Origin of the sequence: Dinoroseobacter sp. S375 (assembly GCF_049800775.1) — a bacterium.
Classification (GTDB): domain Bacteria; phylum Pseudomonadota; class Alphaproteobacteria; order Rhodobacterales; family Rhodobacteraceae; genus Dinoroseobacter.
Genome location: NZ_JBNAFR010000011.1, coordinates 56,573 through 114,243, shown reverse-complemented (window position 1 = coordinate 114,243; position 57,671 = coordinate 56,573). Strand labels below are relative to the sequence as shown.

Here is a 57,671-nt window from a genome sequence, read left to right as displayed (position 1 = left end):
TCTCGGACCCGCCAGAGCTTTGAGCCTGGGCGAGGAATTCTTCGAAGGAGGCGGCGGGTTGCTGCATATGTGGATATCAGCGCAGCGGGCGCGAGATTGGAAGGCGAATTGCGCCCATGTGACAATGCTACGCCTTCGTGCCTCAACGGCTTTTTCGAGGGTTTGGGAGGCGAAAAGTCGTTTAAACATTCTTGATGTGTTCCGGTGTTTTTGGGGCAAGGTCTAAACACTTTAATGAGCGTTTTCTGAAACTTACCCAGTCTTGCAAATCCGTGTACAGGAGTTCGATTCTCCTACTCGCCTCCAACAAAATCAAGCACTTAGCGTTAGCCACAAAGTCTTAGACACTTCTTAGCCACAGAAAAATCCTGCAAAATCGCAGATTGGCGGGGTTGCGCTTCCCTATTGGAATTCCTACCTTTTTTGTAACGCGGCTGTGATGAGCGGTCGCTCCGACTCAAGTCGCGCTCGCCAGCGGCAACAAGACTTGATTGCAAAACAGAGAACAGCTGGTGGTGGCTTACCGTGCGCCATGCGGCTTCTATAAGAGTACGCGCACACGAGCAGAAAAGGAGGCAGGCATATGCGTGCATCTTTGATACTCGAAGCCAGCAGGTCGGATGGTACGAAGTACCGGATGGAACTTTCCCTGGGGATTTTCCTCGTGGGCTGGCTTCTAAAGTACTTCGGACTTTAAGTCTGCAGGGAGGCCGTCCTTCGGGACGGTCTCTTTCGTTTTACGGTCTTACATGACGATGCTTCCAGCCGTGGCAACGTTAAGGCACATCGGAGTATCAATCTCTACCTTCCGATGACCGCGCATGAGTGGTTCTGGCACTCCGTCGTTTTCTGCGCCTTAAACGTAGATTGCCTGCTTTGGATGACGGTAGGTTTGTAGCGGCTTCGCGTCGTCTGTTTGTTCGATGAATACGAGTTCAGCATCGCGAGGCGCGTGAGAAACAAAATCATCCCAATCTTTAAACTCAAACAACGGGATGTTCCGCCAAGTCTTTGTCGTATCGGTTCGCTGACGTTTGTAGCGAGCACCAATTGTAAAAATGTAATCTGCACCGGAATTCATCGCTGAACGCCAAAGAGTACCGACATTGCCGGTCTCCTTTGTTTCGTAAATTCCGATACCAAAATATCCTTTCTTCATGCTTATACTTTTAAGCAAACCAAAACCCTGACCGCTTTGCGAGTAGTCAGGGTTTCAGTCGCAAAGCTATTAACATACAAAGTGTATCATAGGCAGGACATTTGTCGAACAAACGGCTGTGGATTAGCCACATCCTAGACTCAAAAAGTGAGTGTCTCGGATGGCCTATTTTCCTGTATAATTTCCGTCGCTTAGATTCTGATGTCCACGGAATTTTTATCCGTGTACGCTTGCAAGACATTAAATTTCCACAAGACGCTTATTCTTGCAAATCCGTGTACACCGGTTCGATTCCGGTACTCGCCTCCACTGCACTCAACGACATTCTGTTTTGTCCAAGCTCAAGCGACCGCATCGGTTGTTGGGTTGAGGCGGTACAGCAGCGGACTGCGCGCGCTTTCTTAATCCGATTTAGTCCGACTTACTTCTGAGCCAGGTCAACACGGTATCGATGGCCGGGTTTGGCCCGGATCTGCGCTGGGTCAGGAGGTAGAAGTCATGGCCTTCCACGGGCGGGAGGGGGCCAAGCTCTGCCAGTTTGCCCGCCGCGATGTCCCGACTTGCGAGGAAGCGGTTGACCAGCGCGACGCCCTGCCCCGAGATCGCGGCGTCTACGGCCAGGGCGGTCTGGCTCAGGCGCAGCTTTCTTGTACTGAGATCCTCGACGTCGAGCGCGCCGAGGATGCGGGGCCAGAGGTCATGGGTATCGTGGATCTTCGGCAGGCGCGCCAGCTGGTCGGCCAGTGCCAGACCTTTCACCTGACCCAGGAGGGACGGCGCAACAACCGCGATCACATCTTGCCTGAACAGACGGCTTGCCTCCAGGGCGGCTCCGAACGGCGGCGCGCCCTGGCGGATCGCAAGGTCGATACCATCGCTGTGAAAGCTGGACAGCTTCTCGGTCGCGAGAATGCGCAGATCAATCTCGGGATGTCGCTCGGCAAATTCCGGCAGGTTGGGGATCAGCCATTTTGAGGCAAAGGTCGGGGTCACGCTGATCAGCACTTTGCCGGGCTCGGGCTTGATCTGGTCGGTCGCTTCGCGCAACTCCTGAAAGGCGCTCGAGACCCGGCTGTGATAACTGCGCCCGACCGATGTCAGCGCCAACCCCTTGGGCAGCCGATCAAACAGCATCAGTCCCAGATAGGCCTCCAGTTGCCGGACATGTTGCGCCACCGCGCCCTGGGTCACGCCAAGCTCATCCGCCGCCGCGCGAAAACTCAGACGGCGCCCGGAGACTTCGAAGGCACGGAGCCCATTCAGGGGAGGTAGATCAGCCATATCTCAATAGTATTTCTACTGCCATGAAACATCAATTCTCAATCGAACCTCCTATGATGCGCAATTATATCTACCCTCAACAGTGATGGAGGCATCAATGACAGTAGAAAAAGTGGCACTCGTAACGGCAGGCGGCAGTGGCATGGGTGCCGACGCGGCCCGGCGGCTCGCTGCGGATGGGTTCAAGCTCGGAATCCTGTCCTCATCCGGCAAGGGCGAGGCATCGGGGACAGAGCTCGGCGGGTTCGGCGTGACCGGCTCAAACCTCGACCCCGAGGCCCTCGCGGCGCTTGTCGCGGGCGCACAAGCACGCTGGGGCCGGGTCGATGTACTGGTCAACTCGGCCGGGCATGGCCCCAAGGGCCCGGTGCTCGAGATCGGTGACGACGACTGGCATCAGGGCATGGAGGTCTACCTGATGAACGTGATCCGCCCCACCCGGCTGGTCACACCGCTGATGCAGGCCCAGGGGGGCGGCGCGATCATCAACATCTCGACCTTCGCGGCCTTTGAACCCGACCCGCTCTTTCCGACCTCCGGAGTGTTCCGCGCCGGGCTGGCGGCATTCACCAAGCTCTATTCCGACAAGTACGCGGCCGACAACATCCGGATGAACAATGTCCTGCCGGGCTTCATCGACAGCCTGCCCGAGACCGAGGACCGCAAGGCGCGCATCCCTCTGGGGCGCTATGGGCGCGTCGATGAGGTGTCGTCGCTGATCGCCTATCTCGCCTCGGCCGAGGGCGGATACATGACAGGCCAGAACCTGCGCATGGACTGAGGGCTGACCAATGCTGTCTGACGCCCTGCCCCGCCCGCTCTCGCGGGAGCGGATCATCTTTGCGGTCAAATGGGCCGCGTCCCTTGTCCAGATCCTCGGCTACACGGCCACGGGGTTCGGCTGGACACCGTTGAACCTCTACCTGTTTCTGGTCGGGGTCCTGGGCTGGTTCGCGGTGGGCGCCCTCTGGAATGACAAGGCGTTGATGCTGGTCCATCTCGTGGCCCTGGGCGCCATGATCGCGGGCATGGTCAGCGGCTAGCGCCTGCCTCTGCGCTGTCCTCTTCCGGGCGCTCCCATGGGGGGGCGCTCGGCCAGATGCTCATGAAAGGAGACCCGCACCCCCGGATCCCCATCCAGGCAGTGCGCATTGATCGGAAAGGTCTCGTCCGGCGAGAGCGGCTCGCCCAGCGACGTTCCGCAGCACCGGCAGAACGAGCGATGATACGTATAGGGCGCGCGCGCTTCGCCGCGCCCGCGTCGGATCACGCGCAAGAGCCCCCCTGACCTTTCGTTGCTGTGCATCAGTCCTTCCCCGCGCTGATTTCGGGTAGAAACAGCACGTCAGAGAGGACTGCAGACCGCAACGCCAATCGAGCCGGGGCGCGCGCGCTTCAGGCCAGAGGCTCAGGCACCCCGGACAACAGGCGTTGCAGCAGACCTGCAAACCGGTCGAGCTCCGCCGGGCTCCACCGGTCCTGGAACAGGTAGCCCGCCCGCTTGGCAAAGGTCGTCTGCGCCTCGGCCAGCCGCGCTTGGCCGGTCTCGGTCAGCACGACAAAGACCAGCCTTGCGTCACGCTCATCCGCGTCGCGCCCGAGCAGCCCGATCTTTTCCAGCGGCGCAACCATGCGGGTGATGGTCGAGGCACTCACATGCATGCGCTTGGCAAGCTCCACCCGGGGCAACCGATGTCGGGCGGCCCGCTCCAGATGCAGCAGCATGAAGAATTCATTTACGGATAAGCCATGCGCGGCGGAGAACTCTCCGGCGAGCCCGGCCCGCACCGCGTCTGCCGCTTGCAGCAGGCGCAGGGCGTTGATGGTTGGGATCTCAGTCATGGGCTGCCATCTATTGCGATTCGCTTGCATATGCAAGCTTCTTGCAATCTATACGCAACCAGAATGGTGACTTATTCCGCGGTTTGCATCCCAAGCCGCCGCAGCACCCGACGCTCGACCAGCACCACCGCCTGATAGAGCAGGACCGAGACCAGCACCGAAACACAGGCCACGGTCCAGATCATGCCGAAATCGAGCTGCCCCCGCGATTGGTTGAGCAGATTGCCGAGCCCCCGCCCCGTGGCGAGCCATTCGGCGATCATCACCCCCAGCAAGGCGCGCGGCACGGTCAGCCGCGTCGCGGCAAAGAGATAGGGCAAGGCCGCCGGGATCGTGACCATGCGCAGTTCCTGCCAGACCGAGGCGCCATAGGCGCGCGGCACATCCCGGGCCGATTGCGGCACCAATGCCAGACCCTGGGCCAGGGTCACGAACGCCGGAAAGAAGGTCACCGAGATCGTCACCCACAGGGTCAGGCTCGTCCCCCGCCCGAAGATCAGTACCAAAAGCGGGGTGAGCGCCACCAGCGGCATGGATTGCGACACCAGCGCCACGGGCATGAAGGCCCGGATCGCATTGGGAAAGAGGCGGCCGCAAATGGCCAGCAGAAAGGCAAACCCGATCCCCGCTGCCATCCCGACAAAGGTGATGGGCAGCGTTTCGGCCAATGCGGCGCGCAGCTTGGCCTGCGCGACCGGGGCCTTCTCGGCCAGAAACAGATACTCGACCACCCCCAGCGGGGTTTTCGAGATCATCGCGGGCACCCCGCTCAGCAGAATGAACGCCCACCACAAGAGCAGCGGCATCGCGATCATCCCGCACAGCATCAGCGCCCTGTGCAGCCCGGCGCGCGGCGGGCTGGCCAGATCCGGCGTGGCCGCATTCAGCGTCACCGCTTGGGTCGCGCCCAGCAGCCGCCCGGCGATCAGCCCGAAGACCAGATACCCCAGCCCCGCAATCGCCGTTGCCACCAACCCAATCCCCCAGAGCCGATCCGGCTCGCCCCGTCCGAGCGAGCCCAGCAAGTAGGTCCCCAGCCCCCAGCGTCCACCGCCGCCGAACTCCGCGAGGATCGCGCCGAGCACCGCGTTGGGCGCGGCGATCTGGAACCCGGTCAGGATCGTCGGCAGCGCCCCGCGCAGCTGCACCAAACGCAGCACGGCCCATTTGCCGCCGCCATAGGCGCGCACCACGTCACTGGCCCGGCTGTCCGATTGGGTCAGGCCGATCACCGTAGCGGTCATGGTGACGAAATAAACCGAGAGTGCCGCAAGCACGACCCGCGGTGCCATCCCGGACAGGGTCAGGACAAGGATCGGCGCAATCGCGATCGGCGGCAGGGCGAAGAGCGCGATGTTCACCCCGCGAAACAGCCGCAGCAATGTCGGCGACAGGGTAAAGGCGATTCCCGCCAGCAGGGCCACCCCATTGCCGATCAGGAAACCGAGCGTCGAGGCCCACAGGGTTGCGCCCACATGCCGGGGGTAATCGGCCCGGTCCTCCCACAGCCGGATGAGGATCTCGGTGATCCCGGGCAAGGCCCCACCCGCCACCAGATCGAGCCGCCCGACAACCTCCCAGAGCAGGAGGAGCAGCGCGACATTGCGCAGGCCCGCGTGGCGGCCACCCGCCCCCTCAGCCATGGAGCACCGCAGCCACCCGGTCCGTCAGCGCGTGAAAGGCCGGGTCCGAAAAGAGGTCCGGGTGGCGCGGGCGCGCGAAGGGCACGTCGATGATATCGGCGATCCGGCCCGGGCCAGCATGCATCACGACAATTCGGTCGGCGAGAAACACCGCCTCATCAATGCCATGGGTCACGAGCAAGGCGGTGGCGCCGGTCTCTTGCCAGACCCGTTGCAGCTCTACGTTCATCTGGCGGCGCAGGATCTGGTCGAGCGCGCCAAAGGGCTCGTCCATGAAAAGCACGCGCGGTTCAGTGACCAGCGCCCGGGCAATCGCCACCCGCTGACGCATACCGCCCGAGAGCTCACCGGGCAGGGAATTCTCGTAGCCGCTGAGCCCCACCAGATCGATCATCGCCTGCACCTGCGCGGCATGGGCCTTGCGGCTGAGGCCGATCACCTCCAGCGGCATCTCGACATTCCGGCGCACCGACCGCCACGGCAGCAGGGCCGCGTCCTGGAACGCGACCCCGGTCTTGCCCGCCCTCGCCGCCTCCAGCGGCGTGTCGCCATGGATCCGGATCTCGCCCGTATCGGGCGTCTCGAGCCCCAGCGCGACGCGCAGCGCCGTGGATTTTCCGCAGCCAGAGGGCCCGATCAGCGCGGTGAAGGACCCGGCCGGACAGTTCAGCGTCACATCCCTGAGCGCCTGCACCGTCTTGCCGCGCCCCTCGAAGGTCTTGCTGACCCCGCTGAGAGAGATCCCGGCCGGGGCCGTCATCAGATCTCGTCGAGCAGCGTGGTGTCGAACATCTCGCGCGTGCCTTCGATCCCGACCTCGCGCAGGGCCTTGAGGTTGGCCTCGATCCCCTCTTCGGTCATGGCGAAGATGCCGTCGGGATGCTCCATCAGTGGCTTCTGCGCCTCGTTGAAGAACTCTTCATTGGCGATGGTGCGACCCGTTCCGGCGAAATGCGTATCCGCCCATTTCGCGGGCCAAAGCGTTGTATCCACGTTGTTTTCCACCCAACCCTTCCGGCTCGCCCGAAGCCAGGCGACCAGCTCATCGCGCTTGTCGGCAAGGGTCTGCTCGGTCACCACGACGGTGTCGTTATAGATGGTATAGCCGAAATCATAGAGCAGGAAGGACGCCGCCTCGCCGCCCAGCTGCGCAATCGTGTAGGGCACGTTGGTGGTGAAATCGAGGCTCGCATCGATCTCCTTCTGGATCAGCGGCGTCGGGTCATAGGCATAGGGCACGATGTTCACATCCGCCGGATCGATCCCGTTGATCTTGAGCATCGCCTCCACCGAGATCACGTTGACCGGCGGCACGGCGAGGGTCTTGCCCACCAGATCCGCAGGCGAGGTGATGCCGCTTTCGACCAGTGAGACGATCCCGATCGGGTTCTTCTGATACTGCGCGCCGATGATCTTGAATGGCGCGCCCTGCTCGGCAATGGCCTTGATCGTCGTGTCCGGCGTGGTCAGCGCGAGATCCGCGCGCCCGGCGATGATGGTACTCTCGGGGATGACATCGGGCCCGCCGGAGAGATAGGTCAGATCCAGCCCCTCCTCCTTGTAGTACCCCTGATCCATGGCGAGGAAATAGCCGGCAAACTCGGCGTCATTGATCCAGGCCGCCTGCATCGTGAAGGGCGTGGCTGCGGAGGCTCGTAGCGGGACCGAGGACGCGGCAGCGGCGGCAGCGGCACTGCCCATGAAATGGCGACGGGACAGACGAAGGGTCATGAATTCTCTCCTTGTTGGGCAGGTTCAGGCGAGGCCCTGAATGCGTTGAAGCTCTTGCAGCGGCGGGGTCTCGGCCAGTTGCTTGGGCTCAAGCAGGGGCCATTTGACCCCCGAGGGCCGCTTGGCGCGCCGCTCGACCGTGAACAGGGTCGAGGGGGTGGCGATCTGATCCACGAGGATATCGGTTTCCGAGGGCTGCAATTCCTCGTCCACCAGTTGCACGTCATGGACCACAGCGATCACCGGCGTGGTTTCATCCACGAGGCCGAGATCGGTGAACATCCCCCATTCCAGATCGAAAAACCCGTGCCCCTTGCCGAACCGCACCCCGTTTTTCGACACGGCCGAGGCGCCCGTCACCATCAGATCGAACCGCCCGCGCCGGGCGATCCCCTCAAGGCTGATCGGTTCGCCGAAATGTTCCATCCCGTCGAGCCAGGAGGCATAGAGCGCGGCCCCTTCGGGGATCTTTGCCGGGTCGATGAACAGAAAACCGCGATAGATGCCATAGGTCGACATCACGAAGGGTTTGCCATCTTCGATCATCCGGCGGCGCAGATCCGCAAGGCAGTTGTCGGGCGTGATGAAGGCAAAGCTTGAGGCGTCATAGGCGGCCTGCGAGACCACCCGATCCGTGGCCAGGTCCGAACCCTCGAAATCGGGAATGACCTCGGCAAAGTTCATGTGAAACCGCGTGTCCGGTCGGGCCACATCCTGCAGCTTGGTCCAGATCCGCTCCCGCACCACCTTTGAACTCGACATTGCGATTCCCCGTCAGTTTCACTGTTTCACATTACTGAAACATCCGTTTCAAAGGTCAAGTTGAATTTTGGATCGGCACGCGATAGGGGTGGAAAATGGCTTCGAGATTGATCCTTCGCATTCAGGAAAAGCAGGCCCGGTTGACGGGCAGCGAGAAGAAGATTGCCGAAGTTCTGGTGAACAATCAGGGCCTTATCGAAACGCACACCGCGACGGAGCTGGCCAAGCTGGCCGGGGTCTCCAAGGCGACGACTGCCCGTTTTTTCCGCAGTCTGGGATATGTGGATTTCGAAGAGGTCCGCCTGCAGGCCCGGGAAGAGCGGGACCGCACCCAGCCTTACACCCAGAAACCCGCCGCCACCGCGCCCGTCATTCTGGGCCGGTCCATGGGCGATCATCTGGAACTGGAGCTGCGCAACCTGACCCGCACCTTCGAAGAGCTGCGCTCGGACAAGCTGCCCGAGATCGCCGATATCCTCTCTTCGGCGCCGCGGGTCTGGTTCATCGGGTTCGGGGCCGATGACGGGGCGGCGCGCATAGGCAAGACCCTCTTCTCGCGACTGCGCCACAACGTGCATTACCTCGACGGCGCGGCGCAGGATTGGGCGAGCCAGCTGGCGATGATGGGTCCCCGCGACGCGCTTGTCCTCGTCACACTGGAGGATCGGCCCAAGCTGCTCCGCTCGTTGCTGACCTATGCGCGGACCTCGCGGTTGCGGATCATCACCATCACCGATCACCTGTTTCAGGCCCAGGCCGAGCGGTTCTCCGAGACCGTGCTGCCCTGCCATGTGGCCAGCTACGGGATGCTGACCACCCATGCGACGGTGGTGTCGATGCTCCGTCTGCTGGCGATTGCCTATGCGGGCAAGAACCAGGATGCCGTCAAGCAGCGCGCCGAAACACTGGAGGCGATCACCGAAGAGCTGGACCTGTTCGAGTAGCCTGCCACGCCCGGGACCGCGCGTCTCTGAACGCCGGTCCCGCAAGGGCGTTTGCACGTCGCCAGCGCCGCCGTCGGAGCGAGGTCACACTGCCTGTGCCAGACCGCCGCCCGGCGCATTCGCCCTTCTCCCCCTGTGTGCAAACGCATGTCACCCCGGGGCTATACGACCAAGGCCCCTCGGCGCAGAGTGGGGCATCTGACATCGAGAAAGCGCCCACGCCATGGACCCTGCCCTGTCACACGCCGCCCTTGTGGCAATGATCGACGCATCGCACGACGGGATCGCCCTCTTCGACAGGGATCACCGCCTGATCTGCAGCAACGCGGCGTTTCAGGCGCGGGTCCCGTGCCCGGACCCCGGTCAACCCTTCGACCAGATCGGCGCTGGGATCGAGGATACAGGCCTGCGCGATGGGCTGACGCAGCTGCAGACTGCCTTTGCCGCAGGGGGGCACGCTCCGGTCCCACAGCAGGTGACCTATGCGGGTACGGGCGCCCTGTCCCTGACATTGCAGCCACTCGATGACCTGGGCTTCCTTCTGCGCATCGCGGACACTGAGCATGCGCCGACGGCCTCGGATGACGCGCAAGACTTTGCGCCCCAACTCGGTGCCCTGATCGACGCCGCGCCCATCAATCTGGTGATTTATGACCTCGGGCGCGAACGCTTCGTCTATTGGACCCGGGCATGGGCGGATCTCTACGGTGCGCCGCAGGACATTCAGCAGATCTGGGTCGACCCAACGGACCGGGACGCCTATGTCAGCGAGTTGCGTGAAAACCGGCGGCTGGACAATTTCGAGGCTCGGTTGCGCGGGCGTGCGGGGCGGATCTTTGCCGGGAGGGTCTCGGCGCGGCTGGTGGCCCATCGCGGTACGATCCTGAGCCTGGCCGCGACCACTGACATGACCGAGCACCACGAAGAGGGCGAGAGATTGGCAAAGGCGCTAGGGCCGTTGAGCGACCCGCTGTCCGAGATCACGGCGCAGCTGCTTTTGCTGGAAAAGGACATCACGCATCCCGGCGCCAGGGGCCGAACCGACGAGATGCGCAGCCTGATCGACCGCTGCGCGGAGATCGTCACGCGGTCGTGCGCATGACCCCGCAGAACCGATCATAGGCCGCAAGTCCCCGAAGCCCCGCGCGGGGGCGGCAACACTTCTCGCCTGGGCCAGCCGCCGCCGTCAGGGATGGACGGACGCAGTCGGGCCCCGCTCCATCGGCCGAACCCGCGCGCACACGACTAGTCGCGCCGCGCCAGCAGGCTCCCCTGATCGCCTGCGGCCACAAACCCGCCGCCGGGTGCCGTGCTGACGGCACGCAGGCCAAGCGGCGTGCCCGACGCCTCGGGCGCCCAGCGCTGGCCATCATGGCGATAGACGGTTCCGGCTGCGCCCACAGCCACGACCTGATCCGCATCCCCGGTCACCGCCAGAAGATCGGCGCGCGCCCGTGCCGGGGTGATTGTCCAGCGCTGGCCATCGAAGTGACCGATCGTGCCCGACAGGCCGACAACGAAAATGTCGTCCAGCCCACGCCCCCAGACGTCGAAGAGAAAGTACTCCGTGCCCGCGTTGAACGCGTCCCAGCGCGTCCCGTTCCAGCGCTGCACGAGACCAAAATCCCCGACCGCCAGCAGATGCCGGTCATCGGGCCCCCAGAGCCCGTAAAGCGCGCTCTTGGTGCCGCTTGCCATGCGGACCCAGTCCGGGGCATCCGGGGTTTTCTGGAGCACGAGCCCCTCATCCCCGGCGGCGATCAGCGTGGCTCCATCAGACCAGAGCGACAGGATCGTCACGTCCATATGCAGGTCGAACGCCTTGTGCCAGCGCGCGCCGTCAAAGGCGTGGATCTCGCCCATCTGACCGGCGGCCAGCAGCGTGCCATCGGGCGCGCGGTTGAGCGCATGGATGCCCAGATTGCCGACGGGGGGCAAAGCCGCCCACTGCCCGCGATCCTGGATCAGAACGGTGCCCTCCTCGCCGCAGGCGTAGATCGCACCGCCGTCCCGGTCATGCCAAAGTCCCCAGAGCTGTCGATCCGTGCCGCTCTCCGCCGCCTCCCAGCGCGGGGTCTCGGCCTCGGCGGCGAGATAGGGGGTGAAATGCTCCAGCGCGCCAGCCTCCCCGGCCAGCACGGTGCCGAAATCACCCATGGCGAGGGCCTCGCCCGAAGGCAGCGTGACGATCCCCAGGATGTCATGGGCAATGCCGCTATCGACCCGGGTGATGCGCCCGTCGCGGATCACATGGATCTGCCCGGCATCGCCCACGGCGACGACACCGCGATTGCAGGCCGCAAGCGCCCGGAAGCGGGAGAACGCCGCCCCCTCGAAAAGCTTGGTCACCCCGTCCGCCGTCCACAGGGCCAGATCCCCGCGGAACCCGCCCGCATCGACGAAATACCGCCCGCCCGCCAACAGGACCGAACCATCAGGCAGGGTCAGCGCCGCGGTGAAGTTCGAATGCAGCGCACAGGGTTGCACCGCCCAGCCCGCATCCGCATCGCGGATCAGGACCGTGCCATCGCCGCCCGCCGCGAGCAGGCGACCATCTGGCAGCGCCGTGATCGCGCGCAGATGGGCGCGGGTGCCCGAGACCTCGGGCTGCCATGTGGCTCCGTCATAATGCAGGATCGTGCCCCGATCCCCCACGGCCCAGGCGCGGCCATCCTCGCCACCCGTGATCGCAAAGAGCGGTGTGTTGGCCGGGCTGCTGGCGTATTTGCCCGCGCCATCCACCTCGCAGCCCTGCATATGCCGCCAGTCCTGCCCATCATGGTGGAGGATCTGCCCCATCCAGCCCACCGCCCAGAGATCATCGCGCGACCGGCCCCAAAGCGCGTGGATCGGCACCGGCGCAGGGGCCGCCTGCCGGGTCCAATCCGCGCCGTCATAGTGAAAGATGACCCCGTCATCGCCCACCACGAAGACGCCGGCCTCATCGGCCCAGCCGTCCCAGAACACATCGCCCGATCCGGCCGCGAGGCTGGTGACCATATGCCAGCCCGTGGCGGTTTTCTCGGATGCGCGGAACGCGCCGCGAAAAAGCGCGCGGCGTCCGGGATCCTCCATCGCGCCATCCATCATGGCCGGGACCCCTCGTCGCTGGCCGCGCGGAGCCGTCCGGCCTCCTGCCCCAGCAAGGCGGCGATCTCATCGCCGAGCTCTGCGCCATCGGGCAGCTCCGCAAGGGCCGCGTTCAGATCGCGATCCGACAGGTTGTCCTGGAACACATCGCCCAGGGTTGCCGCCACTGCCTTGGAAAACTCTACGCGCCCAAGGGCCGCCACCGCCGCGATCAGCGGCGCGAAGGCCGTCGCCGCGACGCTTTCGGGATGAGCGCAGACCACCGGCGCGCCGGTATCCGAGCCCATGGCGATCTCGGGTGCAAGCGGCACCGCCGCGACGCGCTCGATCTCGAGCGCAGCCAGCGCCGCGTCGAGCCCGGCCTCGGGGAACAGATGAAACTCCTCGCTGCAATGGGGGCAGACCACGCCCGCCATGTTCTCGACCGCGCCGATCACCGGCAGGCCCCTTTCCTTGCAGAACCGTCCGGCCTTGAGGCTGTCCATCTGCGCCACCGCCTGCGGGGTGGAAACCAGAACCCCCGAGACATTCGACCCTTCCAGCATATCGCAGAGCGTGATCAGCTCGTTGCCCGTGCCGGGCGGCATGTCCACGATCAGATAGTCGAGGGAGCCCCAGTCGAAGCTGCCGATCAGGTGGTGGATGAAGTCATGCTTGTAGGCATCGCGCCAGACGATCGGGGTGGTGTCGTCCTCAAGCATGAAGGCCAGGGAGCCGACCTTCACGGAATGCGCGATGCCATCCGTTTGAAACCCGTGGGTTTTCAGACCGTTATAAGTGGTGCGGGTCTTGGCCCCGGCAAAGCCGAAGAACCGGCTCTGATTGGGGCCATGGATATCCGCATCGGCCACACCGACCCGGAACCCGTCCTGCGCGAGCCCGGCGGCAAGGTTGGCCGAGACCGTGCTCTTGCCAACGCCGCCCTTGTTGGCGAGCACCACGATGATCTGGGCGATCTCCTGCAGCCGCGCCTCGATCAGGCGGGCATTGTGATGCGGCTTGTCCAGCGCGCAGGTGTCTTCCTGCGGGCAGAACTGGCAGGCATGGCCGAGGGTGCAATCGAGCTTGGCGAGCTTTTCTCCGAGGTCCATGTCTCAGCTCTCCTCCAGGCTTACGAGGATCCAGCCATCCGAGACGCTTTTCAGCCCGTCGCGCTGACCGTCCGAGCCCTGCCAGATGGCAAAGGCCATGGGCACCTCGCCGCGCCGGAACGAGACCTCATAGTCCCCCGTGGTCGGGATGGGACGCGACATCACCACGGACCACTCATTGGCCGCCGGGCTGCCCTTGTCGACGAACTCGGCCGCGCCGCTCACGGGCTGGTTGTCGAGCATGGTCGTGCTGCCGGGTCCACCGGCAGCGAGGTTCTGCACCTCGCCCCGATCCGAGCGCCAGTACCAGATGTTCACCGGTGCATCGGGCCCGTCCCCCATCAGGTACGAGGTGGCATCGTCGCCCAGCGAAAACTGCACCGCCGCCGCATCCCGGAACCGGTTGGAACTGGTCATCAGATCGGGCTGCGCATCGCGCCAGCGCATCCGCACATAGAACCGCTCGGAGGTGCGGGCCATGGTCAGATACACATCCTGCCCCTCGTCATCATAGTCGATCCGCAGATCCACGGACTCGTGCACCGACGGCGCCGGGGCCACATGGACGCGGTACTCGGGCAGACGCTCCCAGATGATATCATTGGGGTCGTTAACCCGGCGCAGATAGATGCCATCGGGGATCCTCGAAGCAGCGACCGTATCCCCGGCCTCAAGCAGTTTGACATTCGCCTCGATGATCGAGCTGCCCTCGGCGAAGACCGGCGCGGCAAGGGCCAGAAGGGCGGTGGCGGCGAGGGTTTGGGACAGATGTCTCATCATGTCGATCTCCTTATCCCCAGAGGTTCTGTGTGGCGGGCGCGGCCTGCGCGGCCGCGGCGAGCGCGGGTTTCGGCGCGTCCGGGTCCCGGAACGGGCCGACCCGGGCTTCGAGCTCGGCAATCTGGCTTTCGGCCCAGACCGCCATGTCCTGCACCAGCTGCATCACGGTCGGATCGAGATCCGCGACCGGATCGCGCCGCAGGAGCCCGGCAATCGCCGCGAGGGAGGGTTGCAGGTAGCGGCACAGGAAGTCCCGCTGCGCCCGGCGGGTCGGGTCCGGGTCACGCCCTTGGGTCAGGGCCCGCGCCTCGAGATAGCAGAGCACGGCCATGAACTCGGTCATGCTGGCCAGATGGTCCGGCTCGTCCTGCCGCCCCTCATCCGCCGTCGCGGCGCGCAGGCCAAAATGCTTGTAGAAACTGGTGAGGTTCAGCATGAAGACCGGCCGGGTCAGCCCGGCGAGGATCGCGTCGTGATCCCCGGCGAGCAGGGGCGCGACCGGCTTGCCCTTGCGCCCATGGAGGAAGGCGGTGATGAACCCGGCCTCGTAGGCGGCGAAATCCCCGCAAGGTGCAACCTGCGGCCAGCCGCGCCCGGTGACCTGCCTCCAGGCGGTCTCAAAGGCCGCGTGGAAATCTCCCGAGGCGATGGCCGCGTGAAACTCCGGCGCGGGATGGGACAGGGTCAACGCCGTGAGCCGCCAAAGCGTCTCTTTCGCGGCGGCGCGCGCGGGCGCATTGCCCATGGGCGGGCGGTCGGGGGCTTGCATGGACATCCCCCTCAGCTCAGCTTGAACATATCGGCATGGCGGTAGCCGATCAGCGTGTCCATAAGCGCGCTCTCGCCGCCCTCCTGCTTCTTGCGCCGCTCGGCGCTCAGGGTCTCGAGCGCGGCCCGCACCCCGTCGCCAAACAGGCTCTCGAGATAGTCGATCGGCACCCGTGCCTCGTCGGTGGCACCGCCATTGTCGTCGATCTTGGGCGGCGACATGGGCGGGACGTAGAAGACGTTCGGCTTCGTGCCCATCTCGGGATAAAGCGGCAGGGCCACCTTGTATTTCTCGACCAGTTGGTGGATCGGACCGGCCTCGTCATCGCGGTAGCCGATCCAGCGGATCCGCCCGACACATTGCTTGGCACAGGCCGTGGGCAGCCCCTTCTCGATCCGGGGATAGCAGAAGATGCATTTCTCGGATTTCGAGATCTCCTCGTTGAAATAGACCTTCTTGTAGGGACAGGCGCTGACGCAGTAGCGGTAGCCGCGGCAGCGCTCCTGATCGATCAGGACGATGCCGTCCTCCTGCCGCTTGTAGATCGCATTGCGCGAACAGGCCGCGAGACAGGCCGGGTTCTCGCAATGGTTACACAGGCGCGGCAGGTAGAAGTAATAGGAGTTCGGATACTCTCCCTCGCCCTCATCCTCGTCCCAATTGGCGCCCCAGGTCGGTTTCACATTCGGGCGCAGCCACGGGTCGGTGCCCGTCATCAACGCCTCTTCGTAGTTATACTCCCAAGGCACCCCGTAATCCTCGGGCGCGGGCTCCTGCCCCATGCGCAGGGCGCCATCCTCGTCGAACCCGCCGCCCATATCGGCGTAGTTCTTGGGATAGCCCGTGCCGGGCATGGTTTCGACATTGTTCCAGTACATGTATTCCCGCCCGTTGCGGTTGGTCCACTGGAGCTTGCAGGCGGATGTGCAGGTGTGGCACCCGATGCATTTGTTCAGGTCCAGACCCATGCTGAGCTGACGTTTCACGGCCATGTCTTAATCCTCCCTCACGGCGCGGCTTACGCCGGCTCCACGTCGACGCTGCTCTCATGCGCCAGCTGGTTTGCGTTCCACTTGAAGAGCTTGAAGCCCAGATGCCCCCAGCCCCCCGCCAACTCGAGCGGCTGGATCAGGGTGGCCATGGTGTTGTTCATGGGCTTCATCTGCTCGTATTGGTGCGGCTCCCAGCCATGCTCCATCATGATCGAGCCCTCGGGCATGGACGGATAGAACTTGGCCTGGGCAAAGAACTCGCCAGCACTGTTGAAGATCCGCACCCGGGAGCCGTCGGTGATGCCCTTCTGGGCGGCGAGGATCGGGCTGATATAGATGTTCGGCTCGCCGCGCTGGAGCCGCAGCATGAACTTGTTGGACCGCCAGTTCGAATGGATCCCCCAGCGGGTATGGGGCGAGTAGAAGGACAGCGGATAGTTCGAAGCCGCGCTTCCCGCATGGTGCCGGGCCGTGGGCACGACCGCGCCCATCCGCTCAAAGGTCGGGTGGTCGCAATAGAAGGTCACGCGCCCGGTCAGGGTCTCGTAGGGTTTCTTGTCCCGGGTCTGGGCGACGAAGGGGTTGTAGGGCTCGTCCGGCGGAATAGGCTGGTTGTTGCCCCCTTCGGCATTCATCACGATGAAGCCTTTCTCGGCGGCCTCCTCCAGGGTCACGTCGCCCATCTCGGGGCTGTTCTCCACCAGCCAGTTGGTGGCGTCGTAATCGGTCATGATCGCGCCGTTCATGGTGAAGTCATCGAAAATCGTGTGCAGATCCCGGCTGACATCGCCGTCCTGATAGCCGCTGACCCCGCGCGCGAGGGCGCGTTCCTGGATCTTCTGGGTCAGCAGAACCATGATATCCCAATCGGGCTTGGCCTCACCTATTGGATCAACCGGGCGTGAAAACACGTTGATAAACCTGTGAAAACCGACAGAACGCAGATCCCAGGCCTCGTAGTGGCTGGCGGCGGGCAGCAGGTAGTCGGCCCATTGGGCGGTGCTGTCCATGCGGACATTGATATCGACGAAAAGCTCCTCGACCTCCTCGAGGATCCGCTCGCGGTAGCGGTCGGCGAACTTGTTGCGGCGGAACTTGTTGTCGGCGATCGAGATCAGCCCCTTCATGTCGCCGTGATAGGGCATCCAGCCTTCGCCGATGCTCTCGTTGATCATCTCCTCCATCTCGTCGACATTGAACCCAACCCGCTCCTTGAGCTTGTCGGCGTCGAAATATTCGCGGGCATGCTCGATCATGTGACCGCGCTGGAACTCGCCCAGACCGCCGGGCTCGAGCCGCGGAAACTTCTCGAAGCCAAACAGAGCGAGTTGCAGCCAGGGGATGTGCTTCCAGTCGATCCAGGAGGTATCCAACCCCCCGGTCTTGCCGCCATGCCCAGTCAGCGCCAGCATCAGCGACTGCGCCCAGCCGGTATAGATCCCGTTGGAATAGCGGCCCACATTGAAGCCCAGCATCAGGATCGCCTTCCTAGCCTCGGCAAAGCGCTTGGCCTCGTCGCGCACGGTCTGCGCGGCAATGCCTGTCTCCTCGGCGGTGGCCTCGGGGGCGTATTTCGCGGCCTCTTGCTTGACCTTCTCGAAGACCGTGGTGACCTCGATCCCCTCGACGGTGAAGGTCCCCTCCAGCGCCGGATCGATCCCGTCCAGCACCAGCGTCTTTTCCTCGGAGCCCATGGAGCCCTTGAGCATGACCGGGCCGCCCGAGATCGTGTCCCAGTGATAGAAGTTCTGGTCCGAACCGCCATCGACCAGATCCGCCTCGCGCAGCATCTTGCCCGTGTCAAGCCGCACCAGCACCGGCAGGTCGGTCTGCTCTTTCATGAAGTCCGGCTTGTAGAGCTTGTCCTCGATGATCACGTGCACAAAGGACATGGCCAGATGCGGGTCGGCCCCCTGCTTGATCGGCATCCACAGATCCGCATGGATCGAGGATGGGTTGTAGTCCGGCGCGACCGAGACGACGCGGGCGCCGTTATACTTGGCCTCCCACAGGTAATGGGCATCCGGGATCCGGGTCGCGTTCGGATTGAAGAGCGACATCATGATGTAGTCGGCGTCGAACCACGCGTCCGAGGTGAAGCTTTCCAGCGGGTTGCCATAGGCCAGATGGGCGCCGGTGTTCAGATCGCCGACATCCGTGAAAATGTCGAGCTGCACCCCACCCACCAGCGAGGCAAAGCGATAGGGCGCCGCGAAGCGGACCATGGACAGGTTGCCGGACCCGGTATGGGTCATCATCTTGCCGGGCCCGTGCTTTTCGAAGATGTCGATGATCTTGTCGGCGATCTCCTCGGTGATCTCGTCCCACTCCATGCGCTGCCACTTGCCCTCGCCACGCGCACCGACACGCTTGAGCGGATAGCGCAGCCGGTCGCCCTCATACATGGCCGCCGAGTGGATCGAGCCCTTCTGGCACCCGCGCGGATTGGCGTCCGGCACGTTGGGATTGATCTGGGGATACTTGGCGAGCTGCTCTTCACGCAGGACGATCCCGTCCTTCACATAGACGTCAAAGGCGCAGTTCCCGACGCAATTGATGCAGTGGGCCGCCTTGCCGATCTTGTCCCAGGTGAACTCGCGCCGATAGAGATCTTCCCAGTCGCGATAGGGGTACTCCTCGCTCAGCGTGTCCTCGATGGGCTCGAGCCGGTTGAGTGACCAGGCCTTGTCCGCGGCCAGCACCCCGGCCCCGACCAGCGTTGAATTCTTCAGGAAATCCCGACGCTTCATGCGCAGCATTTTGTCCCTCCCGTCTGTCGCCGCCCTGACCGGAGCAGTGTCCGAGTGGGCTGATTTTCGTTGCAATCACGATAGCGAGGGAGGTCCGCTCAAAGGCTGCGAAGTTGTGAACAGATGTAAACGAGTTGTAAACAACCGCGCTGACGGGTTCCGTCAGAGCCCGTTTGCTGGTGTAGTGCAGGGTGCGCATGGCATGGGAGGACGGCCCCGCGGGGCCGCTATGCAGATGAACCCGAAGGATCTAGCCACCGGACCGGCAGCAACAGATCACGCAGACAGCATGGCGGCTGTGGTGCGCTTTCTCGAAAGCCGTCTCGAAACGCTGGTCGATCAATCCATCGAGATTGCCAAGCTGAACGGCTATGCGCCCTTCACGACCACGATCCGCGCGGCCTGGGTCGAAGCGATCCTCAGCGTCACCGAAAGCCTCGGCACCTACCTCAAGGCGCGCCCCGATGCGGTGCCCGGGCCCCAGGCGACGCTCGATTATCGCACCGATCCGCGCTTTGCGCGGATGCGTCGGATCGCAAGGCGGCACCGCTCGCTGGGGATCACGATGCCCATGTATGTCGGGCTCTTCAAACATTTCCGCAATCTCTACATCCGCGAGCTGAACGGCATGCCCGAGGGGGTGCCTGACGGGTTGACCGACCGGGTGGGGGATTTCTTTGACGAGACCGAGCTGAGCATCTCGGCCGATTGGCACAACTCCGATGACAATGTCCGCCTGCGCGAGCTGCAGGAGCGCGCCCGGGCAATCACCCTCGACAAGGACCGGTACTTCGCCATCTTCGAGAGCCTGCGCACGCCGGCCTTCCTGCTGGACAAGTCCTATAACCTGCTGAACGCCAACGAGGCCGCCGCCGAGACCTTTCTCGGCGAGATGAAGGCGGGCGAGATCATCTATCTGCGCCTGATGCGCCAGCGAAAGAACTCGCTGCAGGAGGTGATCGACCAAGCCATCGAGGCGATGACCGAGACCGACCGCGCGGTCTGGCTGAACACCCTTGGCGGCGCGCGCTGCTTCGATGTGCGTATGCGCGGGCTGCATGACGCGGTGGACAACACGTCGATCGGCCATGTGATGCTGCTCAGCGATGTGACCGAGCACCGCCGCGCCGCCGAGCGGGCCGAGCAATCCGAGCGCGGGATGTCGCGGTTTCTGGCCACCATGAGCCACGAGATCCGCACGCCGCTCCATTCCGTGCTGGGGGCGACCGAGCTTCTGCGCACGGCGGATACGGCAACGGCGCAGAGCTATCTCGACCTGATCGAGACCGCCGGACAAACGCTGCTGCAGACATTGAGCAATGTGCTCGACTATTCGAAACTGGCCAATGACCCGCCCGAGCCGCGGGTGACGACGCTCGATCTGGCGCAGGTGCTCACCACCTATGAGCGGATCGCGACGGTCGGTCAGGGGCGCGAGACCGCCAATCTGAGCCTCGAGATCGCGGGCGACCTGCCCCGCTGGGTGCGGATCGACTGGGCCATGGTGCAGCAGGTGCTGAGCAACCTCATCTCTAACGCGATCCGGGTCGATGACGGGCGCGGGGTGGTCGTGTCGATCCAGCGCTGCAGCAGCGAGGCCCCGGCCCTGCGCTTCGAGGTGCGCGACCACGGGCCCGGGCTGCCGCTGGCCGATGCCGAGGCGCTGTTCAAGCCCTGGGAGAAAACCAATGCCCGCGAAACCGGCAGCGGCGGCGCGGGGCTCGGTCTCGCAATCGCCCATCACCTGGTGGAGGCCATGCGCGGGCGCATCGGCTACCGCAACGGGGCCGAGGGCGCGGTGATCTGGTTCGAAATCCCGTTTGATCCCGGTCAGGCACCGGCCAGCACCCCGACCGCGCCCCCGGACGAACCCGGGCCGCAGAGCCCGCGCCATCAACGCTGCCTGCTGGTCGATGACGACCCGATCGGCAGCACTGTCACCGCAAAGCAGCTTGAGCGGCTGGGCTTTGCCGTCACCAGCGCAGGTTCTCTGGCCGAGGCCGATGCCGCCTGTGCGCGGGGCGGGTTCGATGTCTTTGTCGTGGATTACACCCTGCCTGATGGGGATGGGCCCAGCCTCGTGCGGCGCTTGCGCGCGCAAGGGCCCGAGGGGCCGCGCTTTGTGGCGCTGACGGCGAATGTCGAAGCGCTGGAGCGCGGTGCGGGGCTGCGCCATCTCTTCGACGAGATCCTCGCCAAACCCGTGGATCAGGCCGCCCTGGCCAATGCCCTCAAACGCCCGCCACCGCCGGTCACATCGCCCGCCGCCGCCGCGGCGCGGGCCAGCCTTCAGGGCCTGTCGGCCGAGACGGTGGCGGCCATGCTCGCGGCCTTCGAAGATGCGTGGACAGAGTTCCGCATCCGGCTGCGCGAGGCCCGCTCCGGCGGGGCGCCCCCGGATCTGGGCCTGCAGGCCCACCGGCTTGCCGGGAGCACGGCGATACTGGGGCTGAGCGACCTCGAGGCGCCCCTGCGCGCCTTGGACCAGCGCTGGTCCGAGCGGGCCAGCCCCGAGGATCTGGGCCCAATGCTCACCACGCTGGACCGGGATCTGACCCAGGTCCCGTCCTGGAATGCCCTGCTTGCCCTGACGGAGGCCCCATGAACGGCAGCGCAGGCCTTGTCCGCCCCGCGCTCAAGGGTCCGGCCCGGCTGGGCGCGGTCCTCTGCGTCGATGATGACCCGGTGGTGCAGCTCATGTTGGGGGATATCGTCCGGACGGCCGGTGGCAGCTATATGGCCGCGACCTCTGCGCGCGAGGCGGAGGCAAAGCTCGCCGAGACAGCTTTCGATCTGATCCTGCTCGACCGGAAACTGCCCGATAGCGACGGGCTGCTGCTGCTGCAGACGATCAAGCAGGCGGGCGATTGCCCCGTGATCGTGCTCAGCGCCATGGACGAAACCCGCGACAAGATCCTCGGATTGGGGCTCGGCGCGGCGGAATACGTCACCAAGCCGTTCAATCCGGCCGAGCTGTCGGGCCGGGTCCGGGCCGTTCTGCTCGCGCGGGACAAGGCCCGCACCCGGGCCGATAGCGCACCGATCACCTGCGGGGCGCTGGAGTTTCACCCCGAGACCCGTGCCCTGCGGATCGGCCCGCAAGAGGCGTTCCTCCCCCCGGCAGAGGCGCGTCTGTTGCATGCGTTTCTCCAAGGGATCGGCGCCCCTCAGAGCCGCGACACCCTCACCCGGATGACCTGCGGGCGGGACTGGAGCCCGGGCGACCGGACGGTTGATGTGCTGATCACGCGGCTGCGGCGGCGCATTCCCGAGGAGGTCGCCAAGATCGTCACGATCCACCGCTTCGGATATGTGTTCACCCCCACCGAGTAACGCAGACCCAGCCAGGCGCTGCGGCCCCCCTCCGTCCGCACATCGCAATGCCCGTCAGGCAATACGCTGCAGACGGGCAGCGCTGGCCCGGGCCCGGAGGCTAGCGGAACACGTAGCCGAGGCCGCGCACAGTGCGGATCACTTCGGGTTTGCTGGGGTTGCGTTCGACCTTGCGGCGAATGCGCGAGATGCGCAGATCGATGGAGCGGTCATAAGGCTCCCAGGACCGGTCATGGGCCTGGTCGAGCAACTGGTCGCGATTGAGGACCCGGCCCCGGTTCTGGGCAAAGACGCGCAGCAGGCTGAACTCCATGGTGGTGATCGCGATTTCCTCGCCATTCCTGTCAAAGAGCCGTGCACCATCCAGATCCAGCTGACAGGTCCCGAAGGGCACAGTGCCGCCGCCCTGCGGCGCGCTGGCCTTCTGTGCCCGGCCAAGCTGCTTGCGGCGCAACACGGATTTCACCCGCGCCTGCAATTCCCGCAGGTCCACCGGTTTGACCAGGTAGTCATCGGCCCCGAATTCGAGCCCGAGGACCTTGTCCACGACCTCCCCCGCGGCGGTGAGCATCATCACCGCCACTTGCGAGGTTTCGCGGATCTCGCGCAGCGCGGTGAGCCCGTCCTTGCCGGGCATGCGCACATCCAGCAGCACGAGCGCGGGCTGGACCTGTCGCAGCGTCGCCTGCAGCTCATCGGCATTCGCGGCCTGCAGCACTTCGTATCCGCAATCAGTCAGGTGGTCCGACAACATGCGGCGCAGGTTGTCTTCGTCATCACAAATCAGGATCTGCTCGGGCATCAGTCTTCCTCGCCGGAGGCACGGGCAATCAGGGCCAGCAGCTCCGGCTTCACAATGGGTTTTTCGATATGGGGGCGTTTGGCGCGCTCGAGAAACAGGACAACCTGCGCGCTCAACGCGTCGCCGGTGATGAACCCAGTGCGCCGGGCATTCTCGGGCGCGATGGCTTCAAGGGCACGGTAGAAGGTCTCGCCATTCATCTCGGGCATCTTGAAATCGCTCAGGATCGCGTCGAAAGGCTCTGCCTCGGCCATGCGCAAGGCCGCGCGCGGATCGGTGGTGCAGGTGACCGAGAACCCTTCTTCCCTGAGCATGTCGCCGATCAGCCGGGCCACCACATCCTCGTCATCCACCACCAGAATACGGCGCGCACCCAAGGCGACGGGAACGCTCTTCACCGGTCGCAGAACGGGCTTTGTGCGGGGCAAGGTGACGAAGAACTGCGTGCCGGCGCCGGTTTTCGAGCGCAGGGTCAGTGCGCCCTCATGGCTCTGGACGATCCGGTGGCTGAAGGCGAGCCCGATCCCGGTCCCCTCGCCCACATCCTTGGTGGTGAAAAACGGCTCGAAGATGCGCGACTGGATCTCCTGGGGGATGCCATGTCCGTTATCGGCAATCTCGGTCCGGACCTTCGCGCCCAGCACCCGGCTGCGCAGGGTGATCAGCCCCTCTCCGCCCTTGCTGCGCACTGCGTGCCCGGCATTGACCACAAGGTTGCTGAACACCTGGGCGAGCTGGTCGAAATCGCCCATGACCCGCGGGGCACTCGGGTCGAGATCGACCTCCACCACCGTGCCGCTGGTCTTGAGCGAATAGCTCGACACCTCGAGCGCAGTCTCGATGATGTCGTTCAGGCTGCAGACCTCGGTCTTGGCCGGGCGCTGGCGCGCCATGGCGAGGAAGGTCCGCACGATCTTGGCGGCCCGTTCCGAGGACTGACAGATCAGGTCCATCCGCTCCGACAGGACCGGGTCCTCGATCTTGCCCTGCAGCATCTGCGAGTAGCCGAAGACCACCGAGAGCGGGTTGTTCAGCTCATGGGCGACCCCGGCCAGAAGCTCGCCCAAGGCGGATAGCTTTTCGGTCTGATGGGCCGTCTCGCGCTGTTGCGACAGCTCCTCCTCCAGGGCGAGCTGGTCGGTTACATCGCGGATCTGGATGAGCGATCCGCCAAAAGCCGTGGCATGGGCCAGACCGATGAACTGCCGACCGGCGGCAGAGGAAAAATGGATCTCGCCCCCGGGCCGGTTCAGGCCATCCAGCATCCACTTGGCATAGGCCTCGTGTGTCTGACGCTCGGGAATGGCGAAGAACCCGGCGTCGATCTGCGCCCGCAGGGCCTCGGCGAACCCCTCTCCGGGCGCGAGGATCGCGGCGGGTTCGGTCTCGCCCATCATGCGCATCCAGGCGGCATTGGCGAAGACGAAACCCATCGTCTCGTCGCAAAGGACAAAGCCCTCTTCCAAGGCCTCGATCGCGTCCCGCAGCATGTCGCGCGCCCGGGCGATGGAGTTGCGTTCCTCGGTGATGTCGAGCGCCGTGACCAGAAACCCGCCCAGATTGGTGGGTTTGGCCTTGGTCATGACGGTCCGGCCATCCTTGAACACATACTCCCGCCCGTCGCCGAAATTGCGCACCCAGTCTTCGATATCTGCGACGACCATGTCTTCAGTGACCTCGGACGGCAGATCCACGACATCCGCGCGGTATATCTCGCGCGTGCATTCCGTCACATGCGTCCCCACGTAGAAGGGGCGTCCACGATGGCCGAGGATCATGTCCACATAGCGCTGGTTGCAGGTCAGGAAGTTCATATCGCCGTCCCAGAGCGCGAAGCCTTCCTCGAGGGCTTCCATCGCATCGAACAGCATTTGCAATGCGCGCGCCTCGGAGTTGCGCTCTTCGGTGACGTCGAGGGCCGTGATCAGCACCCCGCCCAGGTTGGTGGTCTTGGCCGAGACGACGATCGTGCGCCCGTCCTTGAGATTGACCTCGATCGGCCCGCCGAAACTGCGCGCCCAGGACATGTATTGCGCGATCCAGTCCTGCTCGGTCACCCCGTCGGGGATCTCGAAGAGACCCGATTGATAGGCTTCGTGGATGCACCTCTCGGCGGGCACCCCGACCTCCCACGGCGTGCTGCGGAAGGGCGCCACGAGGCGCAGGTAATGGGCGTTGCACATCAGAAACCGGAACTCCGCGTCCCAGAGCGCGACGCCTTCTTCCAGCGCGTCGAAGGCCGAAATGATCTCGCGGCGGCGCGCATCCTCGGCCTCGCGGGCCTCCATGCGGACCGTGACATCCTCGATCGAGAGGAGGTATCCGCCCAACGCCGTCCGCTTGGACGAGGCCATCAGGGTCCGGCCATCGGTGAGCGGCAGGATGATCTCGGACTGGCACCCTTTCACCGCGGCCAGCAATCCGGCTGTCATGTCCTCGGGCGTCATGTTCTCGGGCACCACATAGGTTCCCGTGGCCAGTTGCTGGATCGCGAGATCCCCGGCATTGTCCCCGACCTTCGGCACCAGCCCGTCGGCAAAGGCGGTTTCCACATATTTCTCGTTGAAGAGCACGAAATTCATGTCCTCATCGAGCAGGGCGATCCCGTAATCGATGCCGGAAAACGTGTCCTCCAGCAGAGCCAGCGCTGCATCCCCGTCGACCTTGAACCGCGCCTCTGCCATGCATCCTGCCCTGTTCCACACCGTTTCAGCAGAACCACGGCCAGATATCCCCTTCATGTCGCGCAATGTATCAATTGTATCAGCCACCGCCGGGCCGGGTCCGGTCTCCGGGGTCCGGGAGGCGGCAGGCCCGCCCCCCGGTGTGAGTGGTGGCGCGGCGGCATGGTCAGGCCGCGACCGGTTTGCGCCGACGACGCAGGGCCGCCAACGCCAGACCGCTGGCGCCGAGCAGCAGCACCGGCGCGGGCAGCGGAACCGGGGCTGGCACATCATCGCCACGCGGAATGGAAAACAGGACATTGTCGATGCCAAAGCCCTCGAAATTGGTCAGCCCGCCAAGAAAGGCGATCTCGAGATAGGAGGCTTGGTCGCCGGCGAAATCCCACCCGATGAACTGGGTCACGTGATCGGGCGCATCCGAGATCCCGAAACTGGCAATCAGCGTGTCGGACACGTCGTAGACATTGAGCGCCACGTCCCGGTTGTTGTCGCCCAGATCGTTGAACTCCGCCCCCCAGGCCAGCACCGGGGTGTCAAAGGTGACCCGCATCGGGTCATCCAGGGTCGCCGCCCCGAGGATGAAGGTCGTCCCGTCCAGATGGAATCCCGAGAAATCCGGGCCCGGCTCGGTGCGGTTGTAAGCGCCCGGCAGGTTTGGAACATCCGGGCCGGAAAAGGTCAGCTTGCCGACACTCAAGCTGCTGTCGCCGAAGGCCTGGTTCGGGGCCTGATCGTTGAAATCGACGCTGAATTGCGGGCCGGTCTCCTGAACGAAAGTGGCGCGGTCCTGATAGATCACCGGGGCCGCGCCCGCGGCGCCCCCGATGGTGAGTGCAAGCGCAAGGGGCAGGCAGGAAGGGATCTTTGTCATGAGACAGGGCTCCGTCAGAAAACAGGGTCAGAAGAGAAAGTCGTCGATCACCGTGACCGACATCGCGCCCGCATCGTCTTGCGGCTGGGCAGGCGGCATATCGCTGGCCGGCAGGACCTGCGCATCCGCACCGGCCAATGCCGTGCTCTCGGGTGTGGCCTGGACCCCGTCGGGTTCGATGATGGCCTTGCCTCGGGCGAGGGCGACGGGGGCGTCGTTAAACTCGAAAAACACAACTCAACTCCTTTGTGCGGCGATGCGGTGGCACCGCGTGAACAGGGGTTGAATACCGCCTCTCTATGTCCGGGTGATTTCCGCGAATATTTGCATTGTCAGAGCTTGGTATCCTTTGTGTCCGGCCGTGGCCCGAGCCATGAAAAAACCTCCGGAGCTGGGATGCATCCGGAGGGTACTCGTTACGCGCGGGGCGACGGCGTCAGGAACATCTCCGCCGCAGCCCCAGCCCCGCCAAAGCGGAGGCCAGTAGGAATAAACCAGCCGGCAGCGGCACGGGCGCAGGCACGTCCCGCTGCAGGTCAAACGTGAACTCGTTAAAGAAAACAATGTTGTCGAGCGCGTCATTGTCGATCACCGGACCGGCCCCAACGATGAGGAACGTGTCGAAATAGGGCGTGTCAAAGCCACCGATCTCAAGCGCGCCCGCCCCCTGTTGATCCGCGAAATCATAAGGCGTGCTTTACCAGACGAGATCGCCATCGCGGTACCCTTCGAGCGAGAAGGCATTCTGCACATCCTGACGACGATCCACCTCGAAGCTTTGCAGGGCGAACACCCCTGCATCCCGCGAAATCACGAGGTTCTGAGTGGCGTCAAAGAACTCTGATGCCAGACCATTCTCGATCAACGCGCCATTGCCGCTGATCTCGAACCCCTTTTCGGTCTGCGGCAGAAATTCGAAATCTGCCTCGAACTCGAGGGTCGCCGGTGTTGCCCCGGCGGCAGATGCCGACAGCGCCACGATCATCGCTGCACAAAAGGCTTTCATACACACTCTCCACATTGTCTGAGCAGTACCGCTCGGGGTGTGTGGAGGTTGTGACGCCTCTATGTATCCGCGTTACGTCGCGGGATGTTTCAATTGTATCACCGGGCGGATCAGTGGCTGAGCACCTGGTCGAGAAAGCTCCGCGTGCGGTCGCTCTGGGGGTTGGTGAAAAAGCTCTCGGGGTCGTTTTCCTCGATGATCTCGCCCGCATCCATGAAGATGACCCGGTCTGCGACCTTGCGCGCAAAGCCCATCTCATGGGTGACGCAGATCATCGTCATCCCTTCTTCGGCGAGCGTGACCATGACGTCGAGCACCTCGCCGATCATCTCCGGATCCAGCGCCGAGGTCGGCTCGTCAAAGAGCAGGATCTCGGGTTTCATGCAGAGCGCGCGGGCAATCGCCACGCGCTGCTGCTGACCACCCGAGAGTTGTCCGGGGTATTTCGGGGCCTGATTGGCGATCTGCACCTTCTCCAGATACATCATCGCCGTGGCCTCGGCCTCCTCCTGCGGGACCTTGCGCGCCAGCATGGGGGCCAGCGTGCAGTTCTCGAGGATGGTCAGGTGCGGGAAGAGGTTGAAGTGCTGAAAGCACATGCCGACATCCTGCCGGAGCTGGTCGATCTTGGGATCATCGGCGGCGATCGGATGGCCGTTGATCTCGATGACGCCGGACTGATGCTCTTCGAGCTGGTTGATCGTGCGGATCATGGTGGACTTGCCCGACCCCGAAGGGCCGCAGACGACGATCTTTTCCCCCTTGGAGACGGTCAGATTGATCGACTTCAAGGCATGGAAGGTTCCGTAGAACTTGTTCACTTCGGTGAGTTGCACCGCGGGGATCGTCGTCATAGCAGGTCCTCTCGACTGTCAGCGGCGCACCGCTGCGGTAATGATGATTTCGACTTTCAGGACATCGCGGGCGAGCCGCGCTTCGCCGCAGGCGCGCGCGGGCGCGTGGCCTTCGGGCACCCAGGCATCCCAGACCGCGTTCATCTCGGCAAAATCCGCCATGTCGCGGAGCCAGACGATGGCCTGCAGGATGTGTTCGCGGTCCGAGCCCGCCTGTTGCAGCAGTTTGTCGACCCGCGACAGGCAGTCGGCGGTTTGCTCGGCCACCGTATCGCCCGCGCCGACCTGCCCGCAGAGATAGGCCACGTCGTTATGGATGACGATCTTGCTCATCCGTTGGCCGGTTTCCAGTCTCGTGATCATCTGAGGATTCCCCGTTCTTTCAATGCCTCAGCAATCTCGTCGAGGATTGCGGGATCGTCGATAGCGGCGGGCATCTTAAACGCGGTTTTGTCGGCAATCTTCTGCATGGTGCCGCGCAGGACCTTGCCCGAGCGGGTCTTGGGCAGGCGCGCGACCTGCACGGCGGTCTTGAAGGCGGCCACGGCCCCGATCTGGGCGCGGACCCTTTGCACGAGCTCCCTCTCCAGCTCGGCGGGATCCCGGTCGACCCCGGCATTGGTCACGTAAAAGCCCAGCGGCAGCTGCCCCTTGAGGGCATCCGCCCGCCCCACCACGGCGCATTCGGCGATGTCGGGATGGTGGGCGAGCACCTCTTCCATGGCGCCGGTGCTCAACCGGTGGCCTGCAACGTTGATGATGTCATCGGTGCGCGCCATGATGAAGACATAGCCGTCCTCATCCATGATCCCTGCATCGGACGTGGCGTAAAAGCTTGGAAAATCCGCGAGATAGCTTTCCCGGAACCGGGCCTCGGCATTCCACAGGGTCGGAAAGCCCGAGGGCGGCAGGGGCAGTTTCACTACGATATTGCCGAGCACTCCGGGCCCCACGGGCTGGCCCGCATCATCGAGCACCCGGATGTCATAGCCCGGCATGGGCACACCGGGCGAGCCATGCTTGACCGGCACTTGCCCCAGCCCGACAGGATTGCCGGACATTGGCCACCCGGTCTCGGTCTGCCACCAATGGTCGATCACCGGTCGCTGCAACTTGGCCTCGGCCCATTGCACCGTGGCTGGGTCCGAGCGTTCTCCGGCCAGAAACAGGGTGCGGAACGCGCCGAGGTCATACCCGGCAATCAGCGCCCCCTCGGGATCTTCCTTCTTGATCGCGCGGAACGCGGTCGGCGCGGTAAAGAGCGCGGCCACCTTGTGATCCTGGATCACCCGCCAGAACGCGCCCGCATTCGGGGTGCCCACGGGTTTGCCCTCAAAGACCACTGTCGCGCAGCCGTGGAGCAGCGGCGCATAGCAGATATAGGAATGCCCCACGACCCACCCGACATCGGAGGCCGCCCAGAACACCTCGCCCGGGGCGATCCCGTAATGGTGCGCCATGGTCCATTTCAGCGCCACCATATGACCGCCCGTATCGCGCACCACGCCCTTGGGCTGGCCCGTCGTGCCCGATGTATAGAGGATATAGAGCGGTGCCGTGGCAGGCATCGGCACGCAGCCGGCCAGATCGCCTGCCGCCTTGGCCTTGGCGACCGCCTCGGCGTAGTCCACATCGCGGGGCGCCAGCAGGGTCGCCTCGGCCCTGTCGCGCTGCAGGATCAGGCAGTGATCGGGCTTGGTCGTGGCGGCGTCAATGGCCGCATCCAGCAGGGGTTTGTAGGGCACGATCCGCCCGGGCTCGATCCCGCAGGAGGCCGAGACGATCAGCTTCGGCGCGGCATCATCGATCCGTGTCGCCAGCTCATGGGCCGCGAAACCGCCAAAGACGACCGAATGCACCGCACCCAGCCGCGCACAGGCCAACATGGCAAAGATCGCTTCGGGCACCATGGGCATATAGATCACGACCCGGTCGCCCGGCCCGACCCCATGGGCACGCATCACCGTGGCCAGCGCCGCGACCTCGGTCTGCAGCTCGGCAAAGGTGAAGCGCCGGACCGTGTCGGTCACCGGGCTGTCATGGATCAGCGCCAGCCGGTCGCCATGGCCCGCCACCACATGGCGGTCCACGGCATTCCAGCAGGTGTTGCATATGCCATCGGGAAACCAGCGCCCATAGACGCCCTGATCCGGATCAAAGGCGCGGCTGGGCGGCGTGATCCAGTCGATCTCGCCTGCGGCCTCGGCCCAGAACCCTTCGGGATCCGCCTGCCAGCTGGCATATGCCTCGGCGTAGCTCATGACATCACGTAGTTGAGGCCGAGCCGCCCGCCATCCACGTAGATGGTTTCGCCGGTGATGTAGCTGGCCTTTTGCGAGCAGAGAAAGGCGACCACATCGCCGATCTCGCGCGCCGTGCCCGCACGCCCCAGAGGGGTGCGCGACATGGCCATGGCGAAGGCCTCGGGGTTGGCATTCACCCCCGCCATCATGGCCGTGTCGATGGACCCCGGCCCGACCGCGTTGACGCGGATGTTGTGCGGTGCCAGCGCAAGGGCCGCAACCTTGGTCAGCTGCATCAACCCGCCCTTGGAGGCGCAATAGGCCGGGATCGCCGGGATCGCGACCTGGGCGTTGATCGAGGACATGTTGACGATGGCCCCCTCGATCCCCTCGGCCACCATGGATTTCGCCACCCGCTGGGTCGCCACGAAGACCCCGCGCAGGTTGATATTCATCACCCGGTCGAAATCCTCGAGCGCGTAATCCAGAAAATCGCCGGGCATGGCGATGCCCGCATTGTTCACCAGCGCCGAGAGCGGGCCGTGCTCTGCCGCGATCTGGTCGAGCATGGCATGGATCGCCGTCACATCGCCCATGTCGCAGGCAAGGGCAGCCTCCGCCCCGAGGGTCCGGGCCGCCTCGGCCAGCCCTTCGGCATTCACATCCGACAGGATCACGCGGAACCCGTCATCCTTCAGGGCTTCGCCACAGGCATATCCGATGCCTTGCGCGCCGCCTGTTACCAGCGCCAGGGGGGCTTTGCTCATCTATTCGTCCTCGTCTTTGTATCCATAGGCCTCGCGGGCCTCCGCCGCCGAGATGAACCCGGAGGCGATGTCCTGTGCAACCGCTTCGCGCGCGCGGTCCAGCGGATTGCCATAGCCGCCCCCGCCCGGCAGGCTCAGGCGCAGGCGCTGGCCATTCGCGACCTTCTGGCGGCCCTTGGGTTGCAGCGGGGTCCCATCGGCGAGCGCCACTGCGCCCGGCGCACCCGGGCTGCCACCCTCGCGCCCGCGGGCCGGGTTCTGCACCCGGTCGAACATGGCGTTGAAATAGACATCATACCCGTCGCGCGCCTCGATCTCGATCGTCTGGCCGAGCCCGCCCCGCTGCGCCCCGGCCCCGCCGGAGCCCGCGCGCAGATCCTTGCGCCAGACCGTGATCGGACCCACATGCTCGGTGGCCTCGACGCTCATGGTCGACACGCCCGAGGGGAACGCCGTCGCCGAGAGGCCGTCCACCGCGGGACGCGCGCCCGTGCCGCCGGAATTGAACATCAGGATCTCGCGATTGGGCAGCCCGCTTGCGGGGTCCGAGGCGCGCGCCGAGATCTGGATATTCCAGAGCGACGAGGCCCCCTCGGCGGGCACCACCCCCGGCAGCGCCTGATGCAGCGCGCCAAGCACCACATCCGGCACCAGATGGCCCAGCACATGGCGGGTTGAGACCGGCGCGGGGCGTCGGGCCGCAAGAATGCAGCCCTCGGGCGCGGTGATCTCGAAGGGCTCCAGCGAACCGGTATTGTTCGGCACCTGCGGGGCAATCGCGCATTTCAGCCCGTAACAGGCATAGGCGCGGGTATAGACCTCGGGCACGTTCACGCCAAAGCGCGACGGCCCCGATGTGCCCGCGAAATCCGCGCGCAGACGGTCGCCCGCCAGCTCGAGCGTGACCTCCATATGGACGGGGACGTCATAGCCGTCGACCTGCATGGTCTGGTGAAAGGTCCCGTCCGGCAGCTCGGCGATCGCCGCGCGGGTCGCCCTGCGGGAGGTGTCGACGATGAAAGCCGAGAGCCCTTCCAGATCATCGATGCGGAACTCGTCCATCATCGCCTGCAGGCGGCGCTCTCCGGCCTCGTTGCAGGCGGCAAGGGAGTACATGTCGCCCACGGTCTGGTCCGGCGTGCGCACATTGGCGCGCACCAGATCGATCAGCAGGGACTGCACCTTGCCGCGCTCGGCAAACTTGGTGATCGGGATCAGCAGACCCTCTTCGAAGACCTCCTGCCCGTCCGGGCCAAAGCCGCGCCCGCCGATATCGACCATATGGGCCGTGCAGGCGAAATAGCCGATATGTGCGCCCTTGCGAAAGACCGGGGTGACCACAGTGATGTCGTGCAGATGTCCTGTCCCGAGCCAGGGATCATTGGTGATGAAGACATCCCCCTCAAAGGTGTTCTGCGGCCCGATCTGCGCGGCGAAATGGGTGACGCTCTCGGCCATGGCATTCACATGGCCCGGCGTGCCCGTCACGGCCTGCGCGATCATCCGCCCGGCCTGATCAAAGAGCCCTGCCGACAGGTCGCCCGCCTCGCGCACAGAGGTCGAAAACGCCGTCCGGATCAGGGTCGTCGCCTGTTCTTCGACCACGGCGATCAGGCGGTTCCACATGATCTGGTAATCGATGCTGCTCGGCTGGGTCATGCTGCGCGCTCCTTCCGGATCAGGCGGAGCGAGCCGTCGCCCTGCCCCACCACGACAAACCCTGCGGTCACGATGGTGCAGGTGTTGGTTTCCACCACGATGGCGGGCCCATCCACCATCTGGCCGGGCCCCAGCGCGCTGCGCGCGACCTCGCGGGCCTCGACCGTTTCGCGCAAGGCTGCGTCAAAGACCGGGCGTCTGCGCAGGGTCTCGGCAGTCGCGCCCGCGCCGTGCCGGATGGCAGGCGCAACCTCGGGCAGCACGGTCGAAACGGTCAAAAGCCAGTTCGTCACCTCCACCGGCAACCCGTCGATGATCCGCCCGAACAGCGTGCGATAGGCGTCCTCGAAGGCGCTTTGCAAAAGGGGCAGGTCCCCTGCGGTCAGTGCGCGATGGGGCAGGATCACGGGGATTTCCCAGCCCTGCCCGGCATAGCGCATCATCGCCGTCAGCCGTGAGCGGCGCGGCGCGCCTCTGGCGCCTTCATCGACAAAGCTATGGGCCTCGGCCTCCATCTCGGTCAGGGCCGCATTCACCGCATCGGGGTCGAACCCGTCGAGCCGCTGGAACAGCCCGCGCGACGCCTCGAAGCTGAAGGGCGCCTTGAGAAACCCGATGGCCGAGCCGACCCCGGCCCCGGGCGGGATGATCAGCTCATCAATCCCCAGTTTCTCGCACAGACGGCAGGCATGGAGCGGCGCGCCGCCGCCAAAGGCGATCATGGTGAAATGCTCGATATCGCGGCCATTCTCGACCGTGTGGACCCGTGCCGCATTGGCCATGTTCTCATCCACCAACTCGGTAATCCCGAAGGCCGCGTCATGGGCCGTGAGGTTCAACCGATCCGCCGCCTGCGCCGATGCCTCGGGGTGCAGGGCAATGGAGCCACCGGCGAAATTGTCCGGGTCGAGCCGCCCGAGCAGCAGGTTCGCATCCGTGACCGTGGGCTCGGTCCCGCCGCGCCCATAGCAGGCCGGTCCAGGTTCCGAGGCCGCAGAGCGCGGCCCCACCTGCAGCCGCCCCATCTGGTCGATGGAGGCGATGGAACCGCCCCCGGCCCCGATCTCGACCATCTCGACCACAGGGGTCGAGACCGTCATGCCAGAGCCCTTCTTGAACCGGTAGGTGCGCGCCACCTCGAAGGTATTCGCGGTTTTGGGCGTGCCCTCCTCGATCAGGCAGATCTTGGCCGTGGTCCCGCCCATGTCAAAACTCAGCACCTTGTCGAGCCCGTGGGCCCGGGCGAAATCAGCCGCGAAGATCGCCCCGCCCGCAGGCCCGGATTCCAGCAGCCGCACCGGTTGTTCCGAGGCCGTCTCGACCGAGATCAGACCGCCCCCGGAATGGAGCATGAAGACCGGAGCCGTCACACCCGTCTCGCGCAGGCGGGCGACAAGGCGACCGAGGTAATCCGAGACTTGCGGCTGGACATAGGCATTGGCGATCACCGTGTTAAACCGCGGCAGCTCGCGCATTTGCGGCGAGATCACCGAAGAGATCGAGATCGCCAGATCCGGCGCGACCGCGCGCAGCGCGGCCTCCATCATGCGCTCATGGGCGGGATTGGCGTAGGAATGCATGAGGCCGATGGCCACCGCCTCGAACCCGCCGGAGACGACCCGCGCGGCCATCGCAGCCACCTCGGCCGGATCCAGCGGCAAGAGGACCTCGCCCTCGGGGCCGAGCCGCTCGTTCAGGGTAAAGCGGTGGGCGCGTGGTACCAGCGGCGTCGGCAGCACGAGGTTCAGATCGTATTGCTCGAACCGGTTCTCGGACCGCATCTCGATCACGTCCCGGAACCCCTCGGTGGTGATGAAGGCCGTCTTCGCCCCGCGCCGCTCGATCAGCGCATTGGTCACCAGTGTGGTGCCATGGATCACCTGCGCGATCTCGCCTAGCGCGATCCCGGCCTGCGCGGCCGCCTCGCGGATCCCGTCGAGGATCGCCTGTTCCGGCGCGGTGTAATTGGTCAGCACCTTGGCGGTGGCCAAGCCACCGGGATGGGTCAGGGCGACATCGGTAAACGTGCCGCCAATATCGACACCGACGCGAATTTCGTCTGGGCTCATGGGTCAGAGGCTCTTGAAGATCTGGTGGGCAGTGAAGGCGGCCTGATAGAACCGCGACATGATCGGGGCGGAGGGCACGGTTTTGACATCCGTGATCGGCAGGGGCAGACCGGCCGGATCCATTCCGGTCAGCAGCCCGGACATCGCCTTGCCGAACAGGGTCCCCGTGGTGATCCCGCGTCCGTTGTAGCCGATGGGTGTAAACAGCCCGTCGGCCAGCTTGTAGATCCGTGGCAGGTGATCCGGCGTCATGGCGATCTGGCCGTGCCAGGCCTCCTCGAAGGTGACCGGGCCGAGCTCCGGAAACATCCGGCTCAGCTGCTTGCGGGCCCAGCGCTGCGACAGGCCCTGGGCCTTGCTGCCCACGACCGTGCCCATGGAGCCGATGATCAGCCGATCCGCGCGGTCCCGACGCAGGGAGAACATGATCTGCCCTGTATCCCAGAGCCCTTGGCGTTCGGGCAGGATATGCGCGCCCCGCGCGCCCAGGGGCGTGGTGGCCAACTGGAAATAGTGGATCTTGGTGAAAACCTTCTTCAGGTCGGGCCAAAGGTCATCCGTATAGGCGTTGGTCCCCAGCACCACGGATTTGCTGCGCACGACTCCGCGATCAGTCTCGACGAGCCAGCCCGCGCCCTCGCGGCGCAGGCGGGTGGCAGTGACACCCGTGCTGATCTCGGCGCCCGCCCCTCGCGCGGCGCGGGCCAGACCGCGCACATACCCCATGGGGTTGATCGTGCCCGCACGGCGGTCGAGCAGGCCACCATAGAACACCGAGGTGCCCGTGGCGGCGATCATCTCCTCGCGGCTGAGCAGATCGACAGGCGCGTCGAGCCGTTGCCATTCCAGATGCCGGGCGCGCAGATCCTCGAACCCCGAGGGGGCATGGGCGGCATGGAGCGTGCCGGTCTTGGTGACCTCGCAGCGAATTTGGTGGCGCTCGATCAGGTCGAAAACCATGTTCGGCCCCTCGCCGAACCGTGCGAGGAAACGCGGACCATACGTGTCGCCCAGTTTCTCGCGCACCTTGGCGGGCGGATGCCAGATCCCTGCATTGACCAGCCCCACATTGCGGCCCGAACCGCCATAGCCGATCTGCCGGGCCTCCAGCACATGCGAGGACAGCCCCGCCTCGGCACAATGGAGCGCTGTGGACAGCCCGGTGAAGCCACCGCCGACAATGGCCACATCCACCTGCGTGTCCGCATTCATCGGCGCGGCGAAATCCGGCTCGGCGGCAGAGACATCCCAAAGGGAGATTGGCCTGTCCACTGTCATGCTTGCTCCGTGTTTTCATGCGGGCGCGTCGGGTGCCCCATGGGCCGGATGTTGCACCTCGGGCCTTACGGTGTCAATATACGAAATATATGTTCCAAATATCAGCACAAAGGTGATCCATGTCCAAGCTCAAAATCTCTGCACAGGAGATGGTCGCACAGGCCCGCGCCCGTATCGAAGAAATCGAAACCAAAGATCTGATCGCGCGGCTCGGGGATACCGATCTGGTGGTGGTCGATATCCGCGATGTACGCGAGCGCCAGCGCAGCGGGTTCATTCCCGGCAGCGTCCACGCCCCGCGCGGAATGATCGAATTCTGGGTGGATCCGGACAGCCCCTATCACAAAGAGGTCTTTGCCGACCCCTCCAAGACCTATGTCTTTCACTGCGCGTCGGGCTGGCGCTCGGCGCTGACGGTCGCAACGCTTCAGGATATGGGGTTCGATGCGGCCCACCTGAGGGAGGGCTTCTCCACATGGGAGGCGCAGGGCGGCCCGGTCGAGATGCCCGACACGAAGAAGGGTTGAGCCCTAGCCCCGGCTGAGCTTGAGCGACACGCTGCTTGCGGCGTGGCGCACCAGATCACCGATCCGACTCTCGGCGTTTTCGGCCAGGTTGATATCGGGCAAGGACACGCCGAGAGCCGCCACCGCCATCCCGTCCGGCAGGGTGATAGGCGCGCCGAAACTCAGGATGCGGTCGCGAAATTCCCCGGTATCAAAGGCGTAGCCGCGTGTCCGGGTCTCGGCCACATCCGCATCAAGCTGGGTGAAACTGGTGAGGGTCCGGTCCGTGTGCCGGGTCAGATTGCCCTGCAACTGATCGCGCATCCGCTCGTAATTCGCGGCCAGAATGGCCTTGCCCGTGCCCACGCAATGGATCGGGGCCGTGCCGCCCACGGCATTCCAGGACCGGATCGGTTTCTGGCTGTCGATCTTGTCGATATAGATCACGGCCAGGTTTTCCGGCACCGCGAGATAGACCGTCTCGCCCGTCTCCTGGCTGAGAAAGGACATCTCCGGCGCGGCGAGCTCCCGCAGGTTCAGGTTGTCCACCAGCGCGCGCCCAACCTGCCAGGTCTTGAGGGTCGCGCCGTAGGTCTTGTCCTCCAGATGCTTCACATAGCCCAACGTCGTCAGGGTCTGGAGCAGGCGAAAGGTATTCGACTTCGTCAGCTCCAGCTCGCGCGAAATCTGGGTGACCCCCTTGCCCTGCCGGGCGCTGGCCAGATTTTCGAGAATCGCAAGCCCCTTGGACAGAGTCGAATCGACCTTTGGGGGCTTGGCGTCACTGGGCATCTGGCGTCTCCGTTGCGGGTGTTCCGAATAGCAGAACGCTAGCGCGGTTTGAAGGGGGGCGGCTCGTGGGCCTGGACCGGCGGCGGATCTCCGTCGAAGCGGGCGATCTCGACCATTGCCGAATGGGCGGCAGGCCCCTGTGAGAGCGGCGACGTCCGCAGGTCATGGGTCAGCACATTGGGGTTGCCGTGCCGGTCCCGGTTCTGCGGCGCACCATACTCCGGATCATACCATGCGCCGGTCCACAGGAACACGCAGCCCGGCCGGATCGCATCGGTCACCCGCGCCCCCGCCAGACAACGCCCACGCGCATTGGACAGCTCTACGACATCGCCATCGGCGATGCCGCGCGGTTCGGCATCCTCCGGGTGGATCAGCACGGGTTCGCGCCCGGCAATCTTGCGCCCGACGCTATAGGCCCCGTTGTCGAACTGCGAATGCAACCGCGTCGCGGGCTGCCCAGACAGCAGGTAGAGCGGCCCGGTCTGCGCCACCACATCGCGCGGCGGCAGATAGCTGGCATGGCCCGGGCATTCGGCAAGCTCAAAGCCTGCGATCCGTTCGGAATAGAGCTCGATCCGCCCCGAGGGCGTTGGCAGCGGCTGTCCCTCCGGATCCGCGCGGAACTCGGCGAGAAAAACCTGCTTGGGCGCTGGATCGGGCAATTCCACGATATCGCCCCGAATGAAGCTATCCCACTCCGGAAGGCTCCCGCCCCAGGCTTCGGCGGCCGCCCGCGTTTCGGCCCAGATCTGGCGCACGAGGCTGCGGGTGTCATGGCCTTTGGTAAAGGCCTCGGGATTGCCGAGACGACGGGCCAGCTCGGCGTAGATCTCGAACTCGACCCGCGCCTCCCCCGGCGGCGCGGCAAGGCGCGGCATGGGCACCAGCGCGTTGTCCGATTGCCCCCCCGCGAAGTCCTCGCGCTCCTGCGGGGCCGCGACGGGCAGCACGATATCGGCGTGGCGGGCGGTGGCGGTCCAGTTGATCTCGTTTACGATCACCGTTTCCGGGCGCTGAAACGCCAGATGCAGGCGGTTGAGATCCTGATGGTGGTGAAAGGGGTTCCCCCCGGCCCACCAGACCATCCGGATGTCCGGAAAGACGCCCGTGGTGCCGTCATAGGCATACGCCCCTCCGGGATTAAGCAGCATATCCGCCACCATCGCCACGGGAATGAAGGCGTCGACCGGGTTCTCCTCCTGCCCCAGCGCGCCCCAGCGGAACGGGCGCCCCATATTGCCGATATTGGCATTCACGCCGTAGCCGATCGTGTAGCCGCCCCCGGGCAGACCGATCTGGCCCAGCATGGCCGCCAGTGTCACGGTCATCCACAGGGGCTGCTCGCCGTAATCGGCCCGCTGCAGCCCCGCCGCGCAAGAGATCATCGTCCGCCCCGCGGCCATCTCGCGGGCGAGGGTGCGGATCCGGTCCGCCGGCACGCCCGAGATCGCGCTGGCCCAATCCGCATCCTTGACGACGCCATCGGCCCGCCCGGTCAGATAGGCTGCGACCCGGTCAAACCCGGTCGTATACCGCGCCAGAAACGCCGCATCATGGAGGCCCTCGGCCAGCAGCGTATGGGCCAGCCCCATCATCACCGCCGTATCCGTACCCGGCTTGGGCGGAAGCCACTCAGCCCCGAGGCTCTCGGCCGCGTCATCCCGCAGGGGGCTGAGATTCACGAACCGCACCCCCGCCTCGGCGCAGGCGCGCAGATTGTCCGCCATCCGGTGTCGCGCCACGCCGCCATCGCTGACTTGGGTGTTGCGCATGGCCATGCCGCCGAACATCACCACGAGCTTGGAGTGCTGCGCGATCACCGGCCAGCGCGTGGCCTGAACCACATGGTCCCGGTAGGAGCCGACAATATGGGGCATGAGCACCAGCGCGGCGTTGTAGCTGTAATTCCCACGCGACCGGACGAAGCCGCCCTGGGTGTTGAGAAAGCGCTTGAGCTGGCTTTGGGCATGGTGGACCCGCCCGGCGCTCGACCAGCCATAGGTTCCGGCAAAGATCGCCTCATTGCCATGGGTCGCGCGCATCCGCGTCAGCTCTCTGGCCAGCAGGTCGAACATCTCGTCCCAGGCAAGCTCGACAAAGGCATCCCGGCCTCGGCGCCCGCTCGACGGATCCCCGCCCCTCCCCGCCGTGACCGCCTCAAGCCAGCCTGCGCGCACCGCCGGGCGCAGGACACGGGCGCGGCCGTTCAGGCTGCTGGCGATATTGCCGTTGATCGGCGAGGGCGCGGGATCATCCGGATGCGGATCGACACGCACCAGCCGCGCGCCTTCCGTGACTGCGAGACCGGGCCCCCAATGGCTTGCCGTGACCTGTGTTTTGCGCGTGCTCATCGATTCAATGTTTCGCTATATGATACGTATATGCCGTATATTGACACTATAAATCCCTAGTGTCATCCTCTGCCCGAGATGAAAAGGGATCAATAACGTGACCATACCGCCCCCCGCGCTGAGCGATATTCTGGTACAGGATGGCCGTCCCGACACATGTGACGGGCGGCATGTGAACATGCCTGTGGAATTGGGCTCGACCATGGTGTTCGACCGGCTCGCCACCTTCGAGGCGGCGCGGGCAAATCGCTATGCCAGTGGCACGATGTATTACGGGCGCTACGGCAATGCGGCGGTCTACAAGCTGGAAGAGTTGCTCGCCCGGCTGGAGGGGGCCAGCTCGGTCACGCTGACCTCGTCGGGGGTGGCCGCGATCAGTTGCGCCCTGCTCACCTTCGCCCGTTCCGGGGCAGACCTGCTTGTGGCTGATAATGTCTATGGCAACACGCGCGGCTTCTGCGACGGGGTTCTGGCGCGGATGGGCGTAACGATCCGGTATTTCGATCCGATGATCGGCGCAGGGATCGCGGACCTGATGACGCCCGAAACCTGCGCGGTGATGTTCGAGGCCCCCGGTTCCGGCACGTTCGAGATGCCCGACATCCCCGCCATCGCCCGGGCCGCACGCGCAGCAGGCGTGCCCACGATCCTCGATACCACCTGGGGAACGCCGGTCTTCTGTCAGGCACTGGCCCTCGGCGTCGATGTGCTCGCCTATTCCGGGAGCAAGTATCTCTGCGGGCATTCCGACGCCATGCTGGGGGTGATCGCCTCGACTGAGGCGCACGGCCCAGCCCTGCGCAAGACCGTGATGCAGATCGGCGACAAGACTGGTGGGCAAGAGGTGATGCTGGCCCTGCGGGGGCTGCGCACTTTGCAGATGCGGATGGACCATGTGGACACGGCCGGGCGAGCTATGGCCGCATGGTTCGCCGCCCAGTCGCAGGTCAAGTATGTCCTGCACCCGGCCTTGCCGGACTGCCCCGGCCACGCCCATTGGGCGCGGGATTTCTCGGGCGCGGCGGGCCTTTTCTCGGTCGTGTTCCACCCCTGCGACAGCGGGCAGGTAGAACGCTTTGTGGATGCGTTGCGCCATTTCGGGATCGGTGTGTCCTGGGGCGGGTTCGAGAGCCTCGTTCTCCCCGTCACGCCAGAGCGTACGGCGACGCCATGGGACGAGCCCGGCGCGCTGATCCGGTTCAATATCGGCTTTGACGATCTGGGCACGCTCCAGCACGATCTGGCGGCCGCCCTTCCCCATCTCAACGCGCAATGAAAGCTGTCTGATGAAGAACAAGATTGACCATGTGGCCGTGGGGGCCGCGGATCTCGCCCAAGGGGGGGCTGCCATGGAAACCACCCTCGGCGTGACCGTGCCCGCAGGCTCCAAACATGACGCGATGAGCACCCATAACTGCATGATGCAGGCCGGGAACGAGAGCTTCTTCGAGCTGATCGCCGTCGATCCGGACGCGCCCGATCCGGGTCGGGTGCGCTGGTTCTCGCTCGATGATCCGGCAACCAATGCGCGGCTGGCGGAACGGCCCCGGGCGCTTTGCTGGGTGGTGAACACGGATGACCTGGACGGCGTGATCGCCGCGAGCCCGGTGGATCTGGGCGAGGTGGTCCATTTCCAACGCGGGGATCGCAGCTGGCGTCTGACCGTGCCCCGGGACGGGCATCTGCCCGAAGGGGGCCTGCTGCCTGCGTTCATCGAATGGTCGCCGGGCCCCCACCCGTCCACCGGGCAGCAGGATTTGGGCGTGCGCCTGACCAAGGTCGCGATCACCCATCCCGATCCGGCACAGCTCCGGGCGGTATTCGAAACGCTGCAGATCGCAGATCTGGCTGAGATCACCCAAGGCCCCGCCGCCCTCGCGTTTGAATTTGACAGCCCGAATGGCCACGTCACTATAGACTGACATCACACCGGGGAGGCGTAGAGATGGGACTTGAGATCGATCTGACCATACGGCCAGAGGTCACGCCGTTCTTCGACCCGCAGTCCAACACCTTCTCCTACGTGGTGCGCGAGCCCCATGGTCCCGCCTGTTCGATCATCGATCCGGTGATGGAATTTGACCCGGCCTCCGGGCGTCTGACCTATGACAGCGCCGACCAGATGATCGGGTTCATCCGCGAGAACGGGCTGACCCTCGAATGGATCATCGAGACCCATGTCCATGCCGATCACCTCTCGGGCGCGCCCTATATCCAGGACCAGCTCGGCGGCCAGATCGGCATCGGCGAGCATGTGCAGGAGGTGCAGGACGTCTTCGGCAAGATCTTCAATGAAGGCACCGAGTTCCAGCGCGACGGCTCGCAATTCGACAGGCTCTTCTCCGACGGCGATACGTATACGGTCGGTGAGATGACGGGCCACGCGCTCCATACGCCGGGGCACACACCCGCCTGCATGGTGCATGTGATCGGCGATGCCTGCTTCGTCGGGGATACGCTCTTCATGCCCGATGGCGGCTCGGCCCGCGCGGATTTCCCGGGCGGGGATGCGGGGCAGCTTTACGACTCGATCCAGCGGGTTCTGAGCCTGCCGGATGAGACGCGGCTTTTCATCTGTCACGATTACGGGCCCGGCGGGCGCGCGATCTCGTGGGAGACCACCGTGGCCGAGCAGAAGGCCAACAACATCCATGTGGGCGGCGGCAAGACCCGTGAGGAGTTTGTCGCCTTCCGGACCGCGCGCGATGCCGAGCTGAAGGTGCCGAGCCTGATCCTGCCTTCGTTGCAGGTGAACATGCGCGCAGGCGACGTGCCCGAGGATGAGGATGGCAACATGGTCCTCAAGATGCCGCTCAACAAGCTCTGACCACAGCACATCGCCGACAGGACCCGCCCCGAGGCTCGGCCCCGGGGCGTTGTGCGTTCAGCGCTCCTGCACTTTCATCCGCTTCTTGAGGAACTCGCCATATTGGCCAAGCGAGAAGAGGAAGATCCAGTAGATCGCGCCGACGAAGACCCAGACCTCAAGGTAATACGGCGCCCAATCCCCGGTGCCGAAGGCCGCCTTGGCTGAGGCGAGAATGTCGAAGAATCCGATGATGATCACGATCGCGGTCTCCTTGAAGGTCACCACCACCATGTTGATCGTCGAGGGCAGCGCGTGGCGAAAGACCTGCGGCAGCACGATCCGCGACAGGATCTGCCAGTAGCTGAGCCCCAGCGCCTTGCCCGCCTCGAACTGCCCCTTGGGGATCGCCTGGAACCCGCCGCGAAAGACTTCGGCCTGATAACAGGCAAAGAACAGCGCGAAGGCGATGATCACCCGCCAGATCTTGTCGCCCTCCAGCCAGGATGGCAGCAGGATCGGCACCACCACCGCCGCCGTGAAGAGCGTGGTCAACAGCGGCAGCGACCGGATGAAATCGATCAGCACCATGGCGAAATACTTCACCACGGGCATCTCCGAACGCCGCATGAGCGCCAGTCCCAGCCCCATGGGCATGCCCAGAATGACCACCGAGGCAAACAGGAACAGGGTCAGCGACAGCCCGCCCCAGCCATCGGTCGTCACCTGCTGCAGGCCCAGCAGGCTCCCCTCCATCAGCAGGTAATAGGTGGCAAACCCCGCAATCCAGAGCCCGACCAGACGCTTGCCGCTCCAGGCCCAGGGCAGACAGGAGGCCACGACCGTCAGGATGATGGTCAGGCAGGCCAGGGTCGAGCGCCAGTGCTGATCGAACGGATAGAGCCCGAACAGGATCAGCCGGTGGCGCGCATCGATCACCGCCCAGCAGGCCCCCGCCCCGGCCTCCTGACAGGCGGCGACGTCTGCCTCGCTCCAGACCGCGCGCAAGAGCGCCCAGTCCATGACCAACCAGGCCAGATAGGCCAGAGCCGCGAAGACGAGGATCGAGATCAGACCATCGGTCGGTGTATGAAACGCCCGACGCTTGAAGAGCTGCAGCACCGCATCAAGTCGCGACGGACGGGCGGAGAGCTCCGAGACAAATGCCATATCAATGCGCCTTCAGCTGGAGCCGCGCGTTCAACCAGTTGGTGAAGAACGCGATTGAGAAATTCACGAGGAGAAAGGCCCCCATCAGGAGCGCGATCAGCTCCAGCGTCTGGCCCGATTGGGTGATCGAGTTCGACACGATGTAGAACAGGTCCGCGAAACCGATGGCGATGCCGATGGTCGTGGCCTTCATGATGAAGATCCACTGATTGCCCAGCGGCGGCACGATCGAGCGCAGCGCCATGGGCACCTTGATCCGGCTCCAGATCGCGCCGGGTGCCAGACCCAGTGCCTGCCCCGCCTCGACCAAGCCACGGGGCACTTCGTTGAGCCCGCCCCGCACGACCTCGGCGATATAGGCGCTGCCATAGACGGTGATCGCGACGATCATCGCCCAGAGCTCGACCGAGACGGTGATCCCGCCGCGAAAGCGCAGGCCCTTGAGCTCGGGGATAGACAGCAGGCTCTCGCCCTCGGGCCGCACCGCCAGTGCCGCCAGCAGCGCAACCAGCAGCGTGCCGCCAATCCAGAGCGCCGCCCCCTTGAGCAAGGTGGTACGCCGCCACAGGATCAGCCCCACCAGCATCGCGAGCGAGACCAGCAGAATGCCCACAGCCACCCCGGGCGAGACATTCAGGCCGGGCAGCTTCATGCCACGGTTCGACAGAAAGACCGCATCGCCAATCGTATAGGCCTGCCGCGGTCCGGGCAGATGGATCAGGATCGCATAGAGGAAAATCGCCTGCAGGATCAGCGGGATATTGCGGAAAATCTGCACATAGACCGTTGCGGCCGTCTTGATCGCGATGTTCGATGCATCCCGCGCGGTCCCGATCAGGAAGCCGAAGACGGTCGAGAGGAAGATGCAGATGAAGCCGACAAACATGGTGTTCATCAAACCGATCAGCAGGGTCCGGCTATAGGGATCGTTGATCGAGCGGTCGATCAGCGAAAAGGAGTAATCCCAACCGGTGGAGCGGTCGAGAAACCCGAACCCGCTTGTGATGCCCAAGGCGGTCAGGTTGACCTGCGCGCTGCGCACCCCACCCCAGATCACCAGCAAGGCGATCCCGAGCAACAGCGTCTGTATGATCAGTCGGCGCATCTTGGCGCGCGCGCGCAGCTCTTCTGCGCTGGCGGCGGTAGCAGTGGCAGCGGTCATGGCAGGGCCCCGGGCTGGAGGAAAGCGGGCCGCCCGATCCGGGCGATCAGGCGGCCGGTTGGATCAGCGCAGGCCGATCAGTCGAGGATCGGCGCGTAGAGAACGCCGCCATGGCTCCACAGGTTGTTGAGCCCGCGATCCAGGTTGTACGGGCTCTCGGCACCGAGGTTCCGGTCATAGATCTCGGCGAAATTGCCCACGGCGGCGATCATCTCGCGCGCCCAGGTGTCGCGCAGGCCCAGGCGTTCGCCCATGCCCGGCTCAGCCCCCAACAGGCGCGAGACGCGCGGATTGGCCGGGTTTGCGGCGTTTTCTGCGACATTGGCCATGGTGATCCCCTCTTCCTCGGCGATCAGGAGGGCGGCCAGCATCCAGTTCACCACATCCACGAAATCCTCGTCGCCCTGACGCATGGCGGCGGAAATCGGCTCGGAAGAGAGCTGATCGCTCAGGATCACATGCGCATCCGGATTGTCGATCTCGGTGGCGCGCAGCACGGCCAGGTTCGGCCCCCAACCGGCAAAAGCATCGCATCGATTGGCCAGATAGGCCGCGCGCAGCTCGGCAGCGCTCTCGTACGAGACCATGGTATGCTCGACCCCGATGGTCGACAGGTAGTTCGCCGAGATCCGCTCGATCGTGGTGCCCGCCTCGACGCAGATCGTGCCGCCATCCAGCCCGGTGGCCTCTTCGATCTCCAGCTCGCCATGGGCCATGAACTGCGTACCGCCAAAGAAATACGGCAGGCTGAACTGCAGCCCGAGCTCGGTATCGCGCCCCATGGTCCAGCCTGTGGCCTTGATGATCACATCCACATCGCCCGACTGTAGGGCCGGAAACCGCTGCGCCCAGGACAGGGGCACGATCTGCACCGCGTCCGGATCGCCGAGGATCGCCGTGGTCAGCGCGCGGCAGAGATCGATATCGAGCCCGCGCCATTCGTTCTGATCATTCACTTCGACGAAGCCGAAATAGCTGCCGTTATGGCCCGAGCAGAGCAACGTGCCGCGCTCGACAATCTGTTGGACCGTCGCGCTCTCGGCCAGCGCGCCGGTGGCAGGCAGACCCGTAAGCGCGGCTGTGGCGAGCGCTGCGGCGGTGGATTTCTGGAACATGTGACCTCCATCTATTGTGCTGTATAATGGCACATTTGTATTGCCATACAGAATGCAGATCCCGAAATGCGGAGTCAACACCCAGCTTTCCCGAAGCAGAGGTCGCGCGACGAGAGGGCCCGGTCACAGCCAAATGACAGGAAAACCGCCCCGATCTTGGGCGGCGTTGACGTGGAAATGGGCAGAAAAGGGCCTCAGACGCCCGATCTGTCCGACGCACCACACGGAAAAGCCCCGACGCGGGGCGCGCCGGGGCGGAGTGGTTTCGGTCTTGTGCGGGGGGTGGCCCCAGAGGCGATGCGCCTATTCGGACCAGAGCACCGTATCAGGGTGAAACTGCGACCAGGCGAACCAGAAGGCCTGGTGACTGCCCAGATCCGCGCCGCTGGCATCCACTGCGCGCAAGCCGCCGCCATCGAGGGTCAGGCGCACCTCTTCAAAGGTCACGTCCTCGCCTCGGGTCAGGGCCGCGACCGCCTGACTGCGCTGGAAGGCAACGGGCGTGCCCGACGCCGCCACGACGCCGACCACATCCTCATGGACCGGCAGGCGGGGGTCCACATCCCCCACCGGAAAGATCGGCCCGTCAGCATCGCGGCCATTGCGGAAGTCGAAATCGCGCCCGAGCGCCAGCTCCTCGATCAGAACGGTGGTCTCGGGATGCGCGCGTTTCCACGTGCCCCAATCGGTGGTCACGACCGAGGCCTGCTCCAATGCGATGCCCTTCTCGGCCAAGGGCCCGGTCACCGCCGTCCCGAGGAACGTGTCGAAAACCGAATAGCTGTTCACATCATACATGACCTTGTTCGACCGGATCAGCAGCCCCGAGGTCCGCAGCACCGGCCGCTCTACCCCCGCAGGGAGCTGGTCGGTGAAATAGGCTTGGGCCGCCCCGCACAGGGTGCAGTACGGAATGCCCAGATCGCGCCCGCCCAGCGTGTCGTTGACCATCTCGCGCACCTCCATGATGCGGCGGGGATAGGCCCGATACGCTCCGTTCACCTCCACCCCAAAGACGATCGCGTCATCGCTCAGCCATGTGGCCTCTTCGGCGCTGCTGACGGCGGGGTTGTCGGCTGCCGGGATACAGTTGCAGGGGTCATCGGTTGTGCCGAAGGGCCGATCATCGATCAGCACCCCGCCCCAGGACACATGACGCCAGTCGATCTGCCCTTCGACAAAGATCTTGTCCCAAACCGGCACGACAGTGGTGAAGATCGCGCGCTTGGTGGCGAGGTAATCGGGCGGCGCGGGAATGTCCCAGGCAATGAGGTGGTCGGTGACATTGCCCCAGCCATTTTCACGCGGCAAACGCTTGCCCAGCAGGACCGCGGATGCCTCGGTCAGCGCCACCGAGAGCTGCGGCCCGGAGGCAAAGCGCATCAGATCCGCGATCAGCCAAACGACCCGCGGATCCCCGGCTTCGACGATCTCGGCCAGTGCCGTGGTCTGATCCCGCCCCCATGTGGCCTGCGCAACGCTGTCCACGAAGGCCATCTTGACCGCCCTTTGCAAATCCTCCGAAAACGGCCCTTCGGGGATCTCGGGCGGCGCGCCGAACTCTTCGAGGATATAAGTGGGCAAGGCCGGGCCCTGCTGCGCGGTGGCCATGGCAGGCAGGAGCAGTGACAGCGCCGCAAGGCCAGCGCCCAGGACCCTGCGGAGGCGGGAGGTTGAGAAAGCTGGCATGGGGATCGGTCCTTGTCTTGGGCATGTCTCGACGCGCGGCGCACAGCGCGCCCGCTTGCCCTTCACACTCGGTGCAAATTGCAAAGCTCGCCAATCACGTTTCAATCAGAAAACGGTGAGACCCCGGGCATGCCTTTTCGGGGAGCCGCATCAATGGCGTCTCGCAAGCCTCTCTCCTGAAACGAAAAAGAACGCCCGAAAGCGTTCTTTCCATTTGCACCAACATGGGCCGTGCGGTCAGCCACGCTTGCGGCGAACACGCAGTGTCGCCGCAGCAGCCAGCCCCAAACCCAGCAACGGCAGGCTCGCGGGAAGCGGCACAGGCGGCACCGTGGTTGCAAGCCGTCCGGTTGTGTAGTTCCCGAAATACTCATTGTCGAAGGGCGGATCACCCGTGAATACGCCTGCGCCAGTGCTCGCCTCGACCACGTCGATACGACCGATCAATTCGGCAGAAGAGACACCGAAGAACGTCGTGCCCCCGTAATTCGTGTCGGTGCGCACCTTCGCGATTTCATCCCCCAGCGTGTCATAGACGATCACATCGAAGAAAGACGGCGCACAGGGGACGCCACCGCATTGGCTCGCACTTTTTGGATCGTAGAAGTCGAAGGCAAAGGCCTCGACACCGGCGGTGAACAGATAAGAATGGTTTTCGTTGTCCACATTTCCGATACGATAGGCCGCGCCATCAATGCCCGCCGTATTGGCGAAACTGTAAATGCGGAACCCGTGGGAGCTGCTCAGGGTAGAGCCACGTGGGAACGCAAACGGGTCGACGATGGTCAGCGCGTCAAACTCAATATCATCGGCGCTGCGCCCGGACCCCTGGGGGGCCGTCTCGATTGCGCGGCCCGCCTTTGTCAGGGCGTCGGCTTCAGCCTGCGTCGTGGCGCCGGACATCCCGGTAGGGTCGGATTGGCTCACCACGTCCTGATCGAAGTCGGTGCGCGTGTCGTAGAAAGTCGCGGCCTGCGCACTGCATGCACAGCTCAGAACGGCGACCGCCAGACCAAATCTAAGAGACACTGGAATACTCCTGTTACTGTTACAAAACTTCAGTGTATTGGGATTTCGTAAGAGGTCCCCCCGAGTTCAGTCAAGGAAAACGGCCAGCTGTTTCGCTGGCCGCTACAATCCCTTGTTACAGGTAGCGGGCGACCAGCGCCTCCAGTCGTTCCTGCTGCCCCGAGCGGGGTTCGGGGTTCAGCCCGTTGGAGACCACGTGGTCATGGCACGCTTCCAGCGAGCTGCGGAAGAGCAGATCCTCGCCCATGGGCCCGGCCCAGCCTGCGTAGCGGGCGTCGCGACGCCGTTCGAGCTCGCCATCCTCCAGCATCCGCGCCGCCGCCTTCAGGCCCGCCGCGCAGACATCCATGGCCGCCACATGGCCGGCGATCAGGTCCTCGGGGTCGAGGGATTGGCGGCGCAGCTTGGAATCGAAATTGGTGCCACCGGTGGTGAACCCGCCCGCACGCAGCACCTCGTAATAGGCCAGCGCCACTTCCGGGACGTTGTTGGGGAACTGATCCGTGTCCCAGCCCGACTGATAGTCATTGCGGTTCATATCGATGGAACCGAGGATCTCGAACTCCCGCGCCAATGCCAGTTCATGCTCAAACGAGTGTCCGGCGAGGATCGCATGGCCCTGCTCGATATTCATCTTCACATCGTCCAGCAGGTCGAACTCGCTGAGGAAGCCATAGACCGTGGCCACGTCGTAATCATACTGGTGCTTGGTGGGTTCCTGCGGCTTCGGTTCCAGTAGGATCGTACCCTCGAAGCCGATCTTGTGCTTGTAGTCCACCACCATCTGGAGCATCCGGCCCGCCTGCTCGCGCTCGCGCCCCAGATCGGTGTTCAGAAGGGTCTCATAGCCTTCGCGCCCGCCCCAGAGCACATAGTTCGCGCCCCCCAGCTTGTGGGTCGCATCCATGCAGGTTTTGATCGTGGCCGCCGCATAAGCAAAGACCTCAGGATCCGGGTTGGTCGCCGCCCCGGCCATGTAGCGCCGGTGGGAGAAAAGGTTCGCAGTCCCCCAGAGGAGCTTGGTTTTCGAGCCTTCCATCTTGGCGCCGAGGTAATCGACCATCGCCTCGAGATTGGCGGTGGTCTCGGCAAAGCTCGCGCCCTCGGGGCGGATATCCGCGTCGTGGAAGCAATAGAAGGGCGCGTTCAGGATGCGGAACATCTCGAAGGCCGCATCGGCCTTGATCTTGGCGTGATCGAGGGTCGGGCCGAACCAGGGGCGGTCAAAGGTCTGCCCGCCAAACGGGTCGCCGCCTTCCCAGGCGAAGCTGTGCCACCAGGCGACAGCGAAGCGCAGGTGATCCTCCATCCGTTTGCCCATGACGATCTCGTCGGGGTTGTAGTGGCGAAAGGCGAAGTCGCTGCTGCTGTCGGGCCCTTCATAGGTGACGGCGGGAATGCCCGCGAAGAAATCGCTCATGTGTCCAATCCTTTCAGAGCCTTGTAGGTTGCACGATAGGTGCGATGGGCCTCGTCGAACGCGTCCGCGAGGTCCGGAAGTGGGTCGATGCTGCGGGCGATGGGTGGCCGGGTGGCGAGGGACGCGCCCTGCCCCGTGGCCGCCATCATGCCGAGCCGTGCGGCCCCGAAGGCACCGCCGAAATCCCCTGCCACGGGCAGGTCGATGGGAATGCGCAAAAGGGTTGCGATGGTCTGCACCCAGTAGTCGGACCGCGCGCCGCCCCCCACCGCCGTGAGCCGGTCAAGCCGGGTGCCCGTGGCCGAGAGCGCATCGAAGCAGTCCCGAACCGCGAAGGCCACGCCTTCGAGCACGGCGCGGGTCATGGCGTCGCGATCCGCGGAATGGTCGATCCGGGCAAAGGCGCCGCGGATGGCCGCGTCGTTATGGGGGGTCCGCTCACCGCCGAGATAGGGCAGGAAGACCGTGCGCCCGGGGGCTTGCACGGCACCGAGATCCGCCGTCAGACGTGCCGCATCTGTCCCGCAGGCTTGGGCGAACCAGTTCAGGGAATCCGTCGCCGACAGGATCACGCCCATCTGGTGCCATGTCTCGGGCAGCGCATGACAGAACGTGTGCACCGCCGTGGCCGGGTCCGGCGCATAGGAATCGCAGGCGGCAAAGAGCACGCCGGACGTGCCCAGCGACACGAACCCGTCGCCCCCCTGCACCACGCCCATGCCGATGCCCGAGGCGGCATTGTCGCCGCCTCCGCCAGCCACGGGAATGCCCTTGGGCAGGCCCCAGGCCTCGGCGAGGCTGTCGCGCAGGGTGCCCGACACCTCCGAGCCCTCGACCAGCCGGGGCATATGATCCCGACCCAGATCCGTAGCCTCGAGCAGCGCATCGGACCAGTCCCGCGCGCCAGTGTCGAGCCACGAGGTCCCGGCCGCATCGGACATCTCGGCCACGGCCTCGCCCGTCAGCCAGAGCCGCAGGTAATCCTTGGGCAGCAGCACCAGTGCCGTGCGGGCAAACACTTCTGGCTCATGGGCTTTCACCCAAGCCAGTTTCGGCGCGGTGAAGCCCGGAAAGACGATATTGCCGGTCAGCTTGCGAAAGGCCGGGGTCGCATCCATGACCGCGGCCTCATCGGCGGCGCGCGTGTCGTTCCAGAGGATACAGGGGCGCAGCACTTCATGGGCCGCATCGAGCAAGGTCGCCCCATGCATCTGCCCCGAGAGCCCGATGGCCTTCACGGCAGACAGATCCGCCTGCCCCGCAAGGGCCGCCATCGCCTCTTCGGTGGCTTTCAACCAGTCGCAGGGCAGCTGCTCGGACCAGCCCGGATGGGGCCTTGAGACGGTCAGGGCGGCAGTGGCTTCCGCCACCACCGCCTGAGTATCGTCGATCAGCAGAGCCTTGAGGCCGGAGGTTCCGAGATCAAGGCCGAGATACATCAGGCTGCCGCCTCTCTCGGGTTCTTGCCAAGAATGATCATCGACAGGATGTCATCCTCGGTCACATCCTCGACCCGTTCGGTCCCGACAAGCTTGCCGTTCTTCATGACCGAGACCCGGTCACACAGCTCGAGCATTTCGCGCGTGTCATGGGAGATCAGGAAGATCCCGAGGCCCTGGGCCTTGAGCTCCTTGATCAGGTCCGCAACCATCTGGGTCTCATGCACCCCCAGCGCCGCCGTGGGCTCGTCCATGATCAGGATCTTGGCGTTGAAATAGACCGCCCGCGCGATGGCCACCGATTGCCGCTGACCGCCCGACAGCGCCGAGACCGGCTCGCCGTGCTTCTGGAAGTTGGGGGTGAGACGCTTCATGATCTTGCGCGTCTCGGCCTCCATCTTCGTGTCATCCACAAAGCCCAGCGGCGTGGTCAGCTCGCGCCCGAGAAACAGGTTCGAGGCCGCATCGAGATTATCCGCCAGCGCCAGCGTCTGGTAGATCGTCTCGATATTGTAGCGCCGCGCATCCCGGGGGGAGTTGATCTCGGCCACTTCGCCTTCGATCCGGATCTCGCCGCCGCTTTTCTTGTAGGCCCCCGCGAGGATCTTGATCAGCGTGGACTTGCCGGCCCCGTTATGGCCCAGAAGTCCGACCACCTCGCCGGGATAGAGGTCCATGGAAACGCCATCCACAGCCCGGATGCCGCCGAAGGAAATGGAGATATCGTCCAGTTCTACGAGAGGAGTGGTCATCACTTGGCTCCGATCCGCTTGCGATAGATGATGTCGATGAGGACTGCGGCCACGAGAACCGTGCCCACCACCATGTTTTGCAAAGGCGCATCCACGCCCACCATGGCCATCCCCGATTGCAGGGATTGCATGATCAACGCCCCAAGGATCGCGCCATAGATCGTCCCGATCCCCCCGGCCAGAGCTGTACCGCCGATCACTGCCGCCGCGATCACCCGCAGCTCGTCGAGCGTGCCGATATCGTTGGAGTGATTGGTCAGGCGCGCCGAGGCCACGATGGCCGAGATCGCGCAGAGTGCACCCATCAGGGCAAAGACCTTGACCGTCAGCATGCGGGTGTTCACCCCCGACAGCTCGGCCGCGTCCGGGTTGCCACCGGTTGCGAAGATATAGCGCCCGAAGCGGGTCTTCTTGGCGATGATGGTCATGGCCACGGCGACCGCGATCAGCAAAAGCACCGAGAACGGGATGCCATAGACGGCGGTGAAGCCTTCGGGCATCTCCTCACCGGCGGCGGCGAACTGGCGCCGCAGGCGGGCGGCGGGGATCTGATAGCTGTTCAGGATGGCCACGAAGCCTAGGATCGCAACCGAAACGACACCCATCACCGTATACTCGGCCCAGACCGGCTTGACCGGTGCGCCATGGGAGATCTTGTTGCGCCGCGCGGACCATAGCGCCCAGCAGGCCGCCGCCACCGCGAGAAGGCCAACGACCCAGCTCATGGTCGCGCCAAGCGTGCCGTTGATGCCGCCGAGCGTCATGAAGGTCGGGTCGAGCGGGCCGATGGTCTGACCATTGGTCATGTACCACGCCACGTTGCGCCAGATCAGGAGGCCCCCAAGGGTGACGATGAAGGCGGGGATCATCAGATACCCCACGAGATAGCCCTGAAACGCGCCGATCGCGGTGCCTACGGCCACGCCGACCAGCATGGCGATCCACGGGATCAGCGGGTGGCCCAGCTCGAGCCCGAAGACCTCGGGCAGAATGGCGGTCTGGGTCATGGCCATGGCCGCCGAGCAGGTTGCGAGCAACGCCCCGACCGCGAGGTCGATATGGCGGGTGACGATGATGAAGACCATCCCCGTGGCCATGATCGCCACGCTGACCGTCTGGATCGACAGGTTGAAAATGTTGCGGGCCGTCAGAAAGCGCCCATCGGTCAATACATTGAAAACAAGGCAGACCACGACAAAGGCACCGATCATCCCGAGCAGGCGGGTGTCGACCTCAAGAGTCTGGATAAAGCTACGTTTTTCTTTGGTGGGGAGTCCGTCGGTCTTGGACGAGGCTGCGTCAGACATGGCTCAAGATCCCTCTCTCCCGTGCAACACGGGGCTGGATGACGTCGTAATTCGAAAAAGTGGGTGAGTGTGGGGTGGCCCCGATGCGTCTGGTGCACCGGGGCCGGATCGCGAAACGATCAGTTGCAGGGCGCAGGACCGTTGGTCACGCCTTGGCAGAGCTTGTCCTGGGCAATCCAGCCCGCGTCCACGACAGCGGACAGGTTGGCGGCCGTCACCGGCACTGGCGCAAGGAAGCGCGCGGTCAGCTCGGTGCCACCGGGGGAGGTCCAGGACTGTGCCCCATCGACATCCGCCATGGCCGCACCACCGGCCAGAGCCACGGCGATCTCGCCTGCGGCACGGCCCAGATCCCGGGCGTCTTTCCACACGGACACGGTCTGGGTGCCCAGCGCCACGCGGTTCAGAGCAGCGTGGTCGCCGTCCTGACCGGAGACCGGGATGCCTTCCATGCCCTGGGCTGTCAGCGCCGCGACCACACCGCCCGCGGTGCCGTCATTGGAGGCGATGACCGCGTCGACATTGTTGTCTTGCGCCGTCAGGATCTGTTCCATGTTGCGCTGCGCGTTCGCCGGCAGCCAGCCATCGGTATAGGCCTCGCCCACGATGTTGATCTTGCCCGCATCCACGGCGTCCTGAATGACTTCCTGCTGACCGCCGCGCAGGAAATCCGCGTTCGGGTCGGTGGGGGAGCCCTTGATCATCACATAGTTGCCCTCGGGCTGGGCCTCGAGCACGGCGCGGGCCTGCATCCGGCCCACTTCGACATTGTCAAAGGTCAGGTAGAAGGCGCGCGGATCCTCGATCAGGCGGTCATACCCCACCACCGGGATCCCCTCATCCGCTGCGGCCTGCACGGCCGGGCCAATCGCCTGGCTGTCCTGAGCCAGGATGATCAGGGCATCAACGCCCTGTGCGATCAGGCTTTCCACATCCGACAGCTGCTTGGCCGAAGACGACTGCGCGTCCGAAGACACATACGTGGCCCCGGCTGCATCCAGCGCGCCCTTGATGGCGGCTTCGTCTGTTTTCCAGCGCTCTTCCTGAAAATTGGACCAGCTCACCCCAACGGTGATGCTGTGGCTACCTGCATAGACAGTTGTTGTGAAACCAGCTGCCAGCACGGCAGCCGCGAGAAATGCTTTGCGCATTCAAACCTCCCAAGTTGGAATGCCTGAGATCAGGCACCGGGGTCCTCCGCCCCTTACATCTCGACTCATACAAAAATTATTTCGGCTGTCAAAATAAATTTGACTTCCGATGAAAAAATATGCGTCATACACCCATAAATAACGCCAGATTTACACTCGACGGTAGAATATGAGGGGGTTTGGCCGAATATAAAATTCAGGGAGAGAAATAATGCGCGATGATGCTGGGCCTGCCGATTCTTCGGGATGCGGACCGAGCTTTCCCGACACTGGACAACACGCTAAGCCCTTGCGCCAGCAGGTTTTTGAGCATGTGCGCGCCGCCGGGCACGCCTCGCGCATGGATGTCGCCCGCACCCTTGGCATCAGCCCGGGATCGGTCACGACCCTGACATCTGACCTGATCGAGGGCGGTTTTCTCACCGAAATTGCCGCGCCCGCCCGCGAGAGCGGCCGAGGCCGCCCGCCCGTGTCCCTCGCTGTCGTGCCCGAGGCTCGCCATGTGCTGGGCCTGCGCCTCTCCGATGAGATGCACACGATCAGCCTGTCGGATTTCGCGGGGACCGAGCTGGCCACGGCCCGCCGCCCGAGCCAGCCCACGCGCTATGACACCGAAGGGCTGCTGGCCGAGATCGGCGCCCTGATCGACATGGTCCTGAAAGACAGTGCCGTCGCACGCGCCGACATTTCGGCCATCGGCATCGGCCTGCCCGGCGCGGTGCACCATGAAACCGGCATCGTCAGCTGGAGCCCGCTCCTGACTGGTGCGGATCATGCGCTGCAAGAGCTGGTGGAAACGCGGTTCGGCCTGCCCACCTATCTCGAGAATGACGCGAATGTCCTGACGCTCGCTGAGCTGTGGTTCGGGTCCGGTCGGACCCGTCAGGATTTCGCCGTCGTCACCATCGAACAGGGCGTCGGTATGGGGCTTGTCCTGAACAACCGGCTGTTTCGGGGCGCGCAGGGGCTGGGGCTGGAGCTTGGTCACATGAAGGTGCAGCTCGACGGGGCGCTCTGTCGCTGTGGTCAGCGCGGCTGTCTCGAAGCCTATCTCGCCGATTACGCGCTGGTGCGCGAGGCCTCAACCGCGCTCGATCGCAATCCGCGCAGCGCCCAGACCACGGCGGCCATGCTCGAAAGCCTGTTCGATCAGGCCAAGGCGGGCAACGGAGCGGCGCGCGCAATCTTTCAACGGGCCGGACGGTTCTTGTCCGTGGGTCTCGCGAATGTGGTGCAACTCTTTGATCCCGCGCTGATCATCCTGAGCGGCGCGCGGATGCGCTATGACTACCTCTATGCCGAAGAGGTGCTGGCCGAGATGCAGAACATGACCCTGAACCCGGACGCCTCCCGCACGCGGGTCGAGATCCACGCCTGGGGCGATCAGGTCTGGGCCCGCGGCGCGACGGCGCTGGCGCTGGGGGCGGTCACGGATACGCTTCTGGGGGACCGATGAAACACGCGGTTCTGGCCTGCGCGCTGCTGATCCCCGGTGCGGTTTTGGCCCAAGTGGTGTTCGAGGATCACAGCGCCACCCTGCCCAAGCATATCTATTCCGGCGGCTGGGAGCATTTCGTCGGCGGGGGTGTCGCGGTCTTTGATTGCAACCGCGACGGCCTGCCCGAGATCTTTGCCGCGGGCGGCACCGCTCCGGCGCGGCTGTTGCGGAACCTGGGCGAGATGCAGTTTGCCCCGGCCCCCATCCCGGAGATGACCGGCGTGACCGGGGCCTATGCGCTCGATATCGATGGCGATGGCTGGCGGGATCTGTTCGTGCTGCGCGTGGGCGCGAACCGTGTGCTGCGCGGCGGGCCGGACTGCGCCTTCAGCAAGGCCACCGAGGCCTTCGGCATCGATCCCGGCGACGCATGGAGCACCGCCTTCACCGCTTGGTGGCTGGAGGGGGCGCGGCACCCGACCCTCTTTGTCGGCAACTACGTGGATCGCACGGACCCCGACGGACCGTTCGAGGCGTGCGACACCCACCAGATCCTGACCCCGCGCCCCGAGGGGGGCTATGACAGCGAAGGGTTCGGTCCCGGCTATTGCACGCTCTCGGCTCTGGCTGCGCGGGATGCGCGCGGGCGGATGACCCTGCGCCTGTCGAATGACCGGCACTACTATGTGCGCGGCGGGTATGAGCAGATGTTCGATCTGACCGAGAACCGGTTTCTCGGCGCGGAGGATGGCTGGCCCCGGGTCTCGCTCTGGGGCATGGGGATCGCGAGCCGGGACCTGACCGGGGATGGCCGCGACGAGGTGATGCTGACCTCCATGGGCGACCAGCTCTTGCAGATCGCCCAACCCGACGGGACCTATGGCGCGGCCCCCTTCTCGCAAGGGACCTATGCCCAGCGCCCGCATCTGGGCGAGGATGGCCGCCCCTCCACCGGCTGGCATGCGGAGTTTGGCGACGTGGACAATGACGGGCGCGCGGATCTGTTTCTCGCCAAGGGCAATGTGGATCAGATGCCCGGCAACGCCATGAAGGACCCCAATAACCTGTTGATGCAACTGGCCGATGGCCGCTTTGTCGAGGCCTCGGTTGCAGCCGGTGTCGCGACGACCGCGCGGTCTCG

General features: G+C 64.7%; 51 protein-coding genes (2 of these 51 running past the window's edge). 12 read left to right on the top strand and 39 right to left on the bottom strand.

The window, feature by feature from the left end; genetic code table 11:
- From ACP150_RS19465 to ACP150_RS19455, 3 genes are all read right to left on the bottom strand, one after another.
- Positions 1-67, bottom strand: the start of a protein-coding gene (locus ACP150_RS19465; protein WP_424968372.1) for a class I SAM-dependent DNA methyltransferase. 3,503 nt of this gene lie to the left of the window's left edge; 67 of the gene's 3,570 nt are visible here — the first part of the coding sequence; its start codon is at positions 65-67; the stop codon falls past the left edge of the window.
- A 789-nt stretch (positions 68-856) separates the two neighbouring features.
- The gene (locus ACP150_RS19460; protein ID WP_424968371.1) at positions 857-1,159 is read right to left on the bottom strand and encodes a TrmH family RNA methyltransferase; all 303 of its coding nucleotides are present in this window, start codon (positions 1,157-1,159) and stop codon (positions 857-859) included.
- 411 nt (positions 1,160-1,570) lie between these two features.
- The gene (locus ACP150_RS19455) at positions 1,571-2,440 is read right to left on the bottom strand and encodes a LysR substrate-binding domain-containing protein (RefSeq protein WP_424968370.1); all 870 of its coding nucleotides are present in this window, start codon (positions 2,438-2,440) and stop codon (positions 1,571-1,573) included.
- Between the two features lie 97 nt (positions 2,441-2,537).
- Here ACP150_RS19455 and ACP150_RS19450 point away from each other — a divergent pair, with 97 nt between their 5' ends.
- Together ACP150_RS19450 and ACP150_RS19445 are read left to right on the top strand one after the other, a co-directional pair.
- The gene (locus ACP150_RS19450; RefSeq protein WP_424968369.1) at positions 2,538-3,221 is read left to right on the top strand and encodes an SDR family oxidoreductase; all 684 of its coding nucleotides are present in this window, start codon (positions 2,538-2,540) and stop codon (positions 3,219-3,221) included.
- 10 nt (positions 3,222-3,231) lie between these two features.
- Positions 3,232-3,483, top strand: coding sequence for a DUF6552 family protein (locus tag ACP150_RS19445; RefSeq protein ID WP_424968367.1), 252 nt, complete (start codon positions 3,232-3,234; stop codon positions 3,481-3,483).
- 352 nt (positions 3,484-3,835) lie between these two features.
- On the opposite strand, the gene ACP150_RS19440 is transcribed toward ACP150_RS19445, so the two are convergent.
- The 5 genes from ACP150_RS19440 to ACP150_RS19420 all read right to left on the bottom strand — a co-directional run bounded on the left by ACP150_RS19440 (position 3,836) and on the right by ACP150_RS19420 (position 8,418).
- Positions 3,836-4,282 (bottom strand): MarR family winged helix-turn-helix transcriptional regulator, encoded by a 447-nt coding sequence (locus tag ACP150_RS19440; RefSeq protein ID WP_424968366.1) that lies wholly within the window; start codon positions 4,280-4,282, stop codon positions 3,836-3,838.
- Between the two features lie 71 nt (positions 4,283-4,353).
- Positions 4,354-5,925, bottom strand: coding sequence for an ABC transporter permease (locus ACP150_RS19435; protein ID WP_424968365.1), 1,572 nt, complete (start codon positions 5,923-5,925; stop codon positions 4,354-4,356).
- On the bottom strand, positions 5,918-6,685 hold the full coding sequence (locus ACP150_RS19430) for an ABC transporter ATP-binding protein (protein ID WP_424968364.1): 768 nt from the start codon (positions 6,683-6,685) through the stop codon (positions 5,918-5,920). The genes ACP150_RS19435 and ACP150_RS19430 overlap by 8 nt, the downstream gene beginning before the upstream one ends.
- Positions 6,685-7,656: an ABC transporter substrate-binding protein gene (locus tag ACP150_RS19425; protein ID WP_424968363.1), complete on the bottom strand. Its 972-nt coding sequence runs from the start codon at positions 7,654-7,656 to the stop codon at positions 6,685-6,687. Before ACP150_RS19425 ends, ACP150_RS19430 begins: the two co-directional genes overlap by 1 nt.
- Positions 7,657-7,680: 24 nt before the next feature.
- Positions 7,681-8,418 (bottom strand): 5-formyltetrahydrofolate cyclo-ligase, encoded by a 738-nt coding sequence (locus tag ACP150_RS19420; RefSeq protein WP_424968362.1) that lies wholly within the window; start codon positions 8,416-8,418, stop codon positions 7,681-7,683.
- Between the two features lie 95 nt (positions 8,419-8,513).
- On the opposite strand from ACP150_RS19420, the gene ACP150_RS19415 reads away from it, so the two are divergent.
- Positions 8,514-9,362 (top strand): MurR/RpiR family transcriptional regulator, encoded by an 849-nt coding sequence (locus ACP150_RS19415; RefSeq protein ID WP_424968361.1) that lies wholly within the window; start codon positions 8,514-8,516, stop codon positions 9,360-9,362.
- A 259-nt stretch (positions 9,363-9,621) separates the two neighbouring features.
- A complete protein-coding gene (locus ACP150_RS19410; RefSeq protein WP_424968359.1) occupies positions 9,622-10,464 on the top strand; it encodes a PAS domain-containing protein in 843 nt (280 codons plus the stop codon).
- 143 nt (positions 10,465-10,607) lie between these two features.
- On the opposite strand, the gene ACP150_RS19405 is transcribed toward ACP150_RS19410, so the two are convergent.
- The 6 genes from ACP150_RS19405 to ACP150_RS19380 are packed head-to-tail and all read right to left on the bottom strand — an operon-like array spanning position 10,608 to position 18,843.
- Positions 10,608-12,452 (bottom strand): glycosyl hydrolase, encoded by a 1,845-nt coding sequence (locus ACP150_RS19405; protein ID WP_424968358.1) that lies wholly within the window; start codon positions 12,450-12,452, stop codon positions 10,608-10,610.
- Positions 12,449-13,543, bottom strand: a complete 1,095-nt coding sequence (locus tag ACP150_RS19400) for a P-loop NTPase (protein ID WP_424968357.1) — start codon at positions 13,541-13,543, stop codon at positions 12,449-12,451. Before ACP150_RS19400 ends, ACP150_RS19405 begins: the two co-directional genes overlap by 4 nt.
- Positions 13,544-13,546: 3 nt before the next feature.
- Positions 13,547-14,323, bottom strand: coding sequence for an ethylbenzene dehydrogenase-related protein (locus tag ACP150_RS19395; RefSeq protein WP_424968356.1), 777 nt, complete (start codon positions 14,321-14,323; stop codon positions 13,547-13,549).
- 10 nt (positions 14,324-14,333) lie between these two features.
- The gene (locus tag ACP150_RS19390; RefSeq protein ID WP_424968355.1) at positions 14,334-15,092 is read right to left on the bottom strand and encodes a molecular chaperone TorD family protein; all 759 of its coding nucleotides are present in this window, start codon (positions 15,090-15,092) and stop codon (positions 14,334-14,336) included.
- An 11-nt stretch (positions 15,093-15,103) separates the two neighbouring features.
- A complete protein-coding gene (gene clrB / locus ACP150_RS19385; RefSeq protein ID WP_424968354.1) occupies positions 15,104-16,084 on the bottom strand; it encodes a chlorate reductase subunit beta in 981 nt (326 codons plus the stop codon).
- Positions 16,085-16,110: 26 nt separating this feature from the next.
- Positions 16,111-18,843: a molybdopterin-dependent oxidoreductase gene (locus tag ACP150_RS19380; RefSeq protein WP_424968353.1), complete on the bottom strand. Its 2,733-nt coding sequence runs from the start codon at positions 18,841-18,843 to the stop codon at positions 16,111-16,113.
- Between the two features lie 220 nt (positions 18,844-19,063).
- On the opposite strand from ACP150_RS19380, the gene ACP150_RS19375 reads away from it, so the two are divergent.
- Positions 19,064-21,439 (top strand): ATP-binding protein, encoded by a 2,376-nt coding sequence (locus tag ACP150_RS19375; RefSeq protein WP_424968352.1) that lies wholly within the window; start codon positions 19,064-19,066, stop codon positions 21,437-21,439.
- Positions 21,436-22,167 (top strand): response regulator transcription factor, encoded by a 732-nt coding sequence (locus ACP150_RS19370; protein WP_424968351.1) that lies wholly within the window; start codon positions 21,436-21,438, stop codon positions 22,165-22,167. Before ACP150_RS19375 ends, ACP150_RS19370 begins: the two co-directional genes overlap by 4 nt.
- 100 nt (positions 22,168-22,267) lie before the next feature.
- Here the strand turns inward: ACP150_RS19370 and ACP150_RS19365 are convergent, their stop codons facing one another.
- The 13 genes from ACP150_RS19365 to ACP150_RS19305 form a co-directional block, all read right to left on the bottom strand.
- On the bottom strand, positions 22,268-22,969 hold the full coding sequence (locus ACP150_RS19365; protein ID WP_424968350.1) for a response regulator: 702 nt from the start codon (positions 22,967-22,969) through the stop codon (positions 22,268-22,270).
- A complete protein-coding gene (locus tag ACP150_RS19360; RefSeq protein ID WP_424968349.1) occupies positions 22,969-25,653 on the bottom strand; it encodes a PAS-domain containing protein in 2,685 nt (894 codons plus the stop codon). The genes ACP150_RS19365 and ACP150_RS19360 overlap by 1 nt, the downstream gene beginning before the upstream one ends.
- A 166-nt stretch (positions 25,654-25,819) precedes the next feature.
- Positions 25,820-26,524 carry a hypothetical protein gene (locus ACP150_RS19355; protein ID WP_424968348.1) on the bottom strand — a complete coding sequence of 235 codons (705 nt, stop codon included), beginning with the start codon at positions 26,522-26,524 and terminating at the stop codon, positions 25,820-25,822.
- Positions 26,525-26,551: 27 nt separating this feature from the next.
- Positions 26,552-26,758, bottom strand: coding sequence for a hypothetical protein (locus ACP150_RS19350; protein ID WP_424968347.1), 207 nt, complete (start codon positions 26,756-26,758; stop codon positions 26,552-26,554).
- Between the two features lie 202 nt (positions 26,759-26,960).
- Positions 26,961-27,116 (bottom strand): VPLPA-CTERM sorting domain-containing protein, encoded by a 156-nt coding sequence (locus ACP150_RS19345; protein ID WP_424968346.1) that lies wholly within the window; start codon positions 27,114-27,116, stop codon positions 26,961-26,963.
- Positions 27,117-27,221: 105 nt separating this feature from the next.
- The gene (locus ACP150_RS19340; protein WP_424968345.1) at positions 27,222-27,530 is read right to left on the bottom strand and encodes a hypothetical protein; all 309 of its coding nucleotides are present in this window, start codon (positions 27,528-27,530) and stop codon (positions 27,222-27,224) included.
- A 110-nt stretch (positions 27,531-27,640) separates the two neighbouring features.
- Complete coding sequence (locus ACP150_RS19335) at positions 27,641-28,384, bottom strand: amino acid ABC transporter ATP-binding protein (RefSeq protein WP_424968344.1); 744 nt, start codon at positions 28,382-28,384, stop codon at positions 27,641-27,643.
- Between the two features lie 18 nt (positions 28,385-28,402).
- Positions 28,403-28,747, bottom strand: coding sequence for a RidA family protein (locus ACP150_RS19330; protein ID WP_424968343.1), 345 nt, complete (start codon positions 28,745-28,747; stop codon positions 28,403-28,405).
- On the bottom strand, positions 28,744-30,645 hold the full coding sequence (locus ACP150_RS19325; RefSeq protein ID WP_424968342.1) for a propionyl-CoA synthetase: 1,902 nt from the start codon (positions 30,643-30,645) through the stop codon (positions 28,744-28,746). The genes ACP150_RS19330 and ACP150_RS19325 overlap by 4 nt, the downstream gene beginning before the upstream one ends.
- Complete coding sequence (locus tag ACP150_RS19320) at positions 30,642-31,394, bottom strand: SDR family NAD(P)-dependent oxidoreductase (protein ID WP_424968341.1); 753 nt, start codon at positions 31,392-31,394, stop codon at positions 30,642-30,644. The genes ACP150_RS19325 and ACP150_RS19320 overlap by 4 nt, the downstream gene beginning before the upstream one ends.
- On the bottom strand, positions 31,395-33,053 hold the full coding sequence (locus ACP150_RS19315) for a hydantoinase B/oxoprolinase family protein (RefSeq protein ID WP_424968340.1): 1,659 nt from the start codon (positions 33,051-33,053) through the stop codon (positions 31,395-31,397).
- Positions 33,050-35,122, bottom strand: a complete 2,073-nt coding sequence (locus ACP150_RS19310; RefSeq protein ID WP_424968339.1) for a hydantoinase/oxoprolinase family protein — start codon at positions 35,120-35,122, stop codon at positions 33,050-33,052. The genes ACP150_RS19315 and ACP150_RS19310 overlap by 4 nt, the downstream gene beginning before the upstream one ends.
- 3 nt (positions 35,123-35,125) lie before the next feature.
- On the bottom strand, positions 35,126-36,400 hold the full coding sequence (locus ACP150_RS19305) for an NAD(P)/FAD-dependent oxidoreductase (RefSeq protein WP_424968338.1): 1,275 nt from the start codon (positions 36,398-36,400) through the stop codon (positions 35,126-35,128).
- Positions 36,401-36,519: 119 nt separating this feature from the next.
- On the opposite strand from ACP150_RS19305, the gene ACP150_RS19300 reads away from it, so the two are divergent.
- Positions 36,520-36,927, top strand: coding sequence for a rhodanese-like domain-containing protein (locus ACP150_RS19300; protein ID WP_424968337.1), 408 nt, complete (start codon positions 36,520-36,522; stop codon positions 36,925-36,927).
- A 3-nt stretch (positions 36,928-36,930) separates the two neighbouring features.
- Here the strand turns inward: ACP150_RS19300 and ACP150_RS19295 are convergent, their stop codons facing one another.
- Together ACP150_RS19295 and ACP150_RS19290 are read right to left on the bottom strand one after the other, a co-directional pair.
- Entirely contained in the window at positions 36,931-37,698 is a 768-nt protein-coding gene (locus ACP150_RS19295) for an IclR family transcriptional regulator (RefSeq protein ID WP_424968336.1), read from the bottom strand.
- 38 nt (positions 37,699-37,736) lie between these two features.
- On the bottom strand, positions 37,737-40,052 hold the full coding sequence (locus ACP150_RS19290) for a molybdopterin-dependent oxidoreductase (RefSeq protein WP_424968335.1): 2,316 nt from the start codon (positions 40,050-40,052) through the stop codon (positions 37,737-37,739).
- Positions 40,053-40,149: 97 nt separating this feature from the next.
- Between ACP150_RS19290 and metC the strand changes: the two genes are divergently transcribed.
- Genes metC through ACP150_RS19275 form a run of 3 tightly spaced genes read left to right on the top strand, consistent with a single transcriptional unit; the run spans position 40,150 to position 42,879 of the window.
- Complete coding sequence (gene metC, locus ACP150_RS19285) at positions 40,150-41,328, top strand: cystathionine beta-lyase (protein WP_424968334.1); 1,179 nt, start codon at positions 40,150-40,152, stop codon at positions 41,326-41,328.
- A gap of 10 nt (positions 41,329-41,338) precedes the next feature.
- Positions 41,339-41,974, top strand: a complete 636-nt coding sequence (locus ACP150_RS19280; RefSeq protein WP_424968333.1) for a VOC family protein — start codon at positions 41,339-41,341, stop codon at positions 41,972-41,974.
- 23 nt (positions 41,975-41,997) lie between these two features.
- A complete protein-coding gene (locus ACP150_RS19275) occupies positions 41,998-42,879 on the top strand; it encodes an MBL fold metallo-hydrolase (protein WP_424968332.1) in 882 nt (293 codons plus the stop codon).
- A gap of 57 nt (positions 42,880-42,936) precedes the next feature.
- Here ACP150_RS19275 and ACP150_RS19270 read toward each other — a convergent pair whose 3' ends face one another.
- From ACP150_RS19270 to xylF, 10 genes are all read right to left on the bottom strand, one after another.
- Complete coding sequence (locus tag ACP150_RS19270) at positions 42,937-44,028, bottom strand: amino acid ABC transporter permease (RefSeq protein ID WP_424968331.1); 1,092 nt, start codon at positions 44,026-44,028, stop codon at positions 42,937-42,939.
- Between the two features lies 1 nt (position 44,029).
- A complete protein-coding gene (locus ACP150_RS19265) occupies positions 44,030-45,190 on the bottom strand; it encodes an ABC transporter permease subunit (protein WP_424968330.1) in 1,161 nt (386 codons plus the stop codon).
- A 77-nt stretch (positions 45,191-45,267) separates the two neighbouring features.
- Positions 45,268-46,305 carry an amino acid ABC transporter substrate-binding protein gene (locus ACP150_RS19260; RefSeq protein ID WP_424968329.1) on the bottom strand — a complete coding sequence of 346 codons (1,038 nt, stop codon included), beginning with the start codon at positions 46,303-46,305 and terminating at the stop codon, positions 45,268-45,270.
- Positions 46,306-46,608: 303 nt separating this feature from the next.
- A complete protein-coding gene (locus ACP150_RS19255) occupies positions 46,609-47,994 on the bottom strand; it encodes a DUF3179 domain-containing (seleno)protein (protein WP_424968328.1) in 1,386 nt (461 codons plus the stop codon).
- Between the two features lie 237 nt (positions 47,995-48,231).
- Positions 48,232-49,023 carry a hypothetical protein gene (locus ACP150_RS19250; protein ID WP_424968327.1) on the bottom strand — a complete coding sequence of 264 codons (792 nt, stop codon included), beginning with the start codon at positions 49,021-49,023 and terminating at the stop codon, positions 48,232-48,234.
- A 115-nt stretch (positions 49,024-49,138) separates the two neighbouring features.
- Complete coding sequence (gene xylA, locus ACP150_RS19245) at positions 49,139-50,443, bottom strand: xylose isomerase (RefSeq protein ID WP_424968326.1); 1,305 nt, start codon at positions 50,441-50,443, stop codon at positions 49,139-49,141.
- Complete coding sequence (gene xylB, locus ACP150_RS19240; protein WP_424968325.1) at positions 50,440-51,882, bottom strand: xylulokinase; 1,443 nt, start codon at positions 51,880-51,882, stop codon at positions 50,440-50,442. The genes xylA and xylB overlap by 4 nt, the downstream gene beginning before the upstream one ends.
- On the bottom strand, positions 51,882-52,634 hold the full coding sequence (locus tag ACP150_RS19235; protein ID WP_424968324.1) for an ATP-binding cassette domain-containing protein: 753 nt from the start codon (positions 52,632-52,634) through the stop codon (positions 51,882-51,884). Before ACP150_RS19235 ends, xylB begins: the two co-directional genes overlap by 1 nt.
- Positions 52,634-53,941: a sugar ABC transporter permease gene (locus ACP150_RS19230; RefSeq protein ID WP_424968323.1), complete on the bottom strand. Its 1,308-nt coding sequence runs from the start codon at positions 53,939-53,941 to the stop codon at positions 52,634-52,636. Before ACP150_RS19230 ends, ACP150_RS19235 begins: the two co-directional genes overlap by 1 nt.
- Positions 53,942-54,060: 119 nt before the next feature.
- Positions 54,061-55,092, bottom strand: coding sequence for a D-xylose ABC transporter substrate-binding protein (xylF, locus tag ACP150_RS19225; protein ID WP_424968322.1), 1,032 nt, complete (start codon positions 55,090-55,092; stop codon positions 54,061-54,063).
- Between the two features lie 211 nt (positions 55,093-55,303).
- Between xylF and ACP150_RS19220 the strand changes: the two genes are divergently transcribed.
- Both ACP150_RS19220 and ACP150_RS19215 read left to right on the top strand, forming a co-directional pair.
- A complete protein-coding gene (locus tag ACP150_RS19220; RefSeq protein ID WP_424968321.1) occupies positions 55,304-56,548 on the top strand; it encodes an ROK family protein in 1,245 nt (414 codons plus the stop codon).
- Positions 56,545-57,671: the 5' portion of a CRTAC1 family protein gene (locus ACP150_RS19215; protein WP_424968320.1), read on the top strand. The gene runs 367 nt beyond the window's last position; 1,127 of the gene's 1,494 nt are visible here — the first part of the coding sequence; its start codon is at positions 56,545-56,547; its stop codon lies beyond the right edge, outside the window. The genes ACP150_RS19220 and ACP150_RS19215 overlap by 4 nt, the downstream gene beginning before the upstream one ends.

Coding starts and splice junctions, on each gene's coding strand:
- ACP150_RS19405 (WP_424968358.1), bottom strand. CDS start 12,452: ATGATGGATGGCGCGATGGAGGATCCCGGACGCCGCGCGCTTTTTCGC.
- ACP150_RS19360 (WP_424968349.1), bottom strand. CDS start 25,653: ATGGCAGAGGCGCGGTTCAAGGTCGACGGGGATGCAGCGCTGGCTCTG.
- ACP150_RS19355 (WP_424968348.1), bottom strand. CDS start 26,524: ATGACAAAGATCCCTTCCTGCCTGCCCCTTGCGCTTGCACTCACCATC.
- ACP150_RS19450 (WP_424968369.1), top strand. CDS start 2,538: ATGACAGTAGAAAAAGTGGCACTCGTAACGGCAGGCGGCAGTGGCATG.
- ACP150_RS19295 (WP_424968336.1), bottom strand. CDS start 37,698: ATGCCCAGTGACGCCAAGCCCCCAAAGGTCGATTCGACTCTGTCCAAG.
- ACP150_RS19455 (WP_424968370.1), bottom strand. CDS start 2,440: ATGGCTGATCTACCTCCCCTGAATGGGCTCCGTGCCTTCGAAGTCTCC.
- ACP150_RS19310 (WP_424968339.1), bottom strand. CDS start 35,122: ATGAGCCCAGACGAAATTCGCGTCGGTGTCGATATTGGCGGCACGTTT.
- ACP150_RS19325 (WP_424968342.1), bottom strand. CDS start 30,645: ATGAGCTACGCCGAGGCATATGCCAGCTGGCAGGCGGATCCCGAAGGG.
- ACP150_RS19390 (WP_424968355.1), bottom strand. CDS start 15,092: ATGCAAGCCCCCGACCGCCCGCCCATGGGCAATGCGCCCGCGCGCGCC.
- ACP150_RS19380 (WP_424968353.1), bottom strand. CDS start 18,843: ATGCTGCGCATGAAGCGTCGGGATTTCCTGAAGAATTCAACGCTGGTC.
- ACP150_RS19435 (WP_424968365.1), bottom strand. CDS start 5,925: ATGGCTGAGGGGGCGGGTGGCCGCCACGCGGGCCTGCGCAATGTCGCG.
- ACP150_RS19320 (WP_424968341.1), bottom strand. CDS start 31,394: ATGAGCAAAGCCCCCCTGGCGCTGGTAACAGGCGGCGCGCAAGGCATC.
- ACP150_RS19300 (WP_424968337.1), top strand. CDS start 36,520: ATGTCCAAGCTCAAAATCTCTGCACAGGAGATGGTCGCACAGGCCCGC.
- ACP150_RS19440 (WP_424968366.1), bottom strand. CDS start 4,282: ATGACTGAGATCCCAACCATCAACGCCCTGCGCCTGCTGCAAGCGGCA.
- xylB (WP_424968325.1), bottom strand. CDS start 51,882: ATGTATCTCGGCCTTGATCTCGGAACCTCCGGCCTCAAGGCTCTGCTG.
- ACP150_RS19415 (WP_424968361.1), top strand. CDS start 8,514: ATGGCTTCGAGATTGATCCTTCGCATTCAGGAAAAGCAGGCCCGGTTG.
- ACP150_RS19445 (WP_424968367.1), top strand. CDS start 3,232: ATGCTGTCTGACGCCCTGCCCCGCCCGCTCTCGCGGGAGCGGATCATC.
- ACP150_RS19410 (WP_424968359.1), top strand. CDS start 9,622: ATGATCGACGCATCGCACGACGGGATCGCCCTCTTCGACAGGGATCAC.
- ACP150_RS19305 (WP_424968338.1), bottom strand. CDS start 36,400: ATGACAGTGGACAGGCCAATCTCCCTTTGGGATGTCTCTGCCGCCGAG.
- ACP150_RS19315 (WP_424968340.1), bottom strand. CDS start 33,053: ATGACCCAGCCGAGCAGCATCGATTACCAGATCATGTGGAACCGCCTG.
- ACP150_RS19290 (WP_424968335.1), bottom strand. CDS start 40,052: ATGAGCACGCGCAAAACACAGGTCACGGCAAGCCATTGGGGGCCCGGT.
- xylA (WP_424968326.1), bottom strand. CDS start 50,443: ATGAGCGATTTCTTCGCGGGCATTCCCGCCGTCACCTATGAAGGGCCC.
- ACP150_RS19330 (WP_424968343.1), bottom strand. CDS start 28,747: ATGATCACGAGACTGGAAACCGGCCAACGGATGAGCAAGATCGTCATC.
- ACP150_RS19220 (WP_424968321.1), top strand. CDS start 55,304: ATGCGCGATGATGCTGGGCCTGCCGATTCTTCGGGATGCGGACCGAGC.
- ACP150_RS19280 (WP_424968333.1), top strand. CDS start 41,339: ATGAAGAACAAGATTGACCATGTGGCCGTGGGGGCCGCGGATCTCGCC.
- ACP150_RS19460 (WP_424968371.1), bottom strand. CDS start 1,159: ATGAAGAAAGGATATTTTGGTATCGGAATTTACGAAACAAAGGAGACC.
- ACP150_RS19275 (WP_424968332.1), top strand. CDS start 41,998: ATGGGACTTGAGATCGATCTGACCATACGGCCAGAGGTCACGCCGTTC.
- clrB (WP_424968354.1), bottom strand. CDS start 16,084: ATGGCCGTGAAACGTCAGCTCAGCATGGGTCTGGACCTGAACAAATGC.
- ACP150_RS19235 (WP_424968324.1), bottom strand. CDS start 52,634: ATGACCACTCCTCTCGTAGAACTGGACGATATCTCCATTTCCTTCGGC.
- xylF (WP_424968322.1), bottom strand. CDS start 55,092: ATGCGCAAAGCATTTCTCGCGGCTGCCGTGCTGGCAGCTGGTTTCACA.
- ACP150_RS19255 (WP_424968328.1), bottom strand. CDS start 47,994: ATGCCAGCTTTCTCAACCTCCCGCCTCCGCAGGGTCCTGGGCGCTGGC.
- ACP150_RS19430 (WP_424968364.1), bottom strand. CDS start 6,685: ATGACGGCCCCGGCCGGGATCTCTCTCAGCGGGGTCAGCAAGACCTTC.
- ACP150_RS19420 (WP_424968362.1), bottom strand. CDS start 8,418: ATGTCGAGTTCAAAGGTGGTGCGGGAGCGGATCTGGACCAAGCTGCAG.
- ACP150_RS19400 (WP_424968357.1), bottom strand. CDS start 13,543: ATGGACCTCGGAGAAAAGCTCGCCAAGCTCGATTGCACCCTCGGCCAT.
- ACP150_RS19260 (WP_424968329.1), bottom strand. CDS start 46,305: ATGTTCCAGAAATCCACCGCCGCAGCGCTCGCCACAGCCGCGCTTACG.
- ACP150_RS19340 (WP_424968345.1), bottom strand. CDS start 27,530: ATGAAAGCCTTTTGTGCAGCGATGATCGTGGCGCTGTCGGCATCTGCC.
- ACP150_RS19230 (WP_424968323.1), bottom strand. CDS start 53,941: ATGTCTGACGCAGCCTCGTCCAAGACCGACGGACTCCCCACCAAAGAA.
- ACP150_RS19395 (WP_424968356.1), bottom strand. CDS start 14,323: ATGATGAGACATCTGTCCCAAACCCTCGCCGCCACCGCCCTTCTGGCC.
- ACP150_RS19365 (WP_424968350.1), bottom strand. CDS start 22,969: ATGCCCGAGCAGATCCTGATTTGTGATGACGAAGACAACCTGCGCCGC.
- ACP150_RS19270 (WP_424968331.1), bottom strand. CDS start 44,028: ATGGCATTTGTCTCGGAGCTCTCCGCCCGTCCGTCGCGACTTGATGCG.
- ACP150_RS19375 (WP_424968352.1), top strand. CDS start 19,064: ATGCAGATGAACCCGAAGGATCTAGCCACCGGACCGGCAGCAACAGAT.
- ACP150_RS19265 (WP_424968330.1), bottom strand. CDS start 45,190: ATGACCGCTGCCACTGCTACCGCCGCCAGCGCAGAAGAGCTGCGCGCG.
- ACP150_RS19335 (WP_424968344.1), bottom strand. CDS start 28,384: ATGACGACGATCCCCGCGGTGCAACTCACCGAAGTGAACAAGTTCTAC.
- ACP150_RS19370 (WP_424968351.1), top strand. CDS start 21,436: ATGAACGGCAGCGCAGGCCTTGTCCGCCCCGCGCTCAAGGGTCCGGCC.
- ACP150_RS19425 (WP_424968363.1), bottom strand. CDS start 7,656: ATGACCCTTCGTCTGTCCCGTCGCCATTTCATGGGCAGTGCCGCTGCC.